This window comes from Maricaulis virginensis (assembly GCF_027922185.1).
In the GTDB taxonomy this organism is placed as follows: domain Bacteria; phylum Pseudomonadota; class Alphaproteobacteria; order Caulobacterales; family Maricaulaceae; genus Maricaulis; species Maricaulis virginensis.
This window is the reverse complement of the sequence record NZ_BSFE01000001.1, coordinates 168926-223535: the sequence shown is the minus strand read 5'-3', so window position 1 is coordinate 223535 and position 54610 is coordinate 168926. Positions and strand designations below refer to the sequence as shown.

The 54610-nt window shown below is 66.6% G+C and carries 58 protein-coding genes (2 of these 58 cut by a window edge); 17 read left to right on the top strand and 41 right to left on the bottom strand.

The genetic code is table 11. From position 1 onward, the window contains the following. From PKE71_RS01095 to PKE71_RS01020, 16 genes are all read right to left on the bottom strand, one after another. A protein-coding gene (locus PKE71_RS01095) for a DUF2163 domain-containing protein (RefSeq protein ID WP_271185108.1) crosses the window boundary here: on the bottom strand, window positions 1-324 show its 5' end (the start). 342 nt of this gene lie to the left of the window's left edge; 324 of the gene's 666 nt are visible here — the first part of the coding sequence; the start codon lies at window positions 322-324; its stop codon lies off the left edge, out of view. A 168-nt stretch (window positions 325-492) separates the two neighbouring features. Then, on the bottom strand, window positions 493-1113 hold the full coding sequence (locus tag PKE71_RS01090) for a DUF2460 domain-containing protein (RefSeq protein WP_271185107.1): 621 nt from the start codon (window positions 1111-1113) through the stop codon (window positions 493-495). Beyond that, the gene (locus PKE71_RS01085; RefSeq protein ID WP_271185106.1) at window positions 1110-1619 is read right to left on the bottom strand and encodes a phage tail tape measure C-terminal domain-containing protein; all 510 of its coding nucleotides are present in this window, start codon (window positions 1617-1619) and stop codon (window positions 1110-1112) included. Before PKE71_RS01085 ends, PKE71_RS01090 begins: the two co-directional genes overlap by 4 nt. Then, window positions 1616-1798, bottom strand: coding sequence for a phage tail assembly chaperone (locus PKE71_RS01080; protein ID WP_271185105.1), 183 nt, complete (start codon window positions 1796-1798; stop codon window positions 1616-1618). The genes PKE71_RS01085 and PKE71_RS01080 overlap by 4 nt, the downstream gene beginning before the upstream one ends. Continuing rightward, on the bottom strand, window positions 1795-2061 hold the full coding sequence (locus tag PKE71_RS01075) for a GTA-gp10 family protein (RefSeq protein ID WP_271185104.1): 267 nt from the start codon (window positions 2059-2061) through the stop codon (window positions 1795-1797). The genes PKE71_RS01080 and PKE71_RS01075 overlap by 4 nt, the downstream gene beginning before the upstream one ends. Continuing rightward, window positions 2061-2477, bottom strand: a complete 417-nt coding sequence (locus tag PKE71_RS01070; RefSeq protein ID WP_271185103.1) for a phage major tail protein, TP901-1 family — start codon at window positions 2475-2477, stop codon at window positions 2061-2063. Before PKE71_RS01070 ends, PKE71_RS01075 begins: the two co-directional genes overlap by 1 nt. 196 nt (window positions 2478-2673) lie before the next feature. Further along, window positions 2674-3081, bottom strand: a complete 408-nt coding sequence (locus PKE71_RS01065; RefSeq protein ID WP_271185102.1) for a DUF3168 domain-containing protein — start codon at window positions 3079-3081, stop codon at window positions 2674-2676. Beyond that, on the bottom strand, window positions 3078-3650 hold the full coding sequence (locus PKE71_RS01060; protein ID WP_271185101.1) for a head-tail connector protein: 573 nt from the start codon (window positions 3648-3650) through the stop codon (window positions 3078-3080). Before PKE71_RS01060 ends, PKE71_RS01065 begins: the two co-directional genes overlap by 4 nt. A gap of 210 nt (window positions 3651-3860) precedes the next feature. Beyond that, window positions 3861-5078, bottom strand: a complete 1218-nt coding sequence (locus PKE71_RS01055; protein ID WP_271185100.1) for a phage major capsid protein — start codon at window positions 5076-5078, stop codon at window positions 3861-3863. Between the two features lie 26 nt (window positions 5079-5104). Continuing rightward, complete coding sequence (locus PKE71_RS01050) at window positions 5105-5530, bottom strand: HK97 family phage prohead protease (protein ID WP_271185099.1); 426 nt, start codon at window positions 5528-5530, stop codon at window positions 5105-5107. 216 nt (window positions 5531-5746) lie between these two features. Then, window positions 5747-5986 carry a hypothetical protein gene (locus PKE71_RS01045; protein ID WP_271185098.1) on the bottom strand — a complete coding sequence of 80 codons (240 nt, stop codon included), beginning with the start codon at window positions 5984-5986 and terminating at the stop codon, window positions 5747-5749. Beyond that, window positions 5983-7023 carry a phage portal protein gene (locus tag PKE71_RS01040; RefSeq protein WP_271185097.1) on the bottom strand — a complete coding sequence of 347 codons (1041 nt, stop codon included), beginning with the start codon at window positions 7021-7023 and terminating at the stop codon, window positions 5983-5985. Before PKE71_RS01040 ends, PKE71_RS01045 begins: the two co-directional genes overlap by 4 nt. A gap of 210 nt (window positions 7024-7233) precedes the next feature. Next, window positions 7234-8451, bottom strand: a complete 1218-nt coding sequence (locus tag PKE71_RS01035; protein WP_271185096.1) for a DNA-packaging protein — start codon at window positions 8449-8451, stop codon at window positions 7234-7236. Beyond that, window positions 8399-8923 carry a hypothetical protein gene (locus PKE71_RS01030; protein WP_271185095.1) on the bottom strand — a complete coding sequence of 175 codons (525 nt, stop codon included), beginning with the start codon at window positions 8921-8923 and terminating at the stop codon, window positions 8399-8401. The genes PKE71_RS01035 and PKE71_RS01030 overlap by 53 nt, the downstream gene beginning before the upstream one ends. A gap of 313 nt (window positions 8924-9236) precedes the next feature. Then, window positions 9237-10517: an NAD(P)/FAD-dependent oxidoreductase gene (locus PKE71_RS01025; RefSeq protein WP_271185094.1), complete on the bottom strand. Its 1281-nt coding sequence runs from the start codon at window positions 10515-10517 to the stop codon at window positions 9237-9239. 74 nt (window positions 10518-10591) lie between these two features. Then, a complete protein-coding gene (locus PKE71_RS01020) occupies window positions 10592-10921 on the bottom strand; it encodes an ArsR/SmtB family transcription factor (RefSeq protein ID WP_271185093.1) in 330 nt (109 codons plus the stop codon). Between the two features lie 114 nt (window positions 10922-11035). Between PKE71_RS01020 and PKE71_RS01015 the strand changes: the two genes are divergently transcribed. Genes PKE71_RS01015 through PKE71_RS01000 form a run of 4 tightly spaced genes read left to right on the top strand, consistent with a single transcriptional unit; the run spans window position 11036 to window position 15879 of the window. Continuing rightward, on the top strand, window positions 11036-11392 hold the full coding sequence (locus tag PKE71_RS01015) for a rhodanese-like domain-containing protein (protein ID WP_271185092.1): 357 nt from the start codon (window positions 11036-11038) through the stop codon (window positions 11390-11392). A 19-nt stretch (window positions 11393-11411) separates the two neighbouring features. Next, window positions 11412-12395, top strand: coding sequence for an efflux RND transporter periplasmic adaptor subunit (locus tag PKE71_RS01010; protein WP_271185091.1), 984 nt, complete (start codon window positions 11412-11414; stop codon window positions 12393-12395). Next, window positions 12392-15679 (top strand): efflux RND transporter permease subunit, encoded by a 3288-nt coding sequence (locus tag PKE71_RS01005; protein ID WP_271185090.1) that lies wholly within the window; start codon window positions 12392-12394, stop codon window positions 15677-15679. Before PKE71_RS01010 ends, PKE71_RS01005 begins: the two co-directional genes overlap by 4 nt. Continuing rightward, window positions 15676-15879 carry a YgaP family membrane protein gene (locus PKE71_RS01000; RefSeq protein WP_271185089.1) on the top strand — a complete coding sequence of 68 codons (204 nt, stop codon included), beginning with the start codon at window positions 15676-15678 and terminating at the stop codon, window positions 15877-15879. The genes PKE71_RS01005 and PKE71_RS01000 overlap by 4 nt, the downstream gene beginning before the upstream one ends. 156 nt (window positions 15880-16035) lie before the next feature. Here PKE71_RS01000 and PKE71_RS00995 read toward each other — a convergent pair whose 3' ends face one another. Continuing rightward, window positions 16036-16488: a YcgN family cysteine cluster protein gene (locus tag PKE71_RS00995; RefSeq protein WP_271185088.1), complete on the bottom strand. Its 453-nt coding sequence runs from the start codon at window positions 16486-16488 to the stop codon at window positions 16036-16038. Window positions 16489-16574: 86 nt separating this feature from the next. On the opposite strand from PKE71_RS00995, the gene PKE71_RS00990 reads away from it, so the two are divergent. Beyond that, window positions 16575-18545, top strand: coding sequence for a transglycosylase domain-containing protein (locus PKE71_RS00990; protein WP_271185087.1), 1971 nt, complete (start codon window positions 16575-16577; stop codon window positions 18543-18545). Here the strand turns inward: PKE71_RS00990 and PKE71_RS00985 are convergent. Then, entirely contained in the window at window positions 18479-19315 is an 837-nt protein-coding gene (locus PKE71_RS00985; protein ID WP_271185086.1) for an ion transporter, read from the bottom strand. The genes PKE71_RS00990 and PKE71_RS00985 overlap by 67 nt on opposite strands. A gap of 207 nt (window positions 19316-19522) precedes the next feature. Here PKE71_RS00985 and PKE71_RS00980 point away from each other — a divergent pair, with 207 nt between their 5' ends. From PKE71_RS00980 to PKE71_RS00970, 3 genes are all read left to right on the top strand, one after another. Continuing rightward, on the top strand, window positions 19523-21505 hold the full coding sequence (locus tag PKE71_RS00980) for a putative bifunctional diguanylate cyclase/phosphodiesterase (RefSeq protein WP_271185085.1): 1983 nt from the start codon (window positions 19523-19525) through the stop codon (window positions 21503-21505). Then, the gene (locus PKE71_RS00975; protein ID WP_271185084.1) at window positions 21505-21897 is read left to right on the top strand and encodes a PAN domain-containing protein; all 393 of its coding nucleotides are present in this window, start codon (window positions 21505-21507) and stop codon (window positions 21895-21897) included. Before PKE71_RS00980 ends, PKE71_RS00975 begins: the two co-directional genes overlap by 1 nt. Before the next feature lie 150 nt (window positions 21898-22047). Beyond that, complete coding sequence (locus PKE71_RS00970; protein WP_271185083.1) at window positions 22048-23130, top strand: DUF2336 domain-containing protein; 1083 nt, start codon at window positions 22048-22050, stop codon at window positions 23128-23130. A gap of 6 nt (window positions 23131-23136) precedes the next feature. Here the strand turns inward: PKE71_RS00970 and PKE71_RS00965 are convergent, their stop codons facing one another. The 4 genes from PKE71_RS00965 to PKE71_RS00950 all read right to left on the bottom strand — a co-directional run bounded on the left by PKE71_RS00965 (window position 23137) and on the right by PKE71_RS00950 (window position 26784). After that, window positions 23137-24315, bottom strand: coding sequence for a mechanosensitive ion channel family protein (locus tag PKE71_RS00965; protein WP_271185082.1), 1179 nt, complete (start codon window positions 24313-24315; stop codon window positions 23137-23139). Further along, window positions 24312-25919, bottom strand: coding sequence for a peptide chain release factor 3 (locus PKE71_RS00960; RefSeq protein WP_271185081.1), 1608 nt, complete (start codon window positions 25917-25919; stop codon window positions 24312-24314). Before PKE71_RS00960 ends, PKE71_RS00965 begins: the two co-directional genes overlap by 4 nt. A gap of 33 nt (window positions 25920-25952) precedes the next feature. Further along, window positions 25953-26375: a hypothetical protein gene (locus tag PKE71_RS00955; protein WP_271185080.1), complete on the bottom strand. Its 423-nt coding sequence runs from the start codon at window positions 26373-26375 to the stop codon at window positions 25953-25955. Between the two features lie 67 nt (window positions 26376-26442). Beyond that, complete coding sequence (locus tag PKE71_RS00950; RefSeq protein WP_271185079.1) at window positions 26443-26784, bottom strand: DUF1491 family protein; 342 nt, start codon at window positions 26782-26784, stop codon at window positions 26443-26445. A 58-nt stretch (window positions 26785-26842) separates the two neighbouring features. Between PKE71_RS00950 and PKE71_RS00945 the strand changes: the two genes are divergently transcribed. Together PKE71_RS00945 and PKE71_RS00940 are read left to right on the top strand one after the other, a co-directional pair. Beyond that, window positions 26843-28516 (top strand): hypothetical protein, encoded by a 1674-nt coding sequence (locus PKE71_RS00945; RefSeq protein WP_271185078.1) that lies wholly within the window; start codon window positions 26843-26845, stop codon window positions 28514-28516. 108 nt (window positions 28517-28624) lie between these two features. Then, window positions 28625-29533, top strand: a complete 909-nt coding sequence (locus PKE71_RS00940; protein WP_271185077.1) for a hypothetical protein — start codon at window positions 28625-28627, stop codon at window positions 29531-29533. Between the two features lie 230 nt (window positions 29534-29763). On the opposite strand, the gene PKE71_RS00935 is transcribed toward PKE71_RS00940, so the two are convergent. Next, on the bottom strand, window positions 29764-31536 hold the full coding sequence (locus tag PKE71_RS00935) for a sensor histidine kinase (RefSeq protein ID WP_271185076.1): 1773 nt from the start codon (window positions 31534-31536) through the stop codon (window positions 29764-29766). A gap of 198 nt (window positions 31537-31734) precedes the next feature. On the opposite strand from PKE71_RS00935, the gene PKE71_RS00930 reads away from it, so the two are divergent. The 3 genes from PKE71_RS00930 (at window position 31735) to PKE71_RS00920 (ending at window position 33762) form a co-directional block, all read left to right on the top strand. Continuing rightward, complete coding sequence (locus PKE71_RS00930) at window positions 31735-32766, top strand: hypothetical protein (protein WP_271185075.1); 1032 nt, start codon at window positions 31735-31737, stop codon at window positions 32764-32766. Between the two features lie 223 nt (window positions 32767-32989). After that, window positions 32990-33259: a hypothetical protein gene (locus PKE71_RS00925; RefSeq protein ID WP_271185074.1), complete on the top strand. Its 270-nt coding sequence runs from the start codon at window positions 32990-32992 to the stop codon at window positions 33257-33259. Window positions 33260-33342: 83 nt separating this feature from the next. Continuing rightward, the gene (locus PKE71_RS00920; RefSeq protein WP_271185073.1) at window positions 33343-33762 is read left to right on the top strand and encodes a SufE family protein; all 420 of its coding nucleotides are present in this window, start codon (window positions 33343-33345) and stop codon (window positions 33760-33762) included. A gap of 19 nt (window positions 33763-33781) precedes the next feature. Here PKE71_RS00920 and PKE71_RS00915 read toward each other — a convergent pair whose 3' ends face one another. The 12 genes from PKE71_RS00915 to PKE71_RS00860 all read right to left on the bottom strand — a co-directional run bounded on the left by PKE71_RS00915 (window position 33782) and on the right by PKE71_RS00860 (window position 42775). Beyond that, window positions 33782-34474, bottom strand: a complete 693-nt coding sequence (locus PKE71_RS00915; RefSeq protein WP_271185072.1) for a DUF6456 domain-containing protein — start codon at window positions 34472-34474, stop codon at window positions 33782-33784. After that, window positions 34471-34830, bottom strand: a complete 360-nt coding sequence (locus tag PKE71_RS00910) for a helix-turn-helix domain-containing protein (protein ID WP_271185071.1) — start codon at window positions 34828-34830, stop codon at window positions 34471-34473. Before PKE71_RS00910 ends, PKE71_RS00915 begins: the two co-directional genes overlap by 4 nt. Before the next feature lie 162 nt (window positions 34831-34992). Beyond that, window positions 34993-36744, bottom strand: coding sequence for a Na(+)/H(+) antiporter subunit D (locus tag PKE71_RS00905; protein ID WP_271185070.1), 1752 nt, complete (start codon window positions 36742-36744; stop codon window positions 34993-34995). Continuing rightward, window positions 36741-37043 carry a hypothetical protein gene (locus PKE71_RS00900; RefSeq protein ID WP_271185069.1) on the bottom strand — a complete coding sequence of 101 codons (303 nt, stop codon included), beginning with the start codon at window positions 37041-37043 and terminating at the stop codon, window positions 36741-36743. The genes PKE71_RS00905 and PKE71_RS00900 overlap by 4 nt, the downstream gene beginning before the upstream one ends. Beyond that, entirely contained in the window at window positions 37040-38521 is a 1482-nt protein-coding gene (locus PKE71_RS00895) for a proton-conducting transporter transmembrane domain-containing protein (RefSeq protein WP_271185068.1), read from the bottom strand. Before PKE71_RS00895 ends, PKE71_RS00900 begins: the two co-directional genes overlap by 4 nt. 4 nt (window positions 38522-38525) lie before the next feature. Beyond that, window positions 38526-40052 carry a monovalent cation/H+ antiporter subunit D family protein gene (locus PKE71_RS00890; RefSeq protein ID WP_271185067.1) on the bottom strand — a complete coding sequence of 509 codons (1527 nt, stop codon included), beginning with the start codon at window positions 40050-40052 and terminating at the stop codon, window positions 38526-38528. Further along, complete coding sequence (locus tag PKE71_RS00885) at window positions 40053-40505, bottom strand: cation:proton antiporter subunit C (RefSeq protein ID WP_271185066.1); 453 nt, start codon at window positions 40503-40505, stop codon at window positions 40053-40055. A 2-nt stretch (window positions 40506-40507) separates the two neighbouring features. Then, window positions 40508-40966 (bottom strand): Na(+)/H(+) antiporter subunit B, encoded by a 459-nt coding sequence (locus PKE71_RS00880; RefSeq protein ID WP_271185065.1) that lies wholly within the window; start codon window positions 40964-40966, stop codon window positions 40508-40510. Continuing rightward, window positions 40963-41580, bottom strand: a complete 618-nt coding sequence (locus PKE71_RS00875; protein WP_271185064.1) for a DUF4040 domain-containing protein — start codon at window positions 41578-41580, stop codon at window positions 40963-40965. Before PKE71_RS00875 ends, PKE71_RS00880 begins: the two co-directional genes overlap by 4 nt. Then, window positions 41581-41955 carry a monovalent cation/H(+) antiporter subunit G gene (mnhG, locus tag PKE71_RS00870; protein WP_271185063.1) on the bottom strand — a complete coding sequence of 125 codons (375 nt, stop codon included), beginning with the start codon at window positions 41953-41955 and terminating at the stop codon, window positions 41581-41583. Then, the gene (locus tag PKE71_RS00865; protein WP_271185062.1) at window positions 41952-42272 is read right to left on the bottom strand and encodes a monovalent cation/H+ antiporter complex subunit F; all 321 of its coding nucleotides are present in this window, start codon (window positions 42270-42272) and stop codon (window positions 41952-41954) included. The genes mnhG and PKE71_RS00865 overlap by 4 nt, the downstream gene beginning before the upstream one ends. Beyond that, a complete protein-coding gene (locus PKE71_RS00860; RefSeq protein WP_271185061.1) occupies window positions 42269-42775 on the bottom strand; it encodes a Na+/H+ antiporter subunit E in 507 nt (168 codons plus the stop codon). Before PKE71_RS00860 ends, PKE71_RS00865 begins: the two co-directional genes overlap by 4 nt. A 365-nt stretch (window positions 42776-43140) precedes the next feature. On the opposite strand from PKE71_RS00860, the gene PKE71_RS00855 reads away from it, so the two are divergent. Next, a complete protein-coding gene (locus PKE71_RS00855; protein ID WP_271185060.1) occupies window positions 43141-45573 on the top strand; it encodes a TonB-dependent receptor plug domain-containing protein in 2433 nt (810 codons plus the stop codon). 63 nt (window positions 45574-45636) lie between these two features. Here PKE71_RS00855 and PKE71_RS00850 read toward each other — a convergent pair whose 3' ends face one another. From PKE71_RS00850 to PKE71_RS00840, 3 genes are all read right to left on the bottom strand, one after another. Next, a complete protein-coding gene (locus PKE71_RS00850) occupies window positions 45637-45906 on the bottom strand; it encodes a TFIIB-type zinc ribbon-containing protein (protein ID WP_271185059.1) in 270 nt (89 codons plus the stop codon). A 117-nt stretch (window positions 45907-46023) separates the two neighbouring features. Continuing rightward, complete coding sequence (locus PKE71_RS00845) at window positions 46024-46269, bottom strand: DUF2061 domain-containing protein (RefSeq protein ID WP_271185058.1); 246 nt, start codon at window positions 46267-46269, stop codon at window positions 46024-46026. 121 nt (window positions 46270-46390) lie between these two features. Next, window positions 46391-47479: a DUF2336 domain-containing protein gene (locus tag PKE71_RS00840; RefSeq protein WP_271185057.1), complete on the bottom strand. Its 1089-nt coding sequence runs from the start codon at window positions 47477-47479 to the stop codon at window positions 46391-46393. Between the two features lie 185 nt (window positions 47480-47664). Here PKE71_RS00840 and PKE71_RS00835 point away from each other — a divergent pair, with 185 nt between their 5' ends. Genes PKE71_RS00835 through PKE71_RS00825 form a run of 3 tightly spaced genes read left to right on the top strand, consistent with a single transcriptional unit; the run spans window position 47665 to window position 51661 of the window. Further along, window positions 47665-48981, top strand: coding sequence for an MFS transporter (locus PKE71_RS00835; RefSeq protein ID WP_271185056.1), 1317 nt, complete (start codon window positions 47665-47667; stop codon window positions 48979-48981). After that, on the top strand, window positions 48965-49375 hold the full coding sequence (gene msrB / locus PKE71_RS00830; RefSeq protein ID WP_271185055.1) for a peptide-methionine (R)-S-oxide reductase MsrB: 411 nt from the start codon (window positions 48965-48967) through the stop codon (window positions 49373-49375). Before PKE71_RS00835 ends, msrB begins: the two co-directional genes overlap by 17 nt. A 27-nt stretch (window positions 49376-49402) precedes the next feature. Further along, window positions 49403-51661, top strand: a complete 2259-nt coding sequence (locus tag PKE71_RS00825) for a S9 family peptidase (RefSeq protein WP_271185054.1) — start codon at window positions 49403-49405, stop codon at window positions 51659-51661. Between the two features lie 231 nt (window positions 51662-51892). On the opposite strand, the gene PKE71_RS00820 is transcribed toward PKE71_RS00825, so the two are convergent. The 3 genes from PKE71_RS00820 to PKE71_RS00810 all read right to left on the bottom strand — a co-directional run. Continuing rightward, window positions 51893-52510 carry an energy transducer TonB gene (locus PKE71_RS00820; protein WP_271185053.1) on the bottom strand — a complete coding sequence of 206 codons (618 nt, stop codon included), beginning with the start codon at window positions 52508-52510 and terminating at the stop codon, window positions 51893-51895. A gap of 315 nt (window positions 52511-52825) precedes the next feature. Continuing rightward, window positions 52826-54280: a tetratricopeptide repeat protein gene (locus PKE71_RS00815; protein ID WP_271185052.1), complete on the bottom strand. Its 1455-nt coding sequence runs from the start codon at window positions 54278-54280 to the stop codon at window positions 52826-52828. 212 nt (window positions 54281-54492) lie between these two features. Then, window positions 54493-54610 carry the end of a tetratricopeptide repeat protein gene (locus PKE71_RS00810; RefSeq protein WP_271185051.1) on the bottom strand. The gene runs 1421 nt beyond the window's last position, so the window shows 118 of its 1539 coding nt (coding positions 1422-1539); its start codon lies beyond the right edge, outside the window; it ends in the stop codon at window positions 54493-54495.

Sequence of the window (54610 nt, the reverse complement as noted above, 5' to 3'; positions counted from 1 at the left end):
CTCCGGCGCCGACCAGTCCACCCGCAGGATCTCCACCAGCGCCCCGGACCACAGCCCGGCCTCCAGATCGGCCTGCGTCACCGTTTCAGCGTCCAGCGCGCCGGCAAGCCCGGTCTGGCCCGGCGCAAACCCGGCCGTGCACTCGCGGTCGGCACCGCCAAAGCCGGACCCGGCCAGGAAAACCAGCCCGTCCACGGTCAGGTCGCGATCATGATCGGTAAAGCCGAACACCGGCCCGTCCCGGCGCGTCACCCGCCAGCACCAGCACAGCGTCGTCACCCCCGAAGCCAGCGCGGCCTCGAGCGCAGGGGAAGGCGTGAGCATGGGATGTCCTTTCGGAATGGTCCGCGGCGGTGTCTCCCCCCCGCTCCCCAACCCTCTCCCCGGGGAGAGGGAGTTCCGGCGGAGCGTGTTGCGAAAACCCCTTCTCCCTGGGGGAGAAGGTGCCCGAAGGGCGGATGAGGGGGAAAACACCGCCGCCAGCGATGACGCCTAAATCAGCTCCACCAGCGGCACATGCGGCACTGCCCCGGCCCCGATTGTGTCGAGGGCGATGTCGAGGCGGTCGGTGTCGAAGCGGACCGGGCAGTCGAAGGCGAAGCCGGCGGTGATCACGGCGCCCGGTGCGGGCGGGGTGTCGAAAATGATGAGGCCGGTCGTGTGATCGGTGGTGACGGGGGTCTCCACACCGTCAATGGCGGCGCGCACCGATCCCTCGACCGGTTTCGCGATCGTACGGGTCCAGCTCTGCGCACCGCTGGCATAATGCTTGACCAGCTGGAAGGCGGCCGTCCCGCCATCGCCCGTCCCCAGCACCTGGTCCGCCGGGGATGGCTGGACCGAGGGCGCGCAGGAGCGATTGTCCAGCGGGTCGCGGAAGCGGAAACCGTGCAGCCGGCCCTGTCGCGCCTCGAAGAAGGCCAGCAAGGTGTGGATATCGTCCAGCGAAGCGATACCCGGCCCGGCATCCCAGCGGCGGCGGGAATTGGCCCAGGGCGAATTGCGCTCCTCGCGGCCGGAGACCAGGGTGACGATCTCGGTGCGCCGCTCCGGCCCGCCCGACGCGCCCAGCCCGATGGCGAAGGGAAAGCGGATCTCGTGAAACGCGCTCATGACCAGCGGCTCCCCCGGGCAACGGCCCGGGCCAGTGCCCGTGCGATCCGGGTCTGCGAGCCTTCGACGGCCCGCACATCGCCGCCCGGCGGCAGGACGAGGTTGACGGTGACGTTCGGCGCCCCGGCCGGACCGATCTCGCCGGCACTGGCGGGCGTGAACAGCTCCGGTCCCCGCTCGCCGACCAGATAGGCGCCACCCGGTGTCACCGGTCCGCCCCCGGCCCGCGCGCCGAACAGGTCAAGACCGGACAGGGCGCGATTGATGGCGCCTTCCAGCGGTTTCTCGATCAGCTGTTCGGCGGCCAGCCGCGCCAGATCGCGCAGGATGGCATCGGTCATGCGGGAAAAACTGGTCTCGCCCGAGCGCGCCGCCCGGCCCAGCGCCTGCTCGATGGTCTCGCCAGTGCGTTCGAAGGCGGCGGAGATGGCATCGGCAGCCTGGCGGGCGGGACCGTCGGCCAGCGTCTGCAGGGCCTCGCCGGCCCGGTCGGAATAATCGGTCATGATGAGGGGTCCGGATAGCGTTGAAGAAGGGCGTCAAGCGCCGCCCGGTCGAGCGACGGCGCAGCGCCGCCGGTCAGGGCACGCCATTCCGCCAGGCTCAATTGCCAGAAGGCGTGCGGTGTCAGGCCCAGCCGCACGGCAAGGCGCAGGGCGGCCGGCCAGTCCATGGCGCCGGTCACGCGCCCGCCCGTTCGAAACAGGCCGCCACGGCGCCGGCGGCGGTCTCCATGTCCAGCGGCAGGGCGCGGATCTCGCGGGCCGTGAGCGTCGACCCGCCGCCGCGCATCAGCGCCTCAAGCACCGCAAGAAGACGGGTCGCCGTCATCGGTGCCCCATCGGCGCAGATCGTCTCGATCTCGGCGAGCGCACCCAGGGTGAGACACAGGACATGCGTCTCGCCGCCGGCCACCAGCTCCACCTCGCCGCGCACGGGATTGGCCATCAGAGCGCCTCGAAGGTGAGCGCACCGGCCGAGGCCAGGGTCATCGCCCAGGCCGCCTCACCATCATGACGGCCGGAATAATCCAGGCTGGCGACCAGGAAGGGACCGGTGATCGTGCCGAAGCCCGGGATCACCAATTGCCAGTCCCGCGCCGCCTGGTCGAAAAAGGCCTGGCGCACCTGCGCATCGGCGGCCGCATCGACGAAGACGCCTGCGCCGGAGACGGAACAGGATTTCACCCCCGCGCCGGCCAGCAATTCGCGCCAGCCATCGGCGCTGTCGGCATGGGTGACATCCACCGTCCTCGCATTCAGCGAGATCGTCTTCATGCGCAGCCCGGCAGCCGCGGCATAGGCCGGCGGCGCACCGCCATCGCCGATCCGCAACAGGACATCGCGCCCGGATTGGAGTGTCATAGTGGATTTCCTTGTCTTGAATTTTGAAGCGCAAACATCCTTCCCCTTGACGGGGAAGGTGGGCCGAGGCGGAGCCTCGGGTCGGAAGGGGTGAAGCCCGGCGTTCGCCCGTTCAAACACCTCGCCCCCACCCCCTCCACCACGGCGGCGCCGTGGTCCCCCTCCCCCATCAAGGGGGAGGACGAGCGAACGTGTCTCACCCCACCCGCCCCATCACCGCTTTCAGGCGGATCAGGCCGCGGCGGATATCGGTGTCGCGCGTGGCGAAGACATCGCTGTAGGCGGGCAGAAGCGAGAGCAGTGTCCAGGGTTCCGGCAGGTCGATGTCGAACCCGGCCAGTGCCGTGCGCAGCGGGCCCAGGAGTTCGGCCGGATCGGCATCGCGGCACCAGATGTCCAGGCTCAGCCGGCATTCCAGCAGGGCGACGCCGTCGGCGCCGGTCTCCACCGTCTCGATCCGGCCCCAGCTGGCATTGGGATAGGGCGTGCGGCGGTCGCGCCGGGCGGTCAGCCGCACCGGATCGCCCAGCACCGCCCGGATCGCCGGATCGGCCTTGAGCGCCGCATCGATCACCGCGCGCAGGCCCGCTTCCGGCCCGCTCACAGCGTCACCCGGCGATAGGGCGCCATCAGGCTGTCCGCCACCGGCGGCAGGGCTTCGCCGCCCTCCGACATGGCTTTGACCAGCTGCAGGATCGCCTCGCGCAGCGGCGCGGGCACATCGGCAGGCTCATCGCCATAGCCGGCGCGGAAGCGGATCTCGATCCCGCCCACAGCGCGGCCCGGCTCGGGCCAGACCGTGTCCGGCTTCAGCGCGATGCGCCCCGGATCGGCCATCGTGTCCACGAAAAACGTCGCCGGATCGTGATCCGACGGCGTGCCGTCTGCGTGATATGTGGTGATCGCCTCCAGGGCGATCAGGGGCGGTCTGGGCAATCGGAACTGCGTGCCGAACGCCACCAGCCGCCCGTCCCCGTCCCAGCGGTCGCGCCGTTCGACCCAGGTCTGGGCAAGAAGCGCCCGCCCCGTTTCCCGCTCGACGCGCTCACGGGCCGCGGCTATCCATTGGTTGATCGCATCGTCATGCACATCATTGCCGATGCGCAGCCGCAGCTTCGCCTCGGCCAGCGTGACAGGCTCCGCGGATGGCGGAGTGAGGAGTGTGAGGGACATTCTGGGACCTCGCAAAACGTATTGTCATCCCGGATGGATGCCCGGCCTTGAGCCGGGCGAAAGTCCGGGACCCATAACCCCGGTGATCGTCCGGCTGGCGCGGATAACGAGCCTGCTTGCAGCCAGAAGCGGTGCGTATGGGTCCCGGCGCTGCGCCCCGCCTGCGCGGGGCATCCGGCCGGGATGACAAGGAATGGTGGGCGGGCGCCTCTACGACGTCCCGAACTTCAACAGCTTGATGGCTTCGAAGTCCTGTACGCCGCCGCCGACGCGTTTGGTGGTGTAGAAGAGGACGTAGGGTTTGGCGGAATAGGGATCGCGCAGCACTTCCACGCCCTGGCGGTCGACGACGAGATAGCCTTTCTCGAAATCGCCGAAGGCGATGGCATAGGCGTCCGAACCGATATCGGGCATGTCTTCCGCCTCGGTGACCGGATAGCCCAGCAGGGTGGAGGTGCCCGCCTCCGACAGCGAGGGCTGCCAGAGATAATTGCCGTCGGCGTCCTTGAAGCGGCGCACGGCGGAGACGGTCTGACGGTTCATCACGAAACGGCCGCGGGCGCGATAGGCGGTCTTGGGCGCATAGACGAGATCGATCAGCGCGTCGGCCGGGTCGCCGGCATCGAAGCCGCCATCCGTACCCGTCGCGACATAGCCCATCTCGCCCCAGGCCTGATTGCCCTCGGCGGCCTTGGTGTAATTGAGGAAGCCGCGCGGCTTGCCCGAACCATTGCCATTGACGAAAGCCGCGCCTTCCTGGACGGCGAAGACATCCCGCACCTCCTCGGCCAGCCATTGCTCGATATCCACCATGGCATCGTCGAGCAATTGCTGGGTGGCGGCCGGCATGGCGTAAAGCTCGGCGCAGGGGAAATCGATCAGGTCCAGCGTCGGACTGTCCGTCTCCGGCCGCGCGGCGGTCTCGGCGGCCCAGCCCGTGGCGGCGCCGCCTTTCGACACCGGCTTGCGGAAGATGCCGGCCGAGGTCTGGCGCACCGAGGCGATGGCGCGGATCGGCGAGGCTTCGGTCAGGAGACGATCGATACGCGCTTCGGTCTCCGCCGGCACGACATAGCCGCCATCGGCGTCCGAGCCCGCGCTGGCCGACTTGCCCTCATTCAGCCCGGCCGCATCGCCGCGGCGCATATAGTCCGACCAGGCCGCCGAGCCGGCATTGGCTGCAGCGCCGTCGAGACCGGGGCGGGCCCGGTCGAGCAGGAGGCGGTCGAGGGCGGATTTCTGCTGTGTCAGGGCGGCGTCGATGCGGGCGACCTTGTCGTCCAGCAGCACATCGGAGGAGGCCTTGGCGTCGATCTCGTCGAGGCGGGCGTCATTGGCCTCCTTGAAGGCCTCGAACGCGGCCAGCACCTCGCCCAGCGCGGCCCGGGTTTCCGCCGAGACCGGCGTCATCTTGGTTTCCTTGGTCATGGATTTTCCCTTTTGAGTGAAGGAGATCAGGCGGCCACGGCAGGCCGGACGAGCCGCAGGCGGGCCTGCGGCAGCATGGGGAAGGTCACGATCGAGACCTCCCAGAGATCGATGTCGAAGAGGTCGCGGCCGCGCGGTTTGCGGGCAGCGGAGCGGCGGGTGCGAAAGCCGATGGAGAGACCGTTCACCGCACCGCGGGCCACCAGGCCCGCCACCGTGCGCCCGCGCGGGCCCTCGGCCAGGATCTCGCCGGTGACGAACAGCCCGCGCCGGTCCTCGCGCAGCCCGGTCCACACGCCGACCGGTTCGGCCGGATCGTGCTGGAACAGCATGGGGATGGACGTCTTCGCCCGCAGCGTCCGGGCAAACGCGCCGCGATGCACGACATCGCCGGCCAGGTCCGCCAGCCCGAACAGGCTCGCATGACCCTCGATCAGGAGGGGTTGGGGCATGATTTGGGTTTCCTTGAATTTGCGATGTCATCCCGGCCGGATGGCCCGCGCAGGCGGACCGCAGGGCCGGGACCCATACGCTCGCTTTTGGCCGGAGGCGGATCCGATTTCAGCGGCAGCTGGAGGCGCACCGGGATTATGGGTCCCGGACTTTCGCCCCGCCTCCGCGGGGCGTTCATCCGGGATGACAATGACGGGTCTGGTGAGGCGCCCCGCCTATTCCTCCATCCGGCGCTCGATGCGCACCAGGCTCTCGCGGGCCAGGCGCATTTCGGCTTCCAGCCGGGCCAGGCGTTCGGCGAGGGGGCCGGCGCGGTCATTGGCGTGTTCCAGCTGGTCGAGGCGTTCGGCGACGCGGCCGGACCAGATCAGCGCGCCGGCGCTTTGCAGGCCGATGGCGAGGAGGACGCCGGCCGTGACCTGGCGCTGCAGCGTCCAGCGGGGCATATCGCTCATGGCGTCGCCTCCGGACCGGGGATGTCCGCCTCGATGGTCAGCGTCCCGCCGAACCAGGGCTGCAGCCAGACCGACAGCGCCCGCGCGGTCTTGCGCACCAGCGGCGTCACGGTCTGGCGGATAAAGGCGAGATTGGCCTCGCGATAATTGGCATAGGTATTGTCACCGGGCAGGCCGAGGATGAGCGGCGGCACGCCGAAGGCCAGCGCGATCTCGCGTGCGGCCTCCCGCCGCGCCTCGATGAAGTCCATCTCCGCCGGGCTCATCGCCATCGGCTTCCAGTCCAGACCGCCCTCCAGCAGCAGCGGACGGCCGGCATTGGCGGCGCCGGTATGGGTGTTGGCCAGCTCGCCCTTGAGGCGTTCGAACTGGTCCTCGGTGAGATGTCCGTCGGCGCCGTTGAAGACCAGCGCACCGGAGGGCCGCGCCGCATTGTCCAGGAGCGCCCGCGCCCAGTCGGCCCCGGCCGTGTGCAGATCGACCGCCCGGCCCGCCGGTTCCAGCGGCGAGAGGCCGTAATGATCGTCGGACGGATGGAAGAGCCGCATGTGGAAAACCTGTGAACGGCCTGTGGAAGGATCGCGCTCGAAGCGGCGTTTATAGCCCCCGGCGCCATACTCCCACCCGGTCGGCCAACCCGTCGGATCGGCCAGCACACGCATACGATCCGGGCGCAGGCTGAAAAGCTCGCGCGGTTCGCCGTCCAGGGTGACGAGCTCGAGATAGCCATTCCCCGCCAGCTGTAGATAACCGTAGAGTTTTTCCCACAGCTCGGGCCCGGAGGTCTCGGCATTGGGCCGGTCGAGGAGGCGCTGCACCGCCGGATCGGAGGCCCGGAACGGCACGTCGGCAGCGGCCTCGGCGATCAGCCTGACGCAGCGATTGGCCACCGCATTGCGCGCATAGCCTGCCTCGATCTGCGCCGGCAGCGCCCGCGGCAGCCAGCGCGACACCCGCCCCGCCGCCAGCGAGACCAGCCGGCTCGTCGCAGCCGTCTTCACATCCCGGCCGAAAAACCGGGAAAACCAGTTGGACATGATGTGTCCCTTCTTTGTGTTCGAAAGCTTTGCTGTCATCCCGGATGCACGCCCCGCGCAGGCGGGGCGAAAGTCCGGGCCCCATAACCCCGATGGTTCCGGGTTAGCGCGAATGTCGCGCCTGCTTACGGCCTGCAACGAGGATATAGGTCCCGGCCCTGCGGCCTGCCTTCGCAGGCCATCCGGCCGGGATGACAATGCGCAAATTCCTTACATCCAGCGCATGCGCGGGGCGCCGCGGGTGCCGACGAGGAGGTCGGTCAGGGCCCAGACGAGGGCATCGACGCGGTCGGGGCTGGTGCCGCCGGCCTCGGGCGAGCCGAAGGCGCACATCTGGTCCTCCAGGGCGGCAAAGCGGCCGGCATGCCTCACCCGCCCGGCGGCATAGAGGGCGGCGACCGGTTCGGCGCGCACATGCTTGCCGCGCGTGGCATGCACCAGCCTGACCGGCAGGGCGGCGTCGGCGGCCTTGAGCACCGAGCGCACCATTTCCCCGCCCTGATTGGCCTCGGCGATCACGCTGTCGGCGCTGAAACTGTCGAAGGCCGACGCCACGCGCGCGGCCCAGTCGGCCGGCATGGCGGGCCCGAAGGACATGTCCGCCAGCACGACACCGCGCCGGCCCGGCCCCTCGCCGGCCGCGCCCGCCACCACGATGCCGCACTCGTCCGAGCGCGGTCCGCCCGAGGCCGGCGGGTCGACGGCGACCACGATCCGGTCGAGATCGGGCACGGTTTCAGCAAAACAGGCCTCCACCTGGCCGCGCGTCCACAGCGCGCCGGGCGGATCGTCGATCAGTATGCCCTCGATCTCCTGCCGCCCCAGCGCCGAGCCGCCATAGGCGGCATTCATCGCGTCGAGAAAGCCCGGTGCCAGATTGGCCGCATTGTCCGCGGTCGGCTGATGGCTCAGCTGTACACCGGCCTGTTTCACCAGGCGTTTCAGCGCCGGGATCGGCCGCGGCGTGGTGGTCAGCATGAGGCGCGGATGATCGCCCAGGCGCAGCCCCATGCGCAGCGTGTCGATGACGCGCTGGGGGTTCGCCCAGGCGGCAACTTCGTCGCCCCAGGCAAAATCGAATTGCGGCCCGCGCAGCCCGTCCGCATCCTCGGCGGAGAAGGCATAGCCCACCGCCCCGCCGGGCCAGACGACGCGTTTGCGGCTGGCCTCATAGCGCGGCCGGCCGGCTTCCGGTCCGATATTCATCAGGCCGGACGGGCCCTCGATCATCACTTCGCGCACATCGTTGAAAGTCGGCGCCACCAGCGCGATCCGCTGTGCCCCGCCCTCCACAACACCGCGCACCCATTCGGCCCCCGCGCGGGTCTTGCCCGCACCGCGGCCGCCCAGGAAGAGCCAGATCAGCCAGTCGCCCTCAGGCGGGATCTGTGCCCTGCTTGGTTTCCAGAGCGCCCAGTCGCGGCACATCTGCGCCAGCTCCGCTTCGCTCAGACTGTCCGTCCAGCGCTTTTGTACGTCGCAGTCTTGCGTGCTCAGCAAGTCGCGCAAGTAGTTCGGCCCGGGCTGCGGCAGGTGAGATCTCGTCATGCTGGCCCCCTGCTGCCGGTCGTGTCGTGTTCGGTTTCATCTCGTCCTCCATGGCTTCGAGCAGCCGCCGGACCGGCTCCAGTCCGCGCGCCTGCTTGCCGGCCTCGTCGATCCGGCAACGCAGGGCATCGGACTCGATCCGTGCCGCCAGCCGGCGGAAAGCCCGCCGTCGCAGATCGGCCCGTTCCTCCGGCGCGAGCGCCGAGAACCAGGCCCAGTTGCGGTAGATCGTGTTCCGGCAACAGCCGGCCTCGGCGGCGAGCGCGCTTGCGCTTTCACCCGCCTCGTAGCGCACCATCCAGGGATACCAGTCGACCCGGTCGCGCCGTTTTCTCTCGGTTTTCTCAAGCATGCCGAACCATAGCCCGGCGCCGAGACCGGTCTGATTTCCGGCCGTGCTTTTTTGGAAAGAGGTTGAGAACGCTGGAGAAATTTGTGCAGGATGCGGGGATAGCGGACAGGTTATCCGCGGTTTGTGCTTTTTAAGCGCCGCTGTCATCCCGGCCGGATCGCCCGCGCAGGCGGGCTGCAGGGCCGGGACCTATACGCTCGCTTTGGGCCGGAAGCTGGCTCGGCTTACGCGACAGCTGGATAGCCACCGGGCTTATGGGTCCCGGACTTTCGCCCCGCCTGCGCGGGGCGTCCATCCGGGATGACAGGGGAAATCAGCTTTCCTTCTTCACCTTGTGGATTCCGAGCATGTCGAACACGGCCTTCTCGTAGAAGGGCTCGCCGACACCGCCGCGGATCTTGCCGAGGAAATAGCTTTCGAAGCCGGCCTTGGCGAGGTGGACCCAGCCGCCGTCGGCGGACCAGTTCACATTGCGCGGCGGGATTTGAGGCATGGCGACGAAGGCGACGCCGCCATCGCCGAAATCGGCCAGGCAGACCGCATTCCAGGTAGCGACATTATTGGCCGGCTTGCCGTCCAGATCGGCGCGCAGATTGCGGGCGGTGGCGACCACCATGCTCTCGATCATGAAGCCGGTCTTGGGCACGCCCACCGGCACGGGATAGGCCGCAACCGGCGGAATGGCGACGCAGACGCCGACCGAGAAGACATTGTGGTATTCCGGGTTGCGCTGGTGCTCGTCGATGATGATGAAGCCGCGCGGATTGACCAGGCCCTCGACATCGCGCACCGCGGCGATACCGCGGAAGGCCGGCAGCATCATCGAGTACTTGAAGGGCAGTTCGTGGGTCTTCTTCACCGACCCGTCCTCGGCCACTTCCTCGACATGCATCATGCCGTCCTCGACCTTCTTCACGCGGGCCGAGGTGATCCACTTGATGTGCCGGTTGCGCATCTCGCTTTCCAGCAGCCCCTTGGTGTCGCCGACACCGTCCAGGCCGAGATGGCCGATATAGGGTTCCGAGGTGACGAAGGTCATCGGCACCTTGTCGCGGATCTTGCGCTTCCTGAGATCGGTCTCGAGGATCATCGCGAATTCATAGGCCGGCCCGAAACAGGACGCGCCCTGCACCGCCCCGACCACGATCGGGCCGGGATCCTTCACGAAGTCCTGCCAGACATCGTTGGACGCCGCGGCATGGTCGACATGGCAGATCGACTGGGTGAAACCGCCATGCGGGCCCAGCCCCTCGATCTCGTCGAAGGCCAGTTCCGGGCCGGTGGCGATGACCAGATAATCGTATTCCAGCGTCTCGCCATTCGCCAGATCGATGGCGTTGGCATCCGGGCGCACCTTCGTTGCCGCCGCGTGGATGAAGTCGATGCCCTTCTTCTTCAGCATCGGCGCCAGCTCGACCTTGATCTTCTCCGGCTTGCGCCAGTCGACCGCGACCCAGGGATTGGAGGGGGTGAAGTGGAAGGTGGGATAGTCCGAGACCACCGTGATCCGGTCGCTGGAGCGCAATTCCTTGCGCGCTTCCAGGGCCATGGGAACGCCGCCGAGGCCGGCGCCAAGTACAACGATATGAGCCATGTTTTCCTCCCGACCCGGCTTCAACGGGTCATTCTTGTCCGGATTGTCGCACTCCGGCTTTGCGTTGGATCAATCTATCCGGCCACCGCATCGGCTACGGTGCAGAACTGCGATTTCAGATGCATGAGGATGCCGAGACAGCGTTCGTCGCGGATCGAATAGTGGACCTGGAGACCGGATTTGCGCCCTTCCACCAGACCGTCGCTGCGCATTTTTGCCAGGTGCTGGGACATGGCCGATTGCGACAGGCCGGCAATCTCGCAGAGCTCGCCCACCGTCGCCTCCCCCATCGCCAGACGGCACAGGATCAGGAGGCGTTTTTCATTGGCCAGCAGTTTCAGGAAGGCGGCGGCATCGCCGGCCTGGTCCTGCAATTGCGCGATCTGCGGGTCGATTGTCGTCACGCGGGTCACCTCGAACACGGCATCTGAAACATCATTGACAGCTAATATAGCTTCCACTAAATTAGTGTCAACTAATGTTTTGACCCCGCCACCCGATGCAAGGAAGACCCCGTCATGAGCCTTCGCGAACTCGACCCGAAAGACGTCTACAAGGCCCTGCAGGACAACAAGGCCGTGCTGATCGATGTGCGCGAGCCGCGCGAATACGCGGCCGAACGCCTGCACGGCGCCTCGCTGCATCCGCTCTCGACCTTCGACCCGCAATCCCTGCCGCTCGACAAATCCCGCGAGGTGATCCTGCACTGCGGTTCCGGCAAGCGCTCGATGGACGCGCTGCAGCGCTGCCAGAAGGCGGCCGTGCCGATTACCGCCCATGTGAAGGGTGGCCTCCTGGCCTGGAAGACGGCCGGCCTGCCGACCATCACCATCGATCCGGCCACCGGCGCCGTTATCGATCCCCAGAGCCGCTGAACCGGAAAGGCCTGACGCCATGCTGAAAGCCGGCCTCCTCGCGACCGCCCTTCTTGCGGTTACCGCCCCCGGCGCCCTCGCCCAGCCGGGCGAGCGCTTCACCGTCACCCAGACGCAGATTGCCGACCGCAAGGCCGTGTTCGCCACGGTCGAGAGCATCGACACCGTGGCCGCCCGCGCCCGCATCTCCGGCACGATCGGCGAGCTGCGCGTCGATGAGGGCGATGCCGTGGCGGCCGGCGATGTGCTAGCCGTGGTGGTGGACGACCGGCTGGCGCCGCAGATCGGCGCCGTCAACGCCACCGCCTCGGCGCTGCAGGCCCAGCTGGACCAGGCCCGCATCGACCTGACCCGCGCGCAGGACCTGTTCGACCGCGGCATCTTCCCCCAGGCCCGCCTGGATCAGGCCCAGACGCAGGTCGACGTGCTGGAAGGCCAGCTCGCCTCGGCCCGCCAGGAACGCGCCGTCCTGGTGCAGCAATCGCGCGAAGGCGATGTGCTCGCCCCGGCCAGCGGCCGCGTGCTGGAGGTCCCGGTAACCGCCGGTTCGGTCGTGCTGCAGGGCGAACAGGTCGCCACCATCGCGTCGGAACTCTACCTTCTGCGCCTGCGCCTGCCGGAACGTCATGCCCGCACGATTTCCGAAGGCGATACGGTGACCGTCGACGCGGCTGCCCTGACCGGCGATGTCGCGCCGACCGGCCGCATCCGCCAGGTCTATCCGCGCATCGAGGACGGCCGCGTCATCGCCGACGCCGTCGTCGAGGGGCTGGGCAATTACTTTGTCGGCGAACGCGTGCGCGTGCATGTCGAGGTCGATGCGCGCGATGCCGTGATCGTGCCGGAAGCCTTCCTGATCAACCGCTATGGCGTCGACTATGTCCGCCTGCGCGAGGCCGATGGCCATGTCGTGGACATTGTCGTCCAGCGCGGCCGCGAAACCGCGGACGGTGTTGAAATTCTCGGCGGCATCGCCGCCGGCGACGTGCTGGTGCAGCCATGAAGCTGGGGCTTTCCGGACACCTGGCGAAGGGCTTTATCCGCTCGCCGCTGACGCCGCTCATCCTGCTGGCCTCGCTGGCCATGGGCCTGATCGCCCTGATGGTGATCCCGCGCGAGGAAGAGCCGCAGATTTCCGTGCCGATGGTGGACGTGATGGTCGCCGCGCCGGGCCTGCGCGCACCGGACGCGGTGGAACTCGTCACCGAACCGCTCGAGACGATCATCCGATCGATCGAGAATGTCGAACACGTCTATTCCCAGACCGAAGACGACCAGGTGATGGTCACCGCGCGCTTCGATGTCGGCACCGATGCCGACGACGCGATCCTGCGCGTGCACGAGCGGATCAACGCCAATCTCGACCGCATCCCCCACGGCATCAATCCGCCGCTGATCGTCGGCCGCGGCATTGACGATGTCGCCATTGTCGCGCTGACCCTGTCGCCCGCGCCCGCCGTGGCCGGGCACTGGGACGACAATGCCCTTTACAATATCGCCGAGGAATTGCGCGCCGCGCTGATGTCGGTCGACGATGTCGGCCTGACCTATATCACCGGTGGCCGCGCCGACCAGATCCGTGTCGAACCGGATCCGGAACGCCTGTCGCAATACGGCGTCACCCTGCAACAGCTCGCCGGCCGCATCGCCGAGGCCAACCGCGCCTTCCCCGCCGGCCAGGTGAGCGGCAATGACACCACGCGCTTCGTCACCGCCGGCCAGACACTGCAGGGCGTGCCCGATATCGGCCTTCTCCTGCTCACCGCGCGCGACGGACGCCCGGTCTATGTGCGCGATGTGGCAGATGTCATTGTCGGTGCCGAGCCGGCCGGTGCCCGCGCCTGGATGTTCACCCGCGAGGGGAGCGACGGCAGTCATGGCGAGGATGCGCACGGCTCCACCGCCAGCTGGCAGCGCACGCCCGCCGTCACCCTGGCCCTGGCCAAGCGCGAGGGCGCCAATGCGGTCGTCGTCTCCGAACACATACTGGAACGCCTCGACCTGCTGCGCGGCAGCCTGATCCCCGAGGGCGTCGAGGTCACCGTCACCCGCAATTACGGCGAGACCGCCAACGAGAAGGCCAACGAGCTGCTCTTCCACCTCGGTCTGGCCACCGTCTCCATCGTGCTGCTGGTCACGTTCGTGATCGGCTGGCGCGAAGGCCTGGTCGTGCTGGTCGTCATCCCGACCACCATTTTGATGACGCTGTTTGCCTCCAACCTGATGGGCTACACGATCAACCGCGTCTCGCTGTTCGCGCTGATCTTCTCCATCGGCATCCTGGTCGACGACGCCATCGTGGTGATCGAGAATATCGCCCGCCACTGGGCGATGAAGGACGGGCGGCCGCGCATCACCGCTGCCGTCGAGGCCGTGGCCGAAGTGGGCAATCCCACCATCGTCGCCACCCTCACCGTGGTCGCAGCCCTCCTGCCGATGCTGTTCGTGTCCGGCCTGATGGGGCCCTACATGGCGCCGATCCCGGTCAATGCCTCGGCCGCGATGATCTTCTCTTTCTTTGTCGCCATGGTGCTCACGCCCTGGCTGATGATGATGATCGCCGGCCGCCGCAAATCCGATGTCTCCGGCCATGCCGAAGGCCATGAGGGCATTCTCGGCCGGCTCTACCGCCGCGTCGCCACACCCATTGTCGCCGGACGCAAGCCCGCCTGGACCCTGCTCCTGACGGTGGGCGTGCTCACCCTGGTCTCCATGTCCGCCTTCTACTTCAAGGGCGTGACGGTGAAACTCCTGCCCTTCGACAACAAGTCGGAATTCCAGGTCATCATCGACCTGCCCGAAGGCGCCACGCTGGAACGCACCGACCGGGTGCTCACCGAAGCCGCCGGCCGGCTGGCCGCAATCCCGGAAGCCGTGTCGATCCAGGCCCATGCCGGCACGTCGGCGCCGTTCAATTTCAACGGCCTGGTGCGCCACTACTATCTCAGGAACCGGCCGGAACAGGGCGATCTGCAGGTCAATCTCCTGCCCAAGCATCATCGCGACCGCGCCTCGCACGAGATCGCGCTTGAAGCCCGCGAACTGCTGGCCGGGATGGATTTGCCCGAGGGCACCTCCGTCCAGGTCGCGGAAATCCCGCCGGGACCGCCCGTGCTGGCAACCCTGCTGGCGGAGATCTACGGTCCCGACGCGGAAACCCGCCGCGCTGTCGCCCGCGAGGTCCGCGCGGCCTTCGAGAGCGTGCCCTGGGTCGTCGACGTCAATGACGGGTTCGGCGAACCGCGGCCGCGCCTGCGCATCGCCATCGACCAGGACAGCCTGGAATATTTCCACGTCCAGCAATCGGATGTCTACGACACGGTCGCTGCCCTGATCGGCGGCACCACGGTGGGCTATTCCCATCGCGGGGAAGGCCGCAATCCGGTCGAGATCGCCGTGGAACTGCCGCGCAGCGACCGCAGCTGGACCGAGCGTCTCGCCTCCACCCCCGTGCCCGCCAACACCCTTCCCGGCGACCGCACCGTGGTGGAGCTGGGCGACGTGGTCTCGATCACCGAGGAGGACGGCTCCTACCCGATCTTCCGCCGCGACGGGCGCTATGCCGAAATGGTGATGGCGGAGCTCGCCGGCGATTTCGAGGCACCGATCTACGGCATGTTCGCCGTCCAGGACGCCCTCGCGGAACGGGATTGGAGCGAGGATATCCCCGCCCCCCGGATCCGGATGTACGGTCAGCCGCCGGGCGATGAAGAGGTCACCCTGCTGTGGGATGGCGAGTGGGAAATCACCTATGTCACCTTCCGCGACATGGGTGCGGCCTTCATGGTGGCGCTATTGGGCATCTATGTGCTGGTTGTGGCGCAGTTCGGGTCGTTCCGCGTGCCGCTGATCATCCTCACCCCGATCCCGCTGACCTTCATCGGAATCATCTTCGGGCACTGGGTTTTCGGCGCCGCCTTCACCGCCACCTCGATGATCGGTTTCATCGCTCTCGCCGGCATTATCGTGCGAAACTCGATCCTGCTGGTCGATTTCATCCGCCACGGCGCCGAGGAGGGCGAGCCCCTGCGCGAGACCCTGCTGCGGGCCGGCGCGATCCGCTTCAAGCCGATCCTCCTGACCGCCATCGCCGCCATGATCGGCGCCTCGGTCATTCTGGGCGATCCGATCTTCCAGGGCCTGGCGATCTCGCTCCTGTTCGGGCTTGCCTCGTCCACCCTTCTTACCGTGCTGGTGATCCCGGCGATCTACGTCGTCTTCAAGGACGGCGATGCGCCCTACCGGCCGGCCCTTTCCGAAGTCTCTCATGAAGGAGAAACATCATGACCCTCGGACGTGCCGTCATGCTCTTCGCCGGCTGCATGACCCTTCTCTCGGCGATCCTCGCCTGGCAGGTCAGTGAATGGTGGCTGCTGCTCACCGCCTTCGTCGGCCTCAACCAGATCCAGACCAGCTTCACCGGCTTCTGCCCGGCCGCCATGGTCTTCAAGGCCCTCGGCGCCAAGGACAAGGCGGTGTTCAGCTGACTTGAAAAGGACTCGCCCCGCTTTGCCGGGGGAGCTGTCCGCGTAGCGGACTGAGGGGGCGGCGCGAAAGCGCCGCAGAGCGCGGCAGCGCGCACTTACCCCCATCGCCTTGCTACGCTCGGCACTTCCCCCGCCTCGGCGGGGGAAGCCTGAGCCTCAATCACCCTCCCCCGGCCATTCGACGATGTGTTCTTCCCAGTCGGGGTCGCCGTCGAAATCATCCTCGCTGACCACCTGACCGGCGACGCTCATCCCGGCCTTGGCGGTGGAGTGCGGGTCGCCGGTGACGAGCGGATGCCAGTCGAAAAGATCCTTGCCCTCGGCGATCAGCCGGTAGGCGCAGGTTTTCGGGATCCAGGGCAGGGTGCGGATATTGTCAGGCGTCAGCACGACACAGTCGGGCACTTGGGTGTGCCGGTGCGAATAATTGCGGCAGCCGCCATTCTCGCAGTCGAAAAGCGTGCAGGCGACATCGGTCTCCAGACGCAGCCCGGTATCCTCGTCCTCCAGCTTCACCAGACAGCACTTTCCGCAATGGTCGCAGAGCGATTCCCATTCGGCACGGGACATCTGGTCCAGAGATTTCATTTTCCAGAAAGGCTGAGGCATGGTCCCGCCTGAATTCCGCCGCTATTGATAGGCTTTAGACAGGGCGAGCCTAACACGCAGCCAGGCATTCGGGGTTGGCAAAAAGCATGTACCAGGAGCCGTTTCGCGCGGATCACATGATGGAACGCGACCGGCGCGAACAGCGCCGCCGCCTGATCGTGGGCGGATCGCTGGCGCTGATCGCCGTGATGCTTGTCTCCTTTGCCTTCGCCGGCTGGCACTGGGCCTTTCACGACCTGCCGCCCGCGCCGCAGACAGCCGCCGAGCTGTGGAATGTCCGCCGCGAACCGGCCGTCACCCTGACCGATCGTGAAGGCCGGGTGCTCGCTGTCCGCGGTCCGCTCTACGCCCGCGCCGTCGCGCTGGAGAGCCTGCCCGAGCACGTCCCCCAGGCCTTCCTCGCTATCGAGGACCAGCGTTTTTACCGGCACACCGGGGTGGACTTCCGCGGCGTCGCCCGGGCGCTGTGGCGGAATTTCCGCGCAGGTGCCACCGTCGAGGGCGGCTCGACCATCACCATGCAGCTGGTGAAGAACCTGATGCTCTCGCCCGACCGCGAGCTGCGCCGCAAGATCCAGGAAATGCGGCTGGCCCGCGCACTGGAACGCCAGCTGTCCAAGACCGAAATCCTCGAGCTTTACCTCAACCGCATCTATCTGGGCGCCCGTGCCTACGGCATCGAGGCCGCCGCCGAACGCTATTTCGACAAGTCCGCCACCGAGCTCACCCTGGCCGAAGCCGCCCTCTTGGCCGCCCTGCCCAAGGCGCCGAGCCGGCTCGACCCGACCATCAATCTCGACGCTGCCCGCGCCCGCGCTGCCCAGGTGCTCGCCGCGATGGAGGAAGCCGGCTACATCACCGCAACCGAACATGCCGAAGCGCTCGCGGAACCGGCCGAACCCGTCGCCGACACCTCCGATCCCAACGCCACGTCCAACTGGGGCCACGCCTTCGACATGGCGCTCACCGAGGCCCAGCGCCTGGTGCCCGGCGATATCCCCGACCTGATCATCCGCACCACGCTGGATCCGGCCCTCGCCCGCGCTGCCAACGAGACCGTGGAACGCGTCCTCTCCGAACAGGGCGAAGCTGCCCATGCCGGCGAAGCCGCCATCGTGCTGCTGGCACCGGACGGGGCGATCCGCGCCTTTGCCGGCGGGCGGGATTATCGCGACAGCCAGTTCAACCGCGCCGTCCAGGCCCGGCGCCAGCCCGGCTCGGCCTTCAAACCCATCGTCTTCGCGGCCGCGCTGGAAGCGGGATACGACCCGTCCTCGGCGGTGTGGGACGAACCGGTCGATCTGGAAGGCTGGACGCCGCAGAACTTCTCCGGCTCCTATCGCGGCCTCGTCACCCTGCAGGAAGCCCTCAAGCGCTCGATCAACACCGTCGCCGTACAGGTCGCCGACGAAGTGGGCATTGGCCGCATCGTGGAAATGGGCCACCGGCTGGGCATCCGCTCCGACCTGCCCGAACTGCCCGCCATCGCGCTCGGCGCCGCGGAAGTGAACCTGGTCGAGCTGACCGCGGCCTACTCAGTTTTCGCCAATGACGGCGAGCGTCGCGAGCCCTACTTCATCCTCTCGATCACGAACTCTCGCGGCGACGTGTTGTACGAGCATCGCGATCCCGGCGCCGAACGGGCGCTGGAAACGGAAACGGCCCGGGCCATGTCGACCATGCTGCAGGATGTGGTGATGACCGGCACCGGCCGCCGTGCGGCCCTGCCAGGCCGGGCCTCGGCGGGAAAGACCGGCACCAGCCAGTCCTTCCGCGATGCCTGGTTCATCGGCTATACCGCCGACTACACGGCCGGTGTCTGGGTCGGCAATGACGATGACAGCCCGATGGAAAATGTCACGGGCGGCGGCCTGCCCGCCCAGATCTGGCGCGACTTCATGGTGCAGGTGCACGAAGGCCTGCCGGCCCGTGCCCTGAGTGCTCCGGCGCCGCGCACGCGGTCGGAGCGCGAAGAACGCCTGGCGGCTTTCTATTCCGACTTGTCGGCCGCGTTTTCCGAACTGCTCGAGGACGGTGCCTCGCCCAGCGAGCGCTGAACCACCGCGGTGAGGGCCGCAATCTCGGCGCGCAAGCCGGCGATCTCGGTGTGCAGGACTTCCCGGTCGGCATCGGCCTCGGCATCGCGGGCCTCTTCGTCGTCGAAATGCTTGGACTGCAGGCTGTCCACGATGATGGCGATGAACAGGTTCAGCACCGCGAAACTGGTCAGCACGATAAAGACGACAAAGAAGATCCAGGCCCAGGGATGGGTTTCCATCACCGGAATGGCGACGTCGGACGCCCAGCCTTCCAGCGTCATCACCTGGAACAGGGCGAAGGCGCTGTCGCCCAGCGTGCCGAAGCGTTCCGGCACGGCCTCGCCATAAAGCTTGGTCGCCATCACGGCGGAGACGTAGAACATCAGGCCCAGCACCGCGATCACGGCCCCCATGCCCGGGATGGCATTGAGCAGGGCTTCCACGACCTTGCGCAGATCCGGCATCACCGAGAACAGGCGGAAGGCCCGCACGATCCGCAGCGCCCGCAGGACGGAGAAGCTGCCGGCCGCCGGGATGACGGACACCGTGATCACGAACAGGTCGAACCAGTTCCAGCCCGACAGGAAGAAGCGGTGGCGGTAGGCGATCAGCTTGAGCGCGATCTCGACGACGAATACGCCGACGATGATGCGGTCCAGCATCGGCAACCAGGTGGTGAACCAGTCGCCTTCATAGGGGTAGGTTTCCAGCCCCAGCGTGATCGCGTTGATCACGATCAGCGTCATGATGAAGTTGCGGAAATGCGAACTCTCGACGAAAGCCTTCACCCTGTATCCCCTCCGGTGCGCTCCGGGCCGGTCCCCCGACCCCGAGCGCCTGCTCCTAGCTCCACAAGGCCTGAAATTCAATCGGTGTAAGCGATGCGGAAAGCATCGGTGGAAAAATCGCGGACCGTTCAAATTTTAAACGACAACTTATCCGCGATTTAACGACACATGTTGCATAAGGCGATCGAACGAGGAGCGGACCCGCCCATGAGGCCCGAAGCGTACAGTCAACAAGCGCCGGAGAGCGGCAGCGAGGGATCCGGTCCGCCCGTGCGGAATGACGAGATCACCATCGCTTACCAGCCGATCCTGCGCGGTGCCGCCACGGCGGTGCTGTGCTATTTCCTGTTCGACCTCGTCAGCCGCATCTTCTTTCCCGGCGAAGCCCATCTGGGGATCATGCTGGCATCGGTCGGCATCGCGACGATCCTCGCGCAACTGGTCCGGCAATATCTGCGACAGCCCCGCTCGGCCTCCCAGCTCGAGGTCTGCGGCGCGATCCTGTGCCTGTCGATGCTGTTCAATTCGAACCTGCAGCAGAACCTGCATTTCGAGGCGGAGAACCTGGCCTATACGGTACTGATGATGCCGATCTGCGCCGCCATCCTGCCGCGCCGCCGTACCATCGCGCTGGCCGTGCTGATTTCCTTTGCCAATCTGATGTGGCTGGTCTGGCGAAACATACCGGCCGCGCTGCCGGACTATGCCTGGGTCGGCGTATCGGGTATTGCCGCCGGCGTCGCGATCGCCGCGATCATCCGCACCGCCGTCCTGCGCTCGGTCAAGGCGCGGCTGGATGCGATCCACGATCGCGAGATCGCCGAGGAGCTGGCGCGCGAGGCGCGTCACCTGGCCGAATGCGATGCCCTGACCGGCCTGCCGAACCGGCGCAGCTTCTTCCTGGCGCTCAATGAACGGGTCGAACGCCTGCGCACGCACGGCGAGCCCTTCCTGCTCGGCCTGGTCGACCTGGACGGGTTCAAGCCGGTCAACGATACCTATGGGCATGCGGCCGGCGACGAAATGCTGCAGACCGTGGCCAGACGGCTGATCGACGTGACCGGCGATCACGCCTTGCCTGCCCGCCTGGGCGGGGACGAGTTCGCCCTCCTGACACCAGCCGATCCGAAAACCGCCGAGGCCGCACTCACGCTGGGCCAGCGGGTCGAGGCGAAACTGTCCCAGCCCTATCGCCTGGGTCAGTATACCTGCAAGGGGTCGGGTTCCGTCGGCCTCCTGATCTGCGACGATCCGGAGTTGAGCGCGCACGATCTGATGGAGCGCGCCGACCATGCGCTCTATTTCGCCAAGCGGGCCCTGCAGGGCAAGGCGGTGCTGTTCAACGCCGCTCTGGAACAGGAGATGGCGAACTCCAGCCAGGTCGACAAGGCGCTGCGCCGTTGTGACTATGACAGCGAATTCCAGCTGCATTTCCAGCCGCAGTTCGATCTCGTGAAAGGACGCATCATCGGCTTCGAGGCGCTGGCCCGCTGGAACTCGCCCGAACTGGGCGCCGTCACCCCGGACATCTTCATTCCGGCCGCCGAACGGGCCGGCCTGATCCGGCCGCTGACCCAGGTTCTGCTCGGCAAGGCCCTCACCGCCATGGCCAGCTGGCCGGACGAGATCACGCTCGCCTTCAACCTGTCGACCCACGACCTGATGTCGCCCCATGCCGTGGAGAGCGCGCTCGCCACTGTCCGCAACAGCGGTATCGAACCATCGCGCATCGAGTTCGAGATCACCGAAACGGCGATGATGAGCGACTTCAACCAGGCGCGCCGGGCAATCGACCAGATCAGCGAGGCCGGACACCGTGTATCGCTGGACGATTTCGGGATCGGCTATTCCTCGCTGCAATACCTGCAGCTCCTGCCGGTCAGCAAGTTGAAGATCGACCATTCCTTCGTGCGCAACATCCTGGAGGATACCGCCGCCTTCAAGATCGTGCGCACCCTGCTTTCCCTGTCCCGCACGCTGGGTCTGGGTTGCGTTGTGGAAGGCGTGGAGACCGAAGCGCAGATGCACATCCTGCGTACGATGGGCGCCCGCCATATCCAGGGCTATCTGATCGGCGCCCCCATGCCGGCCGCCTCCATCCCGTCGGCGCTGAACCAGACCTATGATTTCAATCCCGTCCGCGGCCGGCCCGGGCCGGCAGACGCCATACGGCAGGCCAGCGTACAGTGATGCGCCCCGCGATCCTGCTGCGAACGGCCGCCCTGCTCGCGCTTGTCCTCGCGGCCGGCCCGGCGAGTGCAGACGACGTCATGGACGGCTGGGCGCGCCGCGGCGCGATCTATGCCTCCATCACGATGGATGACGGCACGCCCGCCGGCTGTTCGGCCCTGTGCAGTCGCGATGGAAACTGCCAGTCCTGGGTCTGGACGGTCGCCGGGCTGGACGGTCCGGACACGCAATGCGCCCTGCTCTCTGCCGCGCCGACCCCGTTCCGCGCGCCTGGGCGGGTGACCGGCCTGTCAGCCGATCTGGTCCAACGGATCGAGGCCGCAGCCGAACGGCCGCCGAGCCCGCGCGAAATCGACGCGCTGCAGTCGATGCAGCATGGTGAGCATGACTAGGCGATATCGCGCGGCGCCCGCCTGCGGACCGGCGGATCCTGTGCTCACGCAAATAAAAAACGCACGATACCTGACAATTTGCACGCCCCGGCTGACGCTTTGTTTACCCGCGTGGGGGAAGCTGAGATCCCTGATCGGTGGGAGTGGGCAATGGCCGTCGTCAGCAAGCTGAACAATCTGGTAGAACTGGCCAGGGAGAAGTCCTCGGAGCGCCGGAGGACCCTGCTGCGTGAAGTCACGGATCTCTTCTTCGAGGAGACGCCGGACAGCGGCAGCGCCACCTCGCGCAAGTTCGACGAACTGCTGTCCTCGCTGGCCGAACAGACCGCTCAGGATGCGCGTGAGGAACTGTCCCAGCGCTTTGCCGACGCACCCCAGGCCCCGCGCGGCCTGGTCCTGCAACTGGCGCAGGATGCGATCGAAGTGGCAGCCCCGATGCTGGCCCGCTCCAGAGTGCTCACCGACGAAGACCTGCTCTCCATCGCCGAAACCGCCGAACAGGGCCATCTCAAGGCCATGTCGCGCCGCGAGGAGGTTTGCGAGCGTCTGTCCGATACGATCGTGCGCCGCGGCGATGACGAGACCGTCGCCCAGCTGATCCGCAATGACGGCGCCCGCCTGTCGCGCGAAACCTTCGAGACCGTCACCGAACGCGCCGAGAGCTCACCGGTCCTGCAGGGGCCGCTGGTCGAGCGCGGCGACACGCCCAACGATCTCCTGGCGGACCTGATGCTGACCGTCGGCAACAGCCTGCGTGAGCGGATCATGGAACGGTTCGACGCGGTCGATCCGGCTGTGCTCGAGCATGCCATGGCCGCCTCGAAGGCACGGCTTGCCCAGCGCATGGCAGAGGATCGCGACATCGCAGCTGCGCAGAAATTCGTGCAGACCATGGCGCTGCGCAAACAGCTGACCGGCAATCTGCTCGCGCGCCTCCTGCGCGAACGCGAATACTCGAAATTCTATGCTGCCTTTGCCGAAATGACCGGGGTCGACTACGTCGCCGCCCGCCGGGCCATCAAGCAGGAATCGATCGATCCGCTGGCGCTGATCTGCAAGTCCGCCGGCTTCGACAAGGCGCTCTTCGTGACGCTCGCCGTGCTGCGCCACGCCGCCGGCGAGGATGCCTTCCGGGATGCCCGCGAGCTGGGCCAGCTCTACGACGCGATCAGCGCCGACGACGCTGCCCGGGCCATGCGCTTCTGGCGCATGCGCAAGAATATGGCAGCCTGAGACCGGTCAGGCCTTGCCGGCGGCCACTGCGCCCGCCGTGCCGTCCTGCGGCGGCTCGAACACTTCCGCACCGCTCTCCAGATAGACCGAGGTCGAGGGAAAGGCGAACTCCGTACCGGCCTCTTCCACCGTCTGCTTGACGAAAAAGGCCAGCTCTTCCTTCAGCCGCAGCCACTCGCCCCAATTGGTGGTCTTGGTGAAACAGTAGAGCAGGAAGTCGATCGAGGACGGGCCGAAGGCGTCGACGCGCATGAAGGTCGCGACCTCCGGCGGATCGGCGAATTCCGGATTGTCGGAGACATAGGCGAGCACCTTGTCGCGGATCTCGCGCAATTGCTCGGACGTCGTGTCATAGCGTACGCCGATCGCCCATTTGATGCGGCGATGGGTCATGCGGGAGAAATTGGTCACCGCATTGTCCGACAGTTTGGAGTTCGGCACATAGACCGGCCCCTTGTCGAACCGGCGGACCAGGGTGGAGCGGAAATTGATCTCCTCCACCGTGCCCTCGACCACGCCGTCCACCTTCACCCAGTCGCCGGGCAGGAAGCGCTTCTCGGTGAGGATCAGGATGCCCGCAATCAGGTTCTTGAACAGATCCTGGGCGCCCAGGCCGATGGCGACACCGAACAGGCCCAGGCCCGCGACGATGCCGGCAACGGGAATATCCCAGACCTGCAGGACGGCCGCCGCCCCCACCACGATGAAGACGATCCGCAGCGCCTTGGTCAGCCAGTCGACCATGACCGGCGTCAGCGCATTGCGCAGCCCTTGCAGGGCAAAGGCGAACGGTCCGACCGCATTGTGCAGCGCCCAGAACAGGGCGATCACGACCAGCGACTGCACGAATTGATGTCCGCGCAGCGCCCCGTCGCCGCCCAGCTGCACGATATTGATGGCGAAGAAGAGTGCGATGATCACCGGGACCAGCTTCATCGGCCCGGCGAGCGCCTCCACGACCGCATCGTCAAACTCGGTCTCCGACCGCCTGGCCAGGCGCTGCAACGCGGCCAGCAGCCATTTCGCGATCAGACCGCGAATGCCGATGCCGATCAGGACGACCAGGATGGCCAGCAGGCCCTGGCCGACGCCGATGCCCAGAAAGGACGTCTCCCAGACGTTCACGACAATACCCCAGAATTCCTGGAACTGTTCGGGAATACTGTCGGTCGCGGTGGTGCTCATGCGGAACGCTCCTTGGCCCGGTGGAAGGACACGTCGGGGAATTTTTCTTCCGAATAGGAGACTTCCCAGGCGCTCTTGGCCAGGAAGACCGGATCGCCATTGATATCCACGGCCATCGCCGATTTGTGCCGGTCGGCGAAAGCCTCGATCTTGTCGCGATCGCCCTCGATCCAGCGCGCCGTCTCGTAGGGCGCTGCCTCGAAGTCGACCTCAAGGCCGTATTCCGCCGCCACACGTTCGCGCATCACGTCGATCTGCAGCGCACCGACAGCACCCACGATGAAGTCGCCGCCCAGCGTCGGCCGGAAAAGCTGGGTGACGCCCTCCTCGGCCAGGCTTTCCAGCGCCTTCTTGAGGTGTTTCGCCTTCAGCGGATCGGCCAGGCGGGCCCGGCGCAGGATTTCCGGCGCGAAATTGGGGATGCCGGTGAAGCGGATCTTGCCGCTCTCCGACAGGCTGTCGCCAACGCGCAGCGTGCCATGGTTCGGCACGCCCATCACATCGCCTGCAAACGCCTCATCGGCGATCTCGCGGTCCTGGGCGAAGAACAGGATCGGCGAGGACACGGTGAGCTGCTTGCCCGCTTCGGTCTTCAGCTTCATGCCGCGTTTGAACCTGCCCGAACACAGGCGCACGAAGGCCACGCGGTCGCGGTGGTTGGGGTCCATGTTCGCCTGGACCTTGAAGACAAAGCCCGCGACTTCCTTGCCGCCCGGTTCGATCTCGACCGGATTGCCGTTGGACGACGCCGTGACAGGCGCCGGTCCCGGGATGATGTCGGCGAGGCCCTCGAGCAGTTCGCGCACGCCGAAGCCGCGCAGCGCCGAGCCGAAGAAGACCGGTGTGAGATGGCCTTCCAGGAAGCTCTGGCGGTTGAAGGGCGGACAGAGTTCCTTGGCGACCTCTGCACCCTCGCGCAGCTCGTCGGCCTCCTCCGCACTCAGCACCTCGCCGATCGCACTGCCGTCCAGGGCAACGCGTTCGGCCGGCTCGTGCGGATCGCGGTCCTCGCCCGGCTTCTGGAAACGCAGCAGATCATTGGTGGCGATGTCGAGCACGCCCTTGAAGCGCTTGCCCGATCCGGACGGCCACTGCATCGGCGTGGCATCCAGCGCCAGCTTGTCCTGGATGTCTTCCAGGAGATCGACCGGGTCCAGCGCCTCGCGGTCCATCTTGTTGATGAAGGTGACGATCGGGATGTCGCGCAGGCGGCAGACCTCGACCAGTTTCAGCGTGCGCGGCTCCACACCCTTGGCGGCGTCCAGCACCATGATGGCGCTGTCGGCGGCGGTGAGCGTGCGATAGGTGTCTTCGGAGAAGTCCTCGTGGCCCGGCGTGTCGAGCAGGTTGAACAGCAGGCCGCGATGCTCGAACGTCATCACCGAAGCGGACACCGAGATGCCCCGCTCCTGCTCGATCTTCATCCAGTCCGACTGGGTACGGCGGTTCTCGCCGCGGGCCCGCACCTGCCCGGCCAGGCGGATCGCGCCGGCGGACAGCAGCAGGGTTTCCGTCAGGGTGGTCTTACCGGCGTCCGGGTGAGAGATAATGGCGAAAGACCGGCGGCGCGCCCATTCCGGCGCGTCTGTCGAATTGGAAGTCATCTACAGGGCTCGCAAGACAATGCAAGCCGGGGGTTACCCCGTTCCCGTAGCCTGAGGCAAGGGTTCACTGCCTGCCGTCCAGACCGCACTGTTTGCCTTGGAGGGCGTCAGACGTCCGTCAGCCTGCTCGGCCCAGAGATAGGCCAGTGTCGTGATCGGCACATTGGCATAGCGCAGCCCCACGGCATGCCAGCTCGCCGCCCCGTCGGGACGCACCGCCAGCAGGGCGTTCGCCCCGGGCTCGACATAGCAGATCAGCGCGCACAGGTGCCGGATATGCTCGGGCTTGCGGCGCGCGACATCCGGATCGGCAAATACGGCTTCGCGGACCAGCGCATTGAGCTGGCCGACTGTAAGTGTATCGATCTGGGCGGGTGTGAGCGGCATCTTGCCGTCATTCAGCACCGACTTCAAATCACCCAGGTCGAACACGACATCGTTGAAGAGGAACAACATCGTCCGTCTCGTTACGAAATGAGCGTTTTGGCGTCACCCAGCATCGCGGAATGACGTTAAGGTTTTTCTACCGCTCAGCCGATTCGACCGGCTCGGTCAGGAAGTGGCGCCCGTCCCGGTCCTCGATCTCGACCAGCCAGATGTCCGGATCATTGTCGATACGCCGCCGGCAATAGGCATCGATATCGGCTTCCCCCGCCGGAACCCGGCGGAACAGCGTCCACACCCGTTTTCCCTCACCGTCCCGTGCCGGGACATAGAGCTGTGCCAGGTCGCGCGCGAGCACCACCTTTACGAGCACGGCGCCCGCATCTTCGTCTCCCCGGCGAATCACATAGGCAGACGCCAGACCCGTATCAGCCCGCCTGACAAGGGCATCGACCCAGAATTTCGTCTTCAGTTCGCTCATTTCCGTTGATGGCCGCTCAATTGCTTAATAATCTGTTAAACGGGTGAGGGAGTATTCCATGTTTGTTCGTGTTGTGTCGGCGGCCATTTTCGCGTGGTCCATGTGCGTGTCCGGTATTCAGGCGTCTTCGATACAGGAGGCTGCGCCGGCCGAACAGCTTGATGCCGGACAGGTGAACACCGAGGAACGCGCGCTTGCCGATCTCGACGGCCGCGGCGACGCCTTTGTCCTCTCCACCTCCCAGCCGGCCGCCGATATCCGTTTCACCCTGCCGCCGCATGTGGTCAGTTCGGAAGCCTGGCTGCGCCTGGCAGCACGGCCGGCCAGCGACGGCACGGATGGCCGCATCCAGGTCAGCGTCAATGGCGGCGACCCGATCGTCATCCGCCCGCAGGCCCGCGCGATGGAAGCCCGTTTCGCGCTCTTCTCCGCCGATTTCCGCCCGGGCGAGAACACCCTGACCATCAGCTATGCGACCGAGAACGCCGCCACCGGCTGGATCGTCGATGCGCGCCGCTCGCGCCTGCGCCTGACGCTGGAGCCCGTCGCACCGCTTTCGACACTCGGCGAGCTCGAGCAGGCGCTGGGGTCCGATTTCGCAGCGCCGCGCCGCATCGCGCTGGACACCGAAGCCGGCCGCGAACGCATCACGCTGGAAAGCCTCGTTGCCCAGGGCCTCGCCCTGCGCGCCGGGGAAGTGCCGCTGTTCTCCGGCGACACCGCCAATGCCGATCTCGTTGTGCGTATCGCCGAAATTGCCCGTCTGGACGAGACCGACCTGGCCGCCCTGCGTTCGGAAACCAGCCAGGGTCCGGAAATCGCCTTCTACAATGACGGCCAGCCGCGCCTTGTCGTCACCGGACGCAATATCGACGAGGCGACCGCAGCGGCCCGCCTGATGGGCGCGCGCTCGTTTGCCGGTCACGGCGCGACCTTCCTCGCCGCCGACGCCATCCGGGCAGACCGTCTCGGCCGGCCCTCCATCGAGGTCGACCCGTCCCTCGCCGGGACTGCGGACCTGCGGACATTTGCGGCCTCGGGCCTGCCCTTCAGCGCCGACCAGGGCGCCCGCACTGCCGTGCAGTTCTCCACCCGCTTCGACAGTGACCGCTATGGTGCCCTGTCAGTGCTCGCCCGCGCTGCGCTGATCGGTGGCGAAGCCTGGCTCTACGCCTGGTATGGCGATGCGGAGGAAGAGGCCCCCGCAAATCACAATCTTCTGGTCGTCGGGCCCAACTCGACCGAGTTCGAGATCATCGACCGCAATGCGCCGGACGAGTTGCGCGCCGCCCTGCGCGCCGCCGAACGCTCGCGCGGCCAGCGCGGCCTGATGCGTCTCGCTGCGGCGGCCTATGCCGACGACGGTGACGGCGAAGCGACCCCGCCCCGCGAAGGGGCGGAACTGGGTGTCGGTGTCGCCTCGCTCTTCCAGGACCGCCGCAATGCCGGCCGCTGGATCGGTACGCTGACGGCGCCGGATATCGCCTCCTTCGAAAGCGCCGGCCGCCAGCTGGCCCGCTCCAGTCTCTGGTCGGCGCTGGAAGGCCGGGCGGCGGTGTGGAGCGCGCGCGGTGTGACCCCGCTCGACTTCACCGTCCAGCCGCCGAGCCTGTTCGAGCGCGTGCAGGAGCTCGCCGTGGATCACACCCGCGATGCCGCCTTCCTGCTGTTCGGTGCGGCGCTTCTCCTGCTGCTGCGCGGCGCCATGCGCCGCCGCAGGGCCAGTGCGTGAGACGGGATATCATTTTACTCAATGCCTTAGCCGGGCATTAACCCTTCTTCTTCACGCGGCATAAAAGCGTCTCTGCTAAACCCGGACCTGTAGGGAACGGGACGGAACATGCGCTTTTCAACCAGAAGCCGGATCGCTGCTGCCGGACTGGCCGCCGCACTGACGGTCGCCAGCGGACCGGCCATCGCCAACGAGGCCACCGGCCTGATCTTCGGCGAGCGCCAGCTGGCACTGGATCTCGACACACGCTGCGGCCTGTTTACCGCCGAACAGCGCGATGCGCTGAATGCCGCCCGGCTGCAAGCCCGCGGCACGCTGCTGCGTGACGGCGTCTCGGCCCATGCCCTGGACGACTATGCCGACGAAATCGAAGCCCAGGCCGGTGCGACGGACTGCAGCTGGCCGGAAGTCGCCGAGCTGCGTCACCGCGTGGCCGACGCCTTCATCGGCTGGCAGCGGCTGCGCGACATGCAGTTCGACGGTCAGGATTTCGGCTGGAGCGCGACCCGCTCCTTCATTGCCGGACAACCCGGCTGGGCGGCGCTTCAGGACACCGGCACGCTGCGTGTCGGCCTCAGCCGTCTCGATGACCGCATTCGCTTCTCCGCCGCCATGCCCGCAACCCCGGGGGCGGTCTCCGCTGTTCTCGTGCTGCGCGACATGCGCCGGGAGCCGGACCTGTACGACCCGACGCTGGACGGCCACTTCCCCGCTCCGGCGGGTGCTGAATGGGCCGACTGGACGCCGCCGGACTATGCCCGCGCGCTGGTCTGGGCCAGCGGCCGCGGCACCGCCGCCGAACAGGCTGCCCTGAGCGCCGGCGGGACCGGTCTGGTCTTCCACTTCCCCGAAAGCGCCGTGGACGCCATCATCGCCCGCGACCCGCGCGAGACGGCCCGCATAGAGCTAATCGACGGGCACGGCGACACGGTCGGTCACTATTATTTCGAGATCGGCGATTTCGGCGCCGCCCGGGCTTTCGTGCGCTCGGGCAATCTGGCGGTTCCGCGGAGCTAGCGAGCATTTTCAGCAGAAGTGGGCACCGGTTCTGCGGTTCGAAAATGCGACCGCCAAGGAATCTGCATTTTCAGCAGAAGTAGGCACCGGTTCTGCGGTTCGAAAATGCGACCGCCAAGAGCCCGGCATTTTCAGCAGAAGTGGGCACCGGTTCTGCGGTCCCAAAATGCGACCGCTAAAAAAGCCGGCCCCGTTCCATCGACCTCAATGTCGATGGGAGGCTCTAGCTGTCAGGATTCCGTGCCGGTCCGCCCGGTCGACGGCGTGGCTGTGATGTCCTGCGACGCGGCCTGGGCCCGCTCGATCTGCTGCCGCACATCCAGACCGGCGACCGTACCGGCCGGCCAGGTTTCCACATCACCGCGCTTGTCGGCGAGGATGGGCAGGGTCACCGTCACGGTCGTGCCGACACCCTTGCGCGACGCGATCGACATGTGACCGCCATGCAGTTCGGCCAGGGCGCGCACCAGCGAGAGCCCCAGGCCCGTGCCGCGCTTTTCGATGTCGCGGGCATTGGCGGCCTGCTGATAGGGCTGACCAAGGCGTTCGGCCTCTTCCGGGTCGATCCCGACACCGCTATCGCCCACCGCCAGGACGAGCTGGCCGCCGGACGGACGGGCCATCACGACAATCGCACCGCCTTCGGGTGTGAACTTGACCGCATTCGACAGCAGGTTCAGCAGGATCTGGCGCAGCGCCTTGCGGTCGCCCATGACCGGCACGGCCACATCATTGCGCTTCACCGACAGGGTGATGCCGGCCTCTTCGGCCTGCAGACGCATCATCTTGGCGACAAGGCCGACAATCTCGTCGATGTCGAAGCGCTCGCGCACCAGCTCATAACGCTCGGCCTCGATCTTCGACATGTCGAGCACGTCGCCGATCAGCTCCATCAGGTGCTGGCCGCTTTCATGGATCAGGTCGGCATATTCCGCATAGCGCGCCGGCATCGGCCCGAAGAGCCGCGCCTTCATGACGTCGGAGAAGCCGATGATGGCGTTCAGCGGCGTGCGCAGTTCATGGCTGACGGACGCCAGGAACTGGGACTTGGCGCGAGCTTCCTCTTCCGCCTCTTCACGGGCGCGTTCGGCTTCGCGGAGGCGGGCTTCAAGGGCCGGCCCATGATCGTCCGCGAACAGGGCGACACTGCCGCCGCCCGGCAACGGCCGGGTCTGGAAACGGACATCGGCCTCATTGCCGCTGAGCCCCCGCAGGACGAGATGGCCCGACGACGGGGCCAGTGCGGCCTTGCGGGCGCGCGCGGCCAGTTCGGCGCGGCTTTCGTCGTCAAAGCCCAGATCGCACAGCGGCAGACCGGCCAGCTCGCGCGGCAGGCCCGGCGACATTTCGCGCAGCGCGTCCGATGCGGCAAGGATGTTGCCGTCGCCATCGCAGGCGACAATCGCCGCCGGAGCATGATCGAAGGCCTTCGAACGCACGCGGCCCCGTTCGGCTTCGGCCCGCACCGCATCCGCTTCGCGCACCGCGCGCAGGGCGCCGAGGCCGAAGCCGGTCGCCAGCATCAGGGCGCAGCCCAGAACGAAGGGCAGGTGCAGCTCGACCGCCATCGGCGCCGGCGCAATGAAGCCCGTGATCTGGAGCCCCGCGACGACCAGCGCCGCCAGCCCGGACAGGGAGGCCGCCTTGACGACGCCGTCACGCAGGCCGCTGGCTGCGGCGACAGCCGGCGCCAGCAGGAAGGCGAGTGCACCGATGCCGGTGACCCCGCCGCCGGTGACAGCGATCCCGGCCGCAAAGGCCGTCCAGATCATCGCCAGGAGAAAGCGTTCGAAAGGATGAATGAGGCGCGGCAGCAGGATGAGACCGGCAATGGCAGGCAGGGCGAGCGCCGTCAGACCGAGCGCGCGCATCCATTCGGCACCGCCCAGCAGAGGCCAGACCTGCGGCGCGGCAGCCGCCAGCGTGCCAATCCATACCAGATTGACAATCACGCCACCGCGGCGGGCGATCCAGGCCGTGATATCGTCGCTCTTCGGATCCATCTCTCAACCGGTAGGGACTGCCACCTGATTCCTGTATGCGGGAATCTTCGCCTTCATCGTTAACAAATGCTGAATCCAGGGACCGGCTCGTTTACTTTTCTGAACGGGCAGGCCTTCGAATAATTCATCACGCATGGACACTTGGCGCTGTTCGCCGGACAAGGCAATATGCTTGCGGGACGTGTCAGGAGTCTTTGAATGTTTGTCAGTTCGCTCACGGCGCTCGTCCTCACGATGTCCGTCGCCCAGGACGCGGCAGAACCGGCGCCGGAAACGGCCGCCGGCAGCGCCCCCGCTCCGCAGCTCCAGCTCGACATTGCACCGCCCCGGACCGAAGGCATGGTTCGCCGCTCCGCCGGACAGTATGCCGCCTATCACGGCGTCGTCGCCGATCTGCGCGAAGCGCCGATCGGATCGGGCGACGATCTCGATATGGCGATGGACCGGCTCTCCGCCTTTTACGGCGAAGACAGGCTGGCGCCCGCCTGGATCGCCTACGCCTCGATCATTGCCGCGCATCACCCGGACTATATCGACCAGGTCCGCGAGCTGGCCGACTATTACGGGCCCAATGCCGCCATGTCCGGCCTGATGAACGATCCGGCCTTCGCAACCAGTTTCTCGGCGGCCGGCGACGCCCAGGATTCGGTGATCGATGCCGTGGGGCGCGACAATGCCGAGATCCGCGAAGTGTCCGAGCGCTACCGCTCGGCCGCCTACTCGCTGCAGTCGGAGCGCTGGGCCAACCGGGTCTATCGCGACCGGGCTGAACGTCTGGCGGCGATCTCCGAGCTGACCGAAAGCCCGCTGACACTTCCGGACACGCTGCGCCTGTCGTCCGGCAGCAGCCTCGGCGCTGCGGTCCCCGCCTCGGCCCTGTTCGAGCGCATCGCGCCGCTGGACATGGCCACGCCGGTCGACGACACGCTGACGCCGCAGCTTTCGCTGACCGTCGGCGAAGCGATTCCGGACCCCGACCGTTCCCGCGTCGGCCGCATTCTTTCGGTCGCTGCCCTGCAATCGCTTCAGGACACCGGTGCCGATACCGATGCAGCGATCGACAGCCTGCTCAGCGATCCGATGGTGGAGCGTTGCCTGGCCTGGGTCCGGCTGGATCTCCAGCAATGCGTTGCCGCCGGGCATTTCAAGTATGAGGACAGTTTCTGCATCGCCGAGCATGCCCTGCTCGATGTCAGCCGCTGCCTCGATACGGCGGATACGTCGGAATAGACCGCATTTGAGCGGCTGGAATGGCGACGTGTTAACAAAAAGTGTCTCGATCAGGGACAAGATAAAATTGCGGGCAAATTTTACAAAAAAACGCTGATCCATATTTGCACGACATTTTTGGTTAACGGCGGATTCGCTCGCTATACTTCGCCTCTTCGACTAGCCTCGATCCTGCACTGGGAAGGTTCTCGCCTTTCGGGTGCCAATAAGAAGGAGGCCGATCATGATGTTCTTGCTGCGCGCAGCCCTCTGGCTTGCCGTCGTCAGCGTGTTCGTGCCCCGCGATTTCGCGGGCGAGGCCTTCGACCTGCCGCAAAACCTGGCCGAGACCCGGATCGATGCCGGCGAACCCGTCAGCGCCTGGTGTGAGGACAATGCCGCCCTGTGCGATGCCGGCCGCGAGGCCGCCCGGCTTGGCGGTTTCCTGACCGACATGGCCGCCACCCGGATCGAAGCCGCGCTCGTCGAGCACGAGGCCGAACGCAATTCCTGACGCTTCCCCCACCACGGGAATGCTGTCCAGTACCGCACCGGATGCTTGCCTTGCCGCCACGGCCGCACTACGTCGGCCCTGACATGACGGCACACAGCGACATCCATTCCGAGATCGAAGATATCGTCGACGAGTTCGACCTCCTGGGCGACTGGGAGGAGCGGTACAAGTATCTCATCGACATGGGCAAGGCCCTGCCCGACATGCCCGAGAGCGACCGCACCGACGCCAACAAGGTGAAGGGGTGTGTCAGCCAGGTCTGGCTGGTCACCGAGCCGGGCGAGGATATCCTCACCTTCCGGGCCGACAGCGATGCCCATATCGTGCGCGGTCTCGCAGCCCTCCTGCTGCGGCTCTATTCCGGCCGTACGCCGGCGGACATCCTGTCGGTCGATGCGCGCGAAGTGCTCAAGCGGATCGGCCTGTCCGAACACCTCTCCCCGCAACGCTCCAACGGGCTGACCTCGATGATCGGCCGGATCCGCGCTGCGGCGGAAGCCTGACGTCCGCACGGGCACGCCCTCACCCCGAGCCATAGATTTCCGCCAGCCGCCCCAGGGCGAGCTTGACGGCGGTGCCGCCGGAGCGCTGGCCCCAGCCGAAGCGGCGCTCCATGGCGGCGAGGCTCTCCTCGCGGATCAGCGCCGCCTCGACGATCTTCGCCAGTTGCGGTCCCAGCGCGTCCAGCACCCTGAAAACACGGTCCTTTGCGGCGATGGCGCCCAGCGTGGCGTCGTCCGGACCCCGGCGCGCCCCCTCGCCGCGGCGCGGGGCTGTGGGGGACCAGTTGCGGGTGGTGCGCTGGGTCAGGCTGGAGCGGTGATAATCGGCCAGAAAGCGTTCCGCGGCATTGCATTCGGCGGGGCCCAGGAGGCCGGACCACTTGCCCAGCGGGCCTTCCAGCGCATTGGCCGTGACCGTCTCGATACGCCCGCATTCGCGCATCACAGGACGCTCGACAAGGCGACATTGCTGCACCATGGGTGACCTATTGGTGTGACATCGTGCGACATGACCGGCCGCCGAGAGGGTGTAGCCGTCGCCGGAGCGGGCGAGCCAGCCCTTCGTCTCCGCCTCGCGCATCTGGGCGGGTGTCAGCCGGGCGAGCGGGCGGCGGCGGCGGTCGGGGCCGGCGAACACGGCGTGCGAACCGGCATGGGGCAGAAGGATGGCGCCGCGGCGCGACAGGGCCCGCATCCAGCGCGGCGCGCTCATGCCCCCTCCTCCCCGCCGGACTGCACCAGGATGCGCGGCGTGCCCCGCAGGCTTTCCTCCAGCGCATCCATCCAGGCATCGAACTCGCGATCGTCGCGCCGGTCCTCGATACGGTGGCAGGCGTGGGCAGCGGTGGAGCGGTCGCGGCCGAAGGCCTGACCGACGCGGGTCAGCGGCAGTTCGAAGGCGACATGGGCGAGATACATCGCCACCTGACGCGCCAGCGCGGCCTCTCTCGAATGCCGTGTCGGCGCCTCGAGATCCTGCTGCGGCACCCCGAAAGCATAGGCCGCCGCGCTCTGCGCCAGGCGGGCCCGGGCCACATCGTCGGCCAGTCTTTCCATCGCTCGTTCCATCCTGCACTCCCGGTCTCGCGCGGCCTCGAATGGCGGCCGCGGCGTGAGTGAAAGGCTAGGTGGACTACGCCCGGTGGGGATAATATTCCTATTAGCGTTGTAAAGAAAGAGGACGCTACCCTTGCGTGTGACGCCCTCGTTTCTGCTCTAACCCCTTGGAGTTTAAGGGGCGATATAGGCGATGATCAGGACGATGGCCAAAAGCGCGCTGGTCCAGATCGCCAGCATGCCAGAGGGGATATCCCGGCTGATCGCCCCCATAGGACTGAATGCCTGGAACAGCCGGCCACCGATCCGGGTGCGCGCTGCGGCCAGCACATTGCCGATCGAAGCCCACAGCCGGCCGAACATGGCGTGACCCCAGCGGGCCGTGCCGTCGAGGGCCCGGCGATAGACCCAGTCGAAGTCGAGATTGATCGAGCGCTTCTCGTCCGGATACCACTTCATCCGCACCAGGAAGGCGAAGGCGAAGAGCGCGGCGAGCAGGAGCTGCATCTGGCCGACCACGTGGTCGAAGGTCCACATGGGATACTCGTTCGCCACCTCCGGGAAGGGCGTGAGATTGTAGAGCGCACGATAGCCGCCCGGGATGCCGAACATGTCGGGCCAGCCCAGATAGACGCACATCAGCGCGGCAATCCCCATCGCCATCAGCATGTTCACCGGCGCTTCGCGGACACGGTGGCCCTTGTCGTGGGCGAAGAAGGCGAAGTACGGGATCTTGATGCCCGAGTGCTCCAGCACGCCCGCCGAGGCGAACAGCAGGATGAACCAGACGATGTAGTGTCCCTCGTGCGCCACCGCCGCCAGCGTCATCGCCTTGGCGACAAAGCCGGAGAAGAGCGGGAAGGCCGAGATCGAGGCGGCGCCGATAATGCAGAAGATCGCGGTCGCCGGCATGGTCTTGAAGAGACCGCCCAGTTCGGACGCCTTCACGGTGCCGACGCGGTAGAGCACCGCCCCCATGCTCATGAACAAGAGCGCCTTGTAGATGATGTGCACGAAGGCGTGCGCCGCGGCGCCATTGATGGCGAGCTCGGTACCGACACCGATGCCGACCACCATGAAGCCGAGCTGGTTGTTCAGCGAGTAGGACAGGACCTTCCTGAGATCGTTCTCGACCACGGCGAAGAAGACCGGGAAGGCGGTCATGACCGCGCCGATCCAGATCAGCATGTCGGTCCCGGCATAGCCGCGCGCCAGGGCGTAGACGGCCAGCTTGGTGGTAAAGGCCGAGAGCACCACGGCGCCCGTGACCGTCGCCTTGGGATAGGCGTCCTGCAGCCAGTTGTGCAGGAAGGGGAAGGCGCACTTGATGCCGAAGGCGAGGAAGATCAGGAAACCGCCCAGCGTGTTCACCGAGAGGCTCTCGTCAAACGCCCAGCTGCCGGTATCGGCGGAGTGGATCACGGCGCCGGCCAGCAGCATGACGCCGGACAGGACGTGGATCGCCAGATAGCGCAGGCCCGCCTTGTAGGCTTCGTTGGTTTTGGAGCCCCAGATCAGGAAGACCGAGGAAATCGCCGTCAGCTCCCAGAAGAAGAAGAGCGAGAGGAGATCGCCGGCGAAGACGGCGCCGAGGCCGGCACCGGCATAGATCAGGCCGGAGGCATCGCCGACGCGGTCTCTGGAATGCAGGCCGTAGAGCGCATTGATGAAGGCGGCGATGATGAAGATCAGGCCCCAGATGCGGGACAGGCCGTCATAGCGGAAGGTTTCCAGCGTGAACCCGCCCAGTTCGATAATGCCGCCGGTATGAACGCCGGAGGGCACGTTGAACCAGAGAAAGCCCGCCAGCACCGGTGCGATCAGGGCCAGGCCCTTGCGCACATGATGGTTCGGCACGGCGGCCGCGATCAGGCCGGCAATGATGACCGGCCAGGCCGGAGAGACGTCGTAGAGGGCCTCGATCATTGGTCGCCCTCCCCGTCCCAATAGTCTTCCTCACGGCCCAGGAAGCCGCGGATCACGAACCAGCCGACCATCACGGCCAGCACGAAGGAGCCGAAACCCCACAGGGCGTAGAAGCCCGGTGTCTCGGCCACATGCACGTATTCATGGCGATGGTGGAAGAGGTCGATCGCCGCAAAGCCGAGGGCGAGGACCAGCAGGATCCACAGCATCGAGGATTTCAGCCATTTCGCGTCCAGCCACAAAAAGGGCCGGGCCGCGGGATGCACGAGTTCATCGTGTTTGCCGGATTGATCGCTCACAGGGCGGCCTCCGCAGCAAGGGACGAGGACAGGAAGACCGGCGCGAGATAGTCGCGCAGCGGCCCGATCAGGAAGAACAGCACCAGCACGCCCGCAGCCGTGATGACCGGCGGCAGGATGACCAGCATGGGCGGCGTCTTCTTCAGCTTGGCCTCTTCCGGCGCGGAGAAGAAACCGCGCGCCGAGAGCGGCAGCAGATAGGCGACATTGAGGATGGACGAGGCCACCAGCGCCACGATCAGCAGGCCGTGACCGGATTCCCAGGCGCCCTGCATCAGGAAGAGCTTGGGCCAGGTGCCGCCCAGCGGCGGCAGGCCGATGATCGACAGCGCGCCGACCGTGTAGGCGATGAACAGCCAGGGCATGTAGCGGCCCAGGCCCGCCATCTGCGAGATCTCGGTCTTCTTGGTGGCGGTGTAGATCGCGCCCGCGCTCATGAAGAGGGTGATCTTGCCCCAGGCGTGCATGACGATCTGCAGCGCCCCGCCCAGCATGGCCAGCGGCGAGGCCAGCATCACGCCCAGCGTGACATAGGAGAGCTGGGAGACGGTGGAGAAGGCCAGCCGGGCCTTCAGATTATCCTTGGTCATCGCGACGACCGAGGACAGCACGATGGAGACACCGGCGATCCAGGCCAGCGCGTCCGAGGTCGGCGTGGCGGCGATCAGGGCGGGACCGAAGATGTAGGTGCCCACTTTCAGCATGGCGAACACGCCGGCCTTCACAACGGCCACGGCGTGCAGCAGGGCCGAGACCGGTGTCGGTGCGACCATGGCGTTGGGCAGCCAGGGGTGAACCGGCATCAGCGCCGCCTTGCCGATCCCGAAGGCGAACAGCACCAGCAGCACGCCGGCGATGGCGGGCGTCACCTCGTTGACGGCCAGCAGGCCGCCGGCAACGAAATCGGTCGAACCGGCGAGGAAGTGCGTCGCGATCACGGCGGGCAGCAAGAGGCCGATCGAGGTGCCCAGCAGGATGGACAGATAGATCTTGCCGCCGCGCTTGGCGTTCGCGTCACCCTTGTGCGTGACCAGCGGATAGGTCGACAGGGTGAGCACTTCGTAGAAGAGGAACATCGTCAACAGGTTGCCGGACAGGGCCACGCCCATGGCGGCCCCGATGGCGATGCAGAAACAGACATAGAAGCGCGTCTGGTTCTTCTCGTTGTTCCCGCGCATATAGCCGATGGAATAGAGCGAGTTGACGATCCACAGGCCCGAGGCCACTGCGGCAAACAGCGCCCCCAGCGGTTCCAGGCGGAAGACCAGGTGCAGGCCCGGCGCCAGCGTCGCCAGTTCCAGGACCGGATGGCTCGGCGCGATCTCGACCAGATAGGCGACATTCAGCGCCAGAAGGACAGCGGAGACCAGCGTCGCGCCTTCGCGCAGATTGGGATACTTGCCCAGCAGCGCCACGGCGACACCGCCGATGGCCGGGATGGCCAGCGCCAGGGCAAGGGAGAGTTCAGGCGTCCACATCGGCTCAGTTTCCTCCCATCACGGCATTGGCGGCCGCGCGGGCCAAGCCGACCAGCGGGTCGGCGTGGAAGAAGAAGTAGATATTGGCGAAGGCCAGGAGGCTCATCGGGGCCAGCACCATCCACGGCGCCAGGCGGCGGGCCGGCGCAATGCCCGCCTTGCCGGCCGGCGGCGTTTCCATCCAGATCGCCGACAGGAGCCGGGCCACATAGGCCAGCGCCAGCAGCGAGGAGATCATCAGTGCGGCAACGGCCCACCACCAGCCGCGCTCGAGCGCGGCGGTGACCAGATACCATTTCGAGGTGAAGCCCACCGTCAGCGGCACACCGACCAGCGACAGGCTGGCGACGGTAAAGGCCGCCGAGGAGGCCGGCATGGTCTGGCCGAGACCGGCGAGATCCTTGACCCGGCGTACGCCGAAATTCAGCGCAAAGGCGCCCAGCGCCATGAACAGCGCCCCCTTCATCAGGGCGTGGTTCATCAGGTGCAGCATGCTGGCCGACAGGCCGGCCGCGGTGCCCATGCCCAGACCCAGCATCATGTAGCCGACCTGCGCCACCGAGGAATAGGCCAGAAGGCGCCGCGCATCGGTCTGGAAGACCGCCTGCATCGAGGCCACCATCATCGCCACCACGCCGACCACGGCGAACAGCCAGGTGAAGGACATCGCGACGAAGTTCACTTCCGGGTGGAAGACCGAAAAGACGAAGCGGATCAGCGCGTAGAAGGCGACCTTGGTGGCCGTGGAGGCCAGGAAGGCGGTGACGAAGTTCGGCGCAAAGGCATAGGCGTTGGGCAGCCAGACATGCAGCGGGAACATTGCGGCCTTGAGGCCCAGCCCCACCACGATGAAGGCGAAGGCGGCCTGGGTGACGCGGTCATGCCCGTTCTGTTCCAGCACGGCGGCCATGTCGGCAATGTTGAGCGTGCCGGTGGCCATGTAGAGGAAGCCGACGCCGATGACGAAGAAGGTCGCGCCGATCGTGCCGAGCACCAGGTAGTTATAGCTGGCGGTCAGGGCGCGGCGGTCCTTGCCGGCGCCCATGGCGATGATCGTGTAGGTGGAGATCGAGGAGATTTCCAGGAAGACGAAGACGTTGAAGGCGTCGCCCGTGATCGTCACGCCCAGCAGGCCGGCAAAGCAGACCAGGAAGGCGGAATAGAAGAGCGCTTGCTGCTTCTTCGCGATCTCGTCGGCGACCGACGGCAGGGCGTAGATGACGCACAGGAGACCGACAATGCCGACCAGGAGCAGGAGCGGCACGTTGAGCATGTCGACGCGCAGCTCGATGCCGACCGGCGGCAGCCAGCCGCCCATGGCATAGGAAATCACCCCGCCGGTCGAGACCTGGCCGAGAATGTTCAGCGACAGCACCGCCACGGCGATGGCGGTCGCCAGGGTGACACCCCAGGCGAAGATGCCGCGCGGCATCAGGGCCGCCACAGCCGCCATGATCAGCGGAATGACGACAATCAGCGCAGGCGCGTGCACGGCAATGCCTGCCGGCAGGAGAGAGGCCAGCATGTCCATTTATTCGGCGCTCCCGGTCTCAAGGGAATAATCGGCCGCATTGAGCGCATCGTCCTCGATCGTGCCATAGGCCTCGCGAATGCGGACGACGAGCGCCAGGCCGACGGCCAGGGTCGCCACGCCGACGACGATCGCGGTCAGGATCAGGACGTGCGGAAGCGGGTTGGAATAGGCGATCTCGGCAGCGTGCTGCGCGGCTTCGGCGCCGTGGCCGGCGGCGGCATCGGCGCCATGGCCGGCGTCCTCGCCATGATAGTCACCGGCAATGATCGGCGGCTGGCCGCCGAACACCTTGCCCATGGTGATGTAGAGCAGGAAGACCGAGGTCTGGAACAGCGACAGGCCGACCAGGCGTTTCACCAGATTGCCGGTGGCGATCACTACATACAGGCCGGTCATCATCAGGATGATGATCGGGATGTAGTTGAAGCGTTCGAGGATGATTTCCAGCATGCTCACCACTCCTCGTCCGGAATGTCCGGCACGCGGCCGGCGAAGGCGTAGAAGATTGCCAGCATCACCGAGGCGACCGTGGTCAGCACGCCCAGCTCGACGAGCAGGATGCCGTAGTGCTGGCCGGTATGGTGGCCCTGGTCGGGATGCAGCGCGTCATAGTCCAGGAAGTTCAGCGGCTCGCCGGCCCCGTTCATGAACAGGGTGGCGACGCCGACACTGGCATAGATCAGCACGCCCAGCGCGGCGCCATAGCGCACGACGACCGGCGGCACGGCCCGGCGGGCCTCGTCCATGCCGAAGATCAGGGCGTAGAGGATCACCGCGACCGCGATGATGACACCGGCCTGGAAGCCGCCGCCCGGGCCGAAATCGCCGTGGAACTGAACGTAGAAACCGAACACGACGATCATCGGGATCAGGAGTTTGGAGACGACGCGCAGGATCAGGTGCGGGCTCATGCCTTGTCCTCCGTCTTCGCGGCCTTGCCGGTCCTGGCCTTGCCGGCGGCTGCGTCATCCTCTTCCTCGCGGCGGCCGGTGCCGAAGCCCAGCAGCAGCATCACGCCGAGCGCGGCGGTGAAGATCACGACGGTCTCGCCGAACGTGTCATAGCCCCGGTAGGAGGCGAGCACCGCGGTGACCACATTGGGTACGGCGATCTCGTTCGGGGTCGAGGTCATGTAGTCCATGCCGACATAGGAATTGGCCGGCGAGTTGGGGTCGCCATAGACCGGCATGTCGGGAATGGCGAAGAACAGCGCCGCGCCCGCAGCGACGACGACCGCCAGGGCGGCCCAGTGGCGCCTGGCGCCGGCCGGCTCGCTCTCGCGGGCGGTCAGCAGCATGGCGCCCAGCATCAGCACGGTAGAAATGCCCGCGCCGACGGCCGCTTCGGTGAAGGCCACGTCGACCGCGTCGAGCGAGACGAACCAGGCCGCCGAGAGCAGCGAGTAGACGCCGGTCAGCATGACCACGGCGAACAGGTTGCGCAGGCGGACAATGGCGAAGCCGACGGCCAGAAGCATGGCGATCAGCGCATAGTCCAGATACTGGGTGAGATCGGAATGATCCATCTAGCGGCCCTCCCCGCTGACCTTGCCGGCTTCGGCCGGGTGTGCCGGATGGAAGCGCGACAGGCGCGGCTTGTGCCCGGCCCGGTGCGCGGCATTGGCGATGGCATGGGTGGCGGTCGGGCTGGTCAGGAAGAGCAGCAGGCCGACCAGCAGGAGCTTGGCCACGGTCTGCCAGTCATGGGCCTGCAGGATGAGACCCAGGATGATCAGCTCGGCGCCCAGCGTGTCGGTCACGCCGGCGGCATGCATGCGGGTGTAGAAGTCGGGCAGGCGCATCACGCCGGTCGCACCGGCGAGCACGAAGACCAGGCCCGTCGTCATCGCGGCGACCGAGCCGGCGAAGAGCGCGTATTGCAGGATCTCGGCCCAGCTCATTTCTCGTACTCCCCGTCGAGCGCCTTGCGCAGGGACATCTGCGCAAGGGCGATTTCCAGCGAGCGGTAGCGGAAGAATTTCAGGATCGCGATGGTCGCGACGAAATTGATCAGCGCGTAGAGGAGCGCGATGTCGATCGCATCCTGGCGGCCCGCAATGGCGGAGAAGACCAGGAGAAAAAGCACGGTCTTGGTGCCGAAGGAATTCGCCGCCAGCACGCGGTCATAGAGCGTCGGCCCGGCGAACAGGCGCGCCAGCATGATGGCCATCGCGCCGGCCATGCCCAGGGCGATGATGAAATTCACCCACTCCATCATTTCACCTCCTTGCGGCGGCCATCGGTGGCGATGTCGGAGCGCGCGCCCATTTCGGCAAAGCCGGCCGGATCGGTGAAGGAACCGTCCAGCGCGTGCACCAGGAAGCCGTCATCCTCGACATCCACCGTCACCGTACCCGGCGTCAGCGTGATCGAGTTGGCGAAGACACACAGGCCCAGGCCCGAGCGCTGCTGCGCCGGCACGCGCACCAGGCGCGGCTCGATGTCGATTTCCGGCTTCATCACCAGGCGGGTGACGGCGAGATTGGCATTGACGATCTCGCGGCCCAGCCAGGACCAGTAGCCGAACAGGGCCGGCGCCGGGGCGACCGGCACGGTCTCGCGGTCGACGATCCGCATGCGAAAGGTCAGGGCGACGGCGATCACGATCGAGATCACGCCCAATCCCATCACGATGGGATAGTCGCCGCTCAGGGTATAGCTCCCCGAAAGGGTGAGCCAGAGCGCCACCAGGATGGCGGTGAGGCTGACGCCGTAGAACATGGATTCTCCCCGCGCGTTAACGCTTCACCCGGTTATTAGCGGCCGGAAACGGGCTTGACCAGAAGAACCGGGCGACCAGTTGCACACAGTTTCAGTGCGGTCATCAAGGGGGCAGGCACGTGCATAAAACAGGTGCACGCGCGCGCGGATATAAACAGGTACCGCCGGCCGCCGGTCCGGCGCGCCACGAATTGCAGTCGCGGTCCGCAGCGCCGGGGCCGAGTGTGGCATTCAGCCCACAGGGTAGCGTCAAACTCCCGTCACATTCTTGTATCGGTTGCATAAGGCCCCAAATGGCAGGTCCAGCCCGGCCAAACGGACGGTCGATTCACACGCAATACCCGTAAAAACAAGAGGGGATTTTCATGAAACACCTGCTTCTCGGCGCCGCCCTGGGCGCCCTGACCGCAGCGTCGGCGGTCGCCCAGTCGACCGACGACGTCATCGTCGTCACCGGTACGCGCGCCGAAGGCCGCACTGCCCTTGAGAGCACGGCGCCGGTCGACGTGATCTCGGCAGGCACGCTGGAAAACAACGGCTCGACCGAGCTGAATGTGGCCCTGTCCTACGCCCTGCCCTCCTTCAACTTCCCGCAGCCGGCGATCACCGACGGCACCGACCATGTGCGCCCGGCCACGCTGCGCGGCCTGGGTCCGGACCAGACGCTGGTGCTGGTGAACTCCCGCCGGCGCCACGCCTCGGCCCTGGTCAATCTGAACGGTTCGGTCGGACGCGGCTCCTCGGCCGTCGACCTCAACACCATTCCGGTCTCGGCCATCGGCCGCGTGGAAGTGCTGCGCGACGGCGCCTCGGCCCAGTACGGTTCCGACGCCATCGCCGGCGTGATCAATGTCGGCCTGCGTGAAGCGCGCGAGGGCGGCCAGGTGACCGCCAGCTTCGGCCAGTACGCCACCGACATCCCGCTCGTCGACCAGCCGCGCTCGGCCTCGGACGGCGACACGACCAGCCTGTCCGGCTGGGTCGGCCTGCCGCTCGGCGCGGAAGGCTTCCTCACCCTGTCGGCGGAATACCGCGACCGCGAACCCACCAATCGCGCCGGTCCGGACACCCGCCAGCAATACCCCTCCCTGCCCGGCGGCGGTCTCGACCCGCGCGAGCAGAGCTTCGACCGGATCAATCACCGTTTCGGCCTGTCGGCGTCGGAAGCGCTGAGCCTGTTCGCCAATGCCGGCCTGCCGATCAATGCCGATGCCGAACTCTATGGCTGGGCGAGCTATCAGCAGCGCGACGGCCAGGGCGCCGGCTTCTACCGCCGCGCCCAGGATTCCCGCAATGTCCCGGCGATCTATCCGGACGGCTTCCTGCCCTACATCACCACGGACGTCGAAGACATTTCCGTGCTGGGCGGCGTGCGCGGCGACTGGGCCGAATGGGGCTATGATTTCAGCCTGGGCTATGGCCGCAACGAGCTGGGCTATGGCGTGGAGAACTCGGTCAACACGTCGATGGGCGCCAACAGCCCGACCAGCTTCGATGCCGGTGCGCTGATCTATGACCAGCTGACCGCCAATGCCGACTTCCAGCGCAATTACGCCGTCGACGCCTTTGCCGGCCCGCTGAGCGTCGCCGTCGGTCTGGAATATCGCCTGGAAAGCTACGAGATCGAGGCGGGTGAAGAAGCCTCCTACATCAATGGCGGCGTGACCGGTCCCAATGGCGAGATACTCGCCACCGGCAGCCAGGTCTTCCCGGGCTTCCAGCCGTCCAACGTGATCGACGAGGACCGCGATTCCATCGCCGCCTATATCGATCTGGAAACCGACGTCACCGACCGCTTCACCGTGTCCGCCGCGGCGCGGGCGGAAAGCTATTCCGACTTCGGCGAAACCGTCACCGGCAAGCTGGCGGCCCGCTACCAGCTGACCGACGCGCTGGCGCTGCGCGGGGCCGTGTCGAACGGTTTCCGGGCGCCCTCGCTGCAGCAGGCCTACTTCACCTCCACATCGACCGTGTTCACCGGCACGCCGCCGGTCCCGGTCGAGGTCGGCACCTTCCCGGCCACCAGCCCGGTCGCAGCCGCGCTGGGCGGTGAGCCGCTGGAAGCCGAGGAATCGCTGAACATCTCCGGCGGTCTGGTCTTCGCCCAGGGCGGATTCACGCTGACGGTGGATGCCTATGCCATCGACATCGACGATCGCATCGTCTTGTCGGAAAACCTTTCCGGCCCGGATGTGGAAGCCCTGCTGGTCAATGCCGGCATCACCAACATCACCAGCGCCCGCTTCTTCATCAATGGTGTGGAAACGGAAACCCGCGGTGTCGATGTAGTCGCCAGCTATGGCTTCGAGACCGCCGACTGGGGTGATTTCGACCTGACCTTCGGTGCCAATTTCACCGACACCGAAGTCACCGACGCCCCGACCTCGGAAGTCCTGCCGGGTGTCTCCCTCTTCGCGCGGCGCGAGATCGCCCGCTTCGAGGTCGGCCAGCCGGAGAACAAGCTGATCGGGTCGGTCGACTGGTCGCGCGGTCCGTTTGCCGGCTATGTGCGGGCGACGCGCTTCGGCGAAACGGTCGATCCGGGCACGGCGGCCGACGGTTCGGGCGACGAGGTGCTCTCGCCGAAGACCATTGTCGATGCCGAATTCTCGGCCGACATCACGGACGGGCTTAATGTCGCCTTCGGCGCCAACAACCTGTTCGACGAGTATCCGGACGTGACGGCGGAAACCCCGGCGCTGGACGGCACGTTCAGCCGGATCTTCCCCTTCTCCGGCTTCTCGCCCTTCGGCTTCTCCGGCCGCTATGTCTACGGCCGGATCCGCTACAGCTGGTAAGCTGGCAGCGGTATCTGCAAAAGGAAATGCCCGGCTCCGGCCGGGCATTTTTTTGTCTCGGGATCAGAAGTCGAAGAGTTCGCTGAGGAAGCTCTCGCGCTTCTTGTAGCGGCGCTGGTCGCCATAGCGGCGGTCATCGTGATGACGCTCCTCGCGGCGCGGTTCGCGCGCGGGCGCGGACGGCTGGACGGGCGCGGCAGATGCGCTGCGCTCGATGATCTTGTCCAGCTCGCCGCGGTCGAGCCAGACGCCCCGGCATTTCGGGCAATAATCGATCTCGACACCGTTGCGGTCGGTCATCACCAGGGTTTCATCGTCGACGGGGCATTTCATGTTGGCGGGCCTCCTTGCCGTGCATTGCGGATTGCAGATGCAGATATGGACGCCTGCCGGCCCGCGGCAAGGAGGACGCGCCGGTCCGGAATCCCGCCCTGCGGCGAGGCCGCCCCGTCAGGCAGCAGGCACCGGCCGCCGGGCCCAGGCGCGCTCGTGCATGGAATAGGCGACAGTCTGCACCAGAGGCTCGATCAGGCCGATGGCCAGCGCGGCATGCCAGTTTCGCGTCAGGGCGAAAGCGACCGTCATCGCGACGCCCAGATGCATCAGGGCATAGCTGGCGGTTTTCAGGGCTCCGCGCGGCAGGCGCAGGACGCGGCGATCGGGTATGCGGCAACAGCGATGGACACGGGACAGCATCGGGCACTCCGGAATTTGCGAACAATTCGCAATAGCACCCTGATGCGATCGCGCGGTGTGCGCCAATCAATTCTTCCGATTGCCCGGATCGAGCGGGTTTATGGCGCGCCGCAGAGCCAGGTCAGCCCTTGTCCTCGGCCGACAGGTTCCAGTAGCGCAGCACCGTCTGGGCCTTCTCGACCGACAGGCTGTCATAGACGCGCCGTGCCTGCTCGACCTGATCGCTCTGGCCGGAGCGGCCCAGCCCGCGCCACATGTGCAGGAAGAAAGGCCATTTCAGGCCCGTCGCCTTGCACAGCACGGACAAGGGCTCGCCGGCCATGTCGTCGATCATGCGCACCACCAGCCGGCGCTCGACAGCGGCCAGGCGGCTGATCTCCGCGATGATGTCCGAGGTCGCGCCCTCGGTCTCCATTGCTTCGCATACGCCTTCCAGCGACCCAAAGGGGCTGCTCTCCGCGGCTTCGCGATTGCGCTGGCGGCGGTCGATATAGCGCAGGATGCGGGCGACCATGGGATCGGACCAGCCTTCGCCGGCAGCGGCCGGGAAAATGTCTTCCGAGGCTTCCAGGAGGATGGTCCGGTCGACAGCGAAGCGGTCGAGGATCTGGAAGCGGTCGATATGCTCGCAGCTCCAGAACAGGCGGAAAGCCTGGGCCGGGCGCATTTCCTCGCGGCGGATCAGCAGCGCGGCATAGGAGCTCTCCTCGGTCGCAGCCCCAACGAGATGATCCAGCGTGGGCGCTGCGAGATGGGCGGTCTTGTTGCGCAGGAGACGCTCCACCACGGGCGGTTCGCCATAGGCAGCCAGCGCCGCAGCGACGGTCTCGGACAGCGCCTCGCGGCGCGCGATCGTCATGCGGTGCTGCAGCGTGCCGGAATTGATGATCTCCATCATGTCGAAATCGGTCAGCGCCGTGCAGCGTTCCAGGATCGGCTGGGCCACTTCGAAATCGTCGCTCGCCAGCGTGCGCAGCAGGCGGTGCGGTGCCTCGCTCAGCGGGGCCAGGCGTTCCGCACAGCGCCGGCGCAGTTCGAGATCCGAGGCCCGTATGACGTCGTACAGGAGATCCCCGACAATCCAGCGCTCGCGCGGCGTGATACGGCTGGACGGCAGGCCGACAATATCCGCAAGCCGGCGCGCCAGCAGCGCCCGCGTCTTGGGCGTGGCGACCGGTTCGGTCAGATCATAGGGCTTGGCCTCGGCCATGGCGACGCGTCCTGCCAGACTGGAATCGAGTGGCAGAATGCCGTGACGGCGTTAATGAATGGTGGCGCCCGCGGCAACTCGATAGCCGGGAGTTGCCTTGCGCCCACAAGTTGGTAGACAGGGCGGCCTGCAATCCTCCGCCGTTCGCGGCGCGGACATCCGGATCAACAAAGCACGACGCCCCTTTGCCCGTCTTTCGCCCCCTCGCCGGCAATCGCCGCCTTCGACTGCCGCCCTTTGGCGGCTATCTGGTTCTGGTCGCCGGCTGGTTCTTCGGCTTCGGCCTGCAGACCACCATCTTCCCCGGCGTCATCACCTTCACCCTGGGCGAAAGCGCGGAGCGGCTGGGCATTGCCCAGGCCGCGCTGACCGCGCCGATGATGCTGCTCCTGCCCTTTGCCGGCGTGCTGGCCGAGCGCAAGGACCGGCGCGGGATCATCTTCTATTTCTACATTTTTGCCGGTCTTGCCGCGACCACGCTGGGCGCGCTGTTGATGACCGATCACCTGTCCTACTGGATCATGGTTGCCTTCGCGCTGATGATCGGTGTGGCTGGCGGTTTCGTGATGCCGGCCCGTGACAGCGCGATCAATCCGGTCGTGCGGATTTCCGGGCGCACCCGTCATGGCGGGATCGACCTTCAGCGCGCCGTGGTGATGGCGTCGGCGGTGCAGTTCGGCGCCCAGATCCTGGGCATGGGGCTGGGCTATATCGCGGCCTATACCGGACCGGGCGCGCTGTTCGTCTGCCAGGGGATCGGCCTCTTCATCGGCGGCCTGTCCGCCGCTTTCCTGCCGCGCCTGGGATCGAAACGGAACATGTCCACCGCCCATCCCATGGCCGACCTGGCCGAGGGTGTGCGGGCCGTCTTCCGCTCGCCCGTGCTGATGCCGATGACCGCGATCATGATCGCCATCGGCCTTCTCGTCGTGGGCGGCGCCTTCCTGGTGCTGATCCCGCTGCTGATCCGCGAGACCTATGGCGGCGGCTTCCGCGAGATCGCCAGCCTGATGGTGGCTTTCTGGGTCGGCGCCTTCCTGGCCAATGTCGCGCTGGCGAGCTTCCGCCAGATCGAGCGGCCGGGCCGCGCCCTCATCATCGCCCAGAGCGTGACCGTGCTGGCGACGGGCGCCTTTGCCCTGCCTCTGCCTTTCTGGTCGCTCTACATCCTCGTTTTCGTGTGGGGGCTGGGCGCCGGCGTCGCGATCTCGCTGTCGCGGTCCGTGGTGCAGGAACAGGCCCCGCCAGACAAGCTGGCGCGGGTGATGTCGGTCTATCAGCTCGGCCTGTTCGGCGGCATGCCGGCCGGCGCCGTGCTCATGGGTTTCATGATCGGTTTCCTGGGACCGCAGGCCTCGGCCCTGGTCCCGATGATCGGCCTGGGCCTGGTTCTCGTGGTAATTTCGCTGACGACGCCCATATTGTCCGTCCGGCGCGGCCATCCCCATCCGGCCGCGCTGCCGCCGAACGAGGAAGAGCGCGACCATGCCGAAACTGACTGACGCCGAAATCGACGCCCTGAAGGCCCGGCTCGATCCGCAGACCTATGCCATCGCCTTCGAGGAAGGCACCGAGCGCGCCTTCACCCACCCGCTCAATGCGGAAAAACGCGGCGGCGCCTATCACTGCAAGGTGTGCGGCGAGGCGCTGTTCTCGGCCGAGCACAAATACGAGAGCGGGTCGGGCTGGCCCTCCTTCTACGATGTGAAGGCCCCGGATGCGGTGGAGACGAAGACGGATTTCCGGCTGCGCCTGCCGCGCACCGAGATCCACTGCGCCAACTGCGGCGCACATCTGGGCCATGTGTTCTCCGACGGTCCCAGACCGACCGGACAACGCTATTGTACCAACGGGACCGTGCTGGATTTCCGGCCGGAGGAGACGGGCGGCGACTGAGGCCGGCCCTTGCACGAGGGGAAGACGATGACATCGCGAAAACTTGCCGGACGGATCGGCGCCGGGCTGACCGCCCTCGCGCTGGCCGCCTGCAGCCAGGAGACTGACATGACCGCCGACACCACCGCTGCCGCACCGCAGACCTCGGCCCTGATCGAACGGGCCGGCGGCATCGAGGCGCCGCGCGCCGACCAGCGCCCCGTGGAGATCGAGCAGCTGGGCTTTACCCGCGTCGACGAATACCAGTGGATCAAGGACGATAACTGGCAGCAGGTGATGCGCGAGCCGGAGGTTCTGGACAGCGATATCCGTGAGCTTCTGGACGCCGAGAACGCCTATCTGGACGCGGTGATGGAGCCGACGGCCGATCTGCAGGAACGGATTTTCCAGGAGATCCGCGGCCGCATCAAGGAAGACGACAGCTCGGTGCCCGAGCGCGATGGCGGCTATCAATACTTCACCCGCTACCGCGAAGGCGGCCAGTATCCGATCTATGCCCGCCGCCCGATCGATCCGGAAACCGGCGAACCGGCCGGCGAGGAGGAGATCCTGGTCGATGGCGACGCCGAGGCGGCCGATTTCGAGTATCTCGACTTCTCCTCGATGGAGCACTCGCCGGACCACCAGTATGTCGCCTTCGGTGTCGATATCCGCGGCTCGGAATACTACGAGATCCGCATCCGCGAGATCGCGACCGGCGCCATTGTCGCCACGCTGACGGACGAGAGCTCGGGCGACTTTGTCTGGGCGAATGACTCCGAGACGCTGTACTGGGTGTGGCGCGACGAGAATTCCCGCTCCAAACGCGTCTACCGCCAGTCGCGCACCGGCGGCGCCAGCGAGCTGATCTATGAGGAGCCGGATGACGGTTTCTTCGTCTCGGTCGGCATCTCGGACGGTGACAACTACATCGTCATCAATGCCGGCGGCCACACCTCCAACGAGCTGCGCCTGATCGACGCCAATGATCCGACGGCCGAGCCGCAGCTGATCGCGCCGCGCGAGGAGAATGTCGAATACTACCTCACCGAGGCCCGCGACCGCTTCTACTTCCTGACCAATGCCGACGGCGCGGTGGACTTCAAGATCGTCGCCGCCCCGATCGGCAATCCGGGCCGGGAGAACTGGGAAGATGTCGTCGCCCACCGTCCGGGTACGCTGATCAATGCCGTGATCGGTTTTGCCGACTGGCAGGTGCGCATGGAGCGCCAGAACGCCCTGCCGCGCATCGTGGTGCACAATTACGGGAGCGGTGAGGAATACGACATCGCCTTCGACGAGGAGGCCTACTCGCTGGGCATCTCGCAGGGCTATGAGTTCGAGACCGACACGCTGCGCTTCTCCTATGAAAGCCCGTCGACGCCGGAAGAGACCTATGATTTCGACATGGCAACGCGCGAGCGCGTGCTGCTGAAGCGCCAGGAAGTCCCCTCCGGTCACGATCCGGAAGACTATGTCGTGCGCCGCATCATGGCGCCCGGCCATGACGGCGTGGAGATCCCGGTTACCATCCTGCACCATCGCGACACGCCGGTGGACGGATCGGCGCCGCTGCTGCTCTACGGCTATGGCTCCTACGGCATCACCATTCCGGCCGCCTTCCGCGTCACCCCGCTGCCGCTGGTCGATCGCGGCATGGTCTATGCCATCGCCCATATCCGCGGCGGCATGGCGAACGGGTACCAGTGGTATCTGGACGGCAAGCTGGAGCAGAAGATCAACACCTTCCGCGACTTCGTCTCGGCCGGTGAGGCCCTGGCCAGCGAGGGCTATACCAGCCGCGGCAATATCGTCGCCTATGGCGGTTCGGCCGGCGGCCTGCTGGTCGGCGCCGCGATCAATCTGCAGCCCGACCTGTTTGCCGGTGCCATCGCCGCCGTGCCCTTCGTGGACGTGATCAACACCATGTCGGACGCGGAACTGCCGCTCACCCCGCCGGAATGGCCCGAATGGGGCAATCCGATCGAGAACGCGCAGGACTATGAGACGATGTACGCCTACAGCCCCTACGACCAGATCCAGGAGATGGACTATCCGCACGTCCTGGCGACGGGCGGGCTGACCGATCCGCGCGTCACCTACTGGGAGCCGACCAAGTTCGTTGCCCGCCTGCGCGACCGGCGGACCGATGACGGGCTGACCCTGTTGAAGATGAATATGGGGGCCGGCCATGGCGGCGCTTCCGGCCGCTTCGACAGCCTGCGCGAAACCGCCCTCAACTGGGCCTTCGCCCTGATGGTGGTCGGCCTGGCCGACGAGGAAGTCGAGGCGATCGCGGCCGAATAGGCGGTGCGCACATCTGGATGAGGAAGGGCGCGTCCGGCCTGGACGCGCCCTTTTTTGTCTTGCTTGCACCAGGGCTCGCCCCGCTTGCGGGGGAGCTGTCGGCGTAGCCGACTGAGGGGGCGGCGCTGAGCACCGCAGAGCGCGTCAGCGCGCACGGATGACTCACCCCCTTCGACCTCACCTGGCCCATGGGCCAGGCTCGGCCACTTCCCCCGCTCACGCAGGGGAAGCCTATTCCTCCAGCGAAAAGACCAGTTGGGTGGTGGCGCCGCGATAGATCACGGGCTCGCCATCGCGAACCTGGGGGTCATAGCGCCAGCCGGAGACCGCGTTGATGGTCGCCCGCTCGAAGGCCGGGCTGGTGCAGTCGCGGGCCCGGATATTGGCCGTGCGGCCCTCCGCCGTGATGTCGAACACGACCGTGCACACGCCATTGCGGCCGCGTGACGCCTCATTGGCCGGGAAGACCGGCTGGACGCGCACGCGCGGCAAGGGCTGGCGGTCGATATTGACCAGGCCGCCGCCCGTGCTGATCTCCACCGCCTCGATCGGCGGCAGCGCCCAGCGCGACCCGTCCGGTATGGCTTCCACGGCGGCGCGATCTGTCTCGATGGACGGCGGCCGCGGCGGCGGATCGATCGGCGCGAAGTCCTCCATCTTGATGCGTTCTTCGATCTCGACCGGATCCACATCGAACCGGATCTCAAACGGCGGCAATTCCTCGACCGGTTCGGGCACATAGGGCCCGATATCGATCAATTGGCGCATCAGCAGGAAAAGGCCGACGGTAACGGCGCCGGCGACCGGCAACACCAGCGGTGTGCGGACGGAATGAAAGGTGGCTGTCATGATTACAGGCTCCCCGGTACGGGCGGTCCTGCATGGCCCCGACAGTTCTGCCCCCTACCCGGCCAGGCTCCCGGCGACGGTCATCGCGGCCGGGCGGGCCGGAGCGGACGGGGGCGCCACAACTCGGCGCCTCCCCCTCGGAACTACAACTCAGCTCCTTGCCGCAGGATCATGAGACCCCGCCTGTCCGGCGAAACCGGGGCGCAAAAAGGGTCAAATATGGCGATGGCGGGGAAACATGCGGGCGAAACGGACCGGGCCCGTCCATCTGGATGGACGGGCCCGGCCGCTCGATTGTCCTGAAAGGGTGCAGGGTCAGGCCCGCTCGAATTCCGGTTTCAGACGGCCATTGACGTCGAAATAGGGTTCGCATTCAGCCGAGAGTTCGAAGATGCGCACGCCCTCGCTGTCGAGCTGATCCTCGGAGATCACCGGGCCACGCCGCATGCGCTCGATCTCCAGCTCGCACGCCTCGATCGTGGTGAGCCGGGCAAACCGCTCGCCATCGCGCTGGATGGCGATCTTGCGCTCGATGAAACCGATCCAGCCCTGGGCGGTGGCGCGGGAATAGTCCCACTGCAGACCGCGCTCGAAGGCGTCGATGGCGCCGAGAAGATCGTCCTGCTCGACCCGCGTATTGCCGACCAGCGTCCAGGTGTCGCCCGGGCGGTTAAGCCCGCCGCGCGACAGGGCCTGGACGAACATGGCCTCGGCCTCGGAGAACGCGCCGGCGCGATAGAGGGCCTCGCCGAGGCGCTCATAGTCCGGCCCGGCACCGGTCAGGGTCGCGACCCGCTGCAGCACCGGCCGCGCCCGCTCCCACTCGCGCGCCTGGCGCCACAGGTCAGCCAGAAGACGGAAGTGTTCCGGCTCCGGCTCGACGCGCCCGGCATTGAGCTCGCGCTCCAGCATGGATGCGCCGCCAAACGGGTACTCGTAGTAGGAATAATATCGGGCAAGACGGATCAGCTCGTCGCTGTCCGTCAGCATGCCGTTGAGATAGAGGATGCGGTTCACCTCGAAGGCATCGGCCTCGCGCCCGGTCCGTGCCAGCAGCGAGGCATAGCTGGTCCAGTAGGCTTTCTCGTCCGGCCAGCGCGCCACCATCTGGCCCAGAAGGCCCGTCTGTTCGGGCAGCATGTCCAGCTGCTGGTAGAAGAAGAGCAGCAGCGAGAAATGCGGCCGGTCCGGCGTTCCGGCGAGGTCGAAGGCCTGGCGGGCATAGTTTAGACCGGGCCCGTAGGCCTCCAGCTGGCCATAGCCCTGGGCCAGGCGCATGGCGAGATCGGCACCGAGCGGGACACCGCGGGCCAGGGCCATTTCCATCAGATCGATCCCGGCCCGGTACTCGCCCTCGGCCAGCAGCAGCTGGCCGGTATTGATGCGCAGCGTATTGGCGTCCTCTTCCGGCAGCGCGTTGAGCGCGATGGCGGCCCGCCAGGCGGTGATCGCCTCGCGCGGACTGTCCAGCTCCCAGGCGCTGCGGCCGGCGAGCTGCAGCAGCATGGCGCGTTCATAGGGCGTGAGGCCTTCTGTCCCGAGCATCTGGCGATAGCCCGCCAGCGCGGCGGCGTAGTCGCCGGCTCCTTCGCTTTCCATCAGCTCCAGGATGCGCTCGCCGACCCGCTGCGAGAGCGTTCGTTCGGTGGCTTCCGGTGGCCGGTCCGGCGCGCTTCGCTGCGCGGCGGACGACGATCCGATTGTCGTGAATGCGATAACAAGCGCGGCCAGACCGCCGGCCGCACCGGTGGCGAGTTTCGGGTATCCCATGTGCACCTCCCCGGCACATGACGCGAACTCCCCAGCCCCGGTGCAACGTCATGATATGGAAAGCTTGCTGTCACAATCGGGCGAGATTGGGGCACCTGCGATTGAAAACCGGAGAGGATCGCGCGCAGGTTGGCCGCAGCCAATGGCGGCATAGAAAAACGCCCCGGCCGCACGGGCCGGGGCGTTGATCCTGTCACCGGATGACCGGACGCCTAGCCGGCGTCGGATTCGGTGTCGTCCTCGGCCGCTTCGGCCGGAGCCTCTTCGCCTTCGGCAACATTCTGGTTCAGACGTTCGCCGTACTGGTTGTAGAGGTCGGTACAATTGTTC

Excerpts from the sequence above, each read along its gene's own strand:
- PKE71_RS00855 (WP_271185060.1), top strand. The coding sequence starts at position 43,141 with ATGAAACACCTGCTTCTCGGCGCCGCCCTGGGCGCCCTGACCGCAGCG.
- PKE71_RS00990 (WP_271185087.1), top strand. The coding sequence starts at position 16,575 with ATGTACCAGGAGCCGTTTCGCGCGGATCACATGATGGAACGCGACCGG.
- PKE71_RS00815 (WP_271185052.1), bottom strand. The coding sequence starts at position 54,280 with ATGGGATACCCGAAACTCGCCACCGGTGCGGCCGGCGGTCTGGCCGCG.
- PKE71_RS00980 (WP_271185085.1), top strand. The coding sequence starts at position 19,523 with ATGAGGCCCGAAGCGTACAGTCAACAAGCGCCGGAGAGCGGCAGCGAG.
- PKE71_RS00965 (WP_271185082.1), bottom strand. The coding sequence starts at position 24,315 with ATGAGCACCACCGCGACCGACAGTATTCCCGAACAGTTCCAGGAATTC.
- PKE71_RS00975 (WP_271185084.1), top strand. The coding sequence starts at position 21,505 with ATGCGCCCCGCGATCCTGCTGCGAACGGCCGCCCTGCTCGCGCTTGTC.
- PKE71_RS01050 (WP_271185099.1), bottom strand. The coding sequence starts at position 5,530 with ATGCCCCAACCCCTCCTGATCGAGGGTCATGCGAGCCTGTTCGGGCTG.
- PKE71_RS00935 (WP_271185076.1), bottom strand. The coding sequence starts at position 31,536 with ATGGATCCGAAGAGCGACGATATCACGGCCTGGATCGCCCGCCGCGGT.
- PKE71_RS00955 (WP_271185080.1), bottom strand. The coding sequence starts at position 26,375 with ATGTTGTTCCTCTTCAACGATGTCGTGTTCGACCTGGGTGATTTGAAG.
- PKE71_RS01030 (WP_271185095.1), bottom strand. The coding sequence starts at position 8,923 with ATGCTTGAGAAAACCGAGAGAAAACGGCGCGACCGGGTCGACTGGTAT.
- PKE71_RS00970 (WP_271185083.1), top strand. The coding sequence starts at position 22,048 with ATGGCCGTCGTCAGCAAGCTGAACAATCTGGTAGAACTGGCCAGGGAG.
- PKE71_RS00945 (WP_271185078.1), top strand. The coding sequence starts at position 26,843 with ATGTTTGTTCGTGTTGTGTCGGCGGCCATTTTCGCGTGGTCCATGTGC.
- PKE71_RS00820 (WP_271185053.1), bottom strand. The coding sequence starts at position 52,510 with ATGACAGCCACCTTTCATTCCGTCCGCACACCGCTGGTGTTGCCGGTC.
- PKE71_RS01055 (WP_271185100.1), bottom strand. The coding sequence starts at position 5,078 with ATGACCAAGGAAACCAAGATGACGCCGGTCTCGGCGGAAACCCGGGCC.
- PKE71_RS01015 (WP_271185092.1), top strand. The coding sequence starts at position 11,036 with ATGAGCCTTCGCGAACTCGACCCGAAAGACGTCTACAAGGCCCTGCAG.
- PKE71_RS00860 (WP_271185061.1), bottom strand. The coding sequence starts at position 42,775 with ATGTTCTACGGCGTCAGCCTCACCGCCATCCTGGTGGCGCTCTGGCTC.
- PKE71_RS00840 (WP_271185057.1), bottom strand. The coding sequence starts at position 47,479 with ATGGCCGAGGCCAAGCCCTATGATCTGACCGAACCGGTCGCCACGCCC.
- PKE71_RS00905 (WP_271185070.1), bottom strand. The coding sequence starts at position 36,744 with ATGATCGAGGCCCTCTACGACGTCTCTCCGGCCTGGCCGGTCATCATT.
- PKE71_RS01025 (WP_271185094.1), bottom strand. The coding sequence starts at position 10,517 with ATGGCTCATATCGTTGTACTTGGCGCCGGCCTCGGCGGCGTTCCCATG.
- PKE71_RS00845 (WP_271185058.1), bottom strand. The coding sequence starts at position 46,269 with ATGCTGTCCCGTGTCCATCGCTGTTGCCGCATACCCGATCGCCGCGTC.
- PKE71_RS01090 (WP_271185107.1), bottom strand. The coding sequence starts at position 1,113 with ATGAGCGCGTTTCACGAGATCCGCTTTCCCTTCGCCATCGGGCTGGGC.
- PKE71_RS00950 (WP_271185079.1), bottom strand. The coding sequence starts at position 26,784 with ATGAGCGAACTGAAGACGAAATTCTGGGTCGATGCCCTTGTCAGGCGG.
- PKE71_RS00885 (WP_271185066.1), bottom strand. The coding sequence starts at position 40,505 with ATGCTGGAAATCATCCTCGAACGCTTCAACTACATCCCGATCATCATC.
- mnhG (WP_271185063.1), bottom strand. The coding sequence starts at position 41,955 with ATGAGCTGGGCCGAGATCCTGCAATACGCGCTCTTCGCCGGCTCGGTC.
- PKE71_RS01085 (WP_271185106.1), bottom strand. The coding sequence starts at position 1,619 with ATGACCGATTATTCCGACCGGGCCGGCGAGGCCCTGCAGACGCTGGCC.
- PKE71_RS01035 (WP_271185096.1), bottom strand. The coding sequence starts at position 8,451 with ATGTGCCGCGACTGGGCGCTCTGGAAACCAAGCAGGGCACAGATCCCG.
- PKE71_RS00960 (WP_271185081.1), bottom strand. The coding sequence starts at position 25,919 with ATGACTTCCAATTCGACAGACGCGCCGGAATGGGCGCGCCGCCGGTCT.
- PKE71_RS01045 (WP_271185098.1), bottom strand. The coding sequence starts at position 5,986 with ATGAGCGATATGCCCCGCTGGACGCTGCAGCGCCAGGTCACGGCCGGC.
- PKE71_RS01040 (WP_271185097.1), bottom strand. The coding sequence starts at position 7,023 with ATGTCCAACTGGTTTTCCCGGTTTTTCGGCCGGGATGTGAAGACGGCT.
- PKE71_RS00850 (WP_271185059.1), bottom strand. The coding sequence starts at position 45,906 with ATGAAATGCCCCGTCGACGATGAAACCCTGGTGATGACCGACCGCAAC.
- PKE71_RS00880 (WP_271185065.1), bottom strand. The coding sequence starts at position 40,966 with ATGAGCCCGCACCTGATCCTGCGCGTCGTCTCCAAACTCCTGATCCCG.
- PKE71_RS01005 (WP_271185090.1), top strand. The coding sequence starts at position 12,392 with ATGAAGCTGGGGCTTTCCGGACACCTGGCGAAGGGCTTTATCCGCTCG.
- PKE71_RS00930 (WP_271185075.1), top strand. The coding sequence starts at position 31,735 with ATGTTTGTCAGTTCGCTCACGGCGCTCGTCCTCACGATGTCCGTCGCC.
- PKE71_RS01000 (WP_271185089.1), top strand. The coding sequence starts at position 15,676 with ATGACCCTCGGACGTGCCGTCATGCTCTTCGCCGGCTGCATGACCCTT.
- PKE71_RS00890 (WP_271185067.1), bottom strand. The coding sequence starts at position 40,052 with ATGGACATGCTGGCCTCTCTCCTGCCGGCAGGCATTGCCGTGCACGCG.
- PKE71_RS00865 (WP_271185062.1), bottom strand. The coding sequence starts at position 42,272 with ATGATGGAGTGGGTGAATTTCATCATCGCCCTGGGCATGGCCGGCGCG.
- PKE71_RS00895 (WP_271185068.1), bottom strand. The coding sequence starts at position 38,521 with ATGTGGACGCCTGAACTCTCCCTTGCCCTGGCGCTGGCCATCCCGGCC.
- PKE71_RS00875 (WP_271185064.1), bottom strand. The coding sequence starts at position 41,580 with ATGGATCATTCCGATCTCACCCAGTATCTGGACTATGCGCTGATCGCC.
- PKE71_RS00920 (WP_271185073.1), top strand. The coding sequence starts at position 33,343 with ATGACGGCACACAGCGACATCCATTCCGAGATCGAAGATATCGTCGAC.
- PKE71_RS01075 (WP_271185104.1), bottom strand. The coding sequence starts at position 2,061 with ATGGCCAATCCCGTGCGCGGCGAGGTGGAGCTGGTGGCCGGCGGCGAG.
- PKE71_RS01010 (WP_271185091.1), top strand. The coding sequence starts at position 11,412 with ATGCTGAAAGCCGGCCTCCTCGCGACCGCCCTTCTTGCGGTTACCGCC.
- msrB (WP_271185055.1), top strand. The coding sequence starts at position 48,965 with ATGCCGAAACTGACTGACGCCGAAATCGACGCCCTGAAGGCCCGGCTC.
- PKE71_RS00995 (WP_271185088.1), bottom strand. The coding sequence starts at position 16,488 with ATGCCTCAGCCTTTCTGGAAAATGAAATCTCTGGACCAGATGTCCCGT.
- PKE71_RS01070 (WP_271185103.1), bottom strand. The coding sequence starts at position 2,477 with ATGACACTCCAATCCGGGCGCGATGTCCTGTTGCGGATCGGCGATGGC.
- PKE71_RS00925 (WP_271185074.1), top strand. The coding sequence starts at position 32,990 with ATGATGTTCTTGCTGCGCGCAGCCCTCTGGCTTGCCGTCGTCAGCGTG.
- PKE71_RS00915 (WP_271185072.1), bottom strand. The coding sequence starts at position 34,474 with ATGAGCGCGCCGCGCTGGATGCGGGCCCTGTCGCGCCGCGGCGCCATC.
- PKE71_RS00910 (WP_271185071.1), bottom strand. The coding sequence starts at position 34,830 with ATGGAACGAGCGATGGAAAGACTGGCCGACGATGTGGCCCGGGCCCGC.
- PKE71_RS01060 (WP_271185101.1), bottom strand. The coding sequence starts at position 3,650 with ATGTCCCTCACACTCCTCACTCCGCCATCCGCGGAGCCTGTCACGCTG.
- PKE71_RS00940 (WP_271185077.1), top strand. The coding sequence starts at position 28,625 with ATGCGCTTTTCAACCAGAAGCCGGATCGCTGCTGCCGGACTGGCCGCC.
- PKE71_RS00825 (WP_271185054.1), top strand. The coding sequence starts at position 49,403 with ATGACATCGCGAAAACTTGCCGGACGGATCGGCGCCGGGCTGACCGCC.